The 56,445-nt window shown below is 60.1% G+C and carries 55 protein-coding genes and 2 pseudogenes (2 of these 57 only partly in view); 31 read left to right on the top strand and 26 right to left on the bottom strand.

Translation table 11 applies throughout. From position 1 onward, the window contains the following. The 3 genes in view from AB4N43_RS17505 to AB4N43_RS17495 are tightly spaced (at most 56 nt apart) and all read left to right on the top strand, a layout consistent with a single transcriptional unit that may run on beyond the window. Positions 1–325: the 3' end of a hypothetical protein gene (locus AB4N43_RS17505; RefSeq protein ID WP_027926378.1), read on the top strand. 410 nt of this gene lie to the left of the window's left edge; 325 of the gene's 735 nt are visible here — the last part of the coding sequence; the start codon falls outside the window, past its left edge; it ends in the stop codon at positions 323–325. Positions 326–329: 4 nt separating this feature from the next. Then, positions 330–836 (top strand): hypothetical protein, encoded by a 507-nt coding sequence (locus AB4N43_RS17500; RefSeq protein WP_027926377.1) that lies wholly within the window; start codon positions 330–332, stop codon positions 834–836. A 56-nt stretch (positions 837–892) separates the two neighbouring features. Then, complete coding sequence (locus AB4N43_RS17495) at positions 893–2,338, top strand: vWA domain-containing protein (protein WP_194940476.1); 1,446 nt, start codon at positions 893–895, stop codon at positions 2,336–2,338. Between the two features lie 139 nt (positions 2,339–2,477). On the opposite strand, the gene AB4N43_RS17490 is transcribed toward AB4N43_RS17495, so the two are convergent. Further along, positions 2,478–4,454, bottom strand: coding sequence for a methyl-accepting chemotaxis protein (locus AB4N43_RS17490; protein ID WP_059181960.1), 1,977 nt, complete (start codon positions 4,452–4,454; stop codon positions 2,478–2,480). A 189-nt stretch (positions 4,455–4,643) separates the two neighbouring features. Continuing rightward, a complete protein-coding gene (locus AB4N43_RS17485) occupies positions 4,644–5,564 on the bottom strand; it encodes a LysR substrate-binding domain-containing protein (RefSeq protein ID WP_027926374.1) in 921 nt (306 codons plus the stop codon). Positions 5,565–5,722: 158 nt separating this feature from the next. Between AB4N43_RS17485 and AB4N43_RS17480 the strand changes: the two genes are divergently transcribed. Continuing rightward, positions 5,723–7,117: a NorM family multidrug efflux MATE transporter gene (locus AB4N43_RS17480; RefSeq protein WP_027926373.1), complete on the top strand. Its 1,395-nt coding sequence runs from the start codon at positions 5,723–5,725 to the stop codon at positions 7,115–7,117. 37 nt (positions 7,118–7,154) lie between these two features. Here AB4N43_RS17480 and AB4N43_RS17475 read toward each other — a convergent pair whose 3' ends face one another. Beyond that, positions 7,155–8,828, bottom strand: a complete 1,674-nt coding sequence (locus tag AB4N43_RS17475) for a putative bifunctional diguanylate cyclase/phosphodiesterase (protein WP_027926372.1) — start codon at positions 8,826–8,828, stop codon at positions 7,155–7,157. Positions 8,829–9,091: 263 nt separating this feature from the next. On the opposite strand from AB4N43_RS17475, the gene rep reads away from it, so the two are divergent. Both rep and AB4N43_RS17465 read left to right on the top strand, forming a co-directional pair. Then, positions 9,092–11,101 carry a DNA helicase Rep gene (gene rep, locus AB4N43_RS17470; protein ID WP_027926371.1) on the top strand — a complete coding sequence of 670 codons (2,010 nt, stop codon included), beginning with the start codon at positions 9,092–9,094 and terminating at the stop codon, positions 11,099–11,101. Between the two features lie 84 nt (positions 11,102–11,185). Next, a complete protein-coding gene (locus tag AB4N43_RS17465; RefSeq protein WP_027926370.1) occupies positions 11,186–11,758 on the top strand; it encodes a xanthine phosphoribosyltransferase in 573 nt (190 codons plus the stop codon). A 129-nt stretch (positions 11,759–11,887) separates the two neighbouring features. Here AB4N43_RS17465 and AB4N43_RS17460 read toward each other — a convergent pair whose 3' ends face one another. The 7 genes and pseudogenes from AB4N43_RS17460 to dadA form a co-directional block, all read right to left on the bottom strand. Continuing rightward, the gene (locus AB4N43_RS17460; RefSeq protein ID WP_460151760.1) at positions 11,888–13,810 is read right to left on the bottom strand and encodes an acetyl-CoA hydrolase/transferase C-terminal domain-containing protein; all 1,923 of its coding nucleotides are present in this window, start codon (positions 13,808–13,810) and stop codon (positions 11,888–11,890) included. Positions 13,811–14,204: 394 nt separating this feature from the next. After that, positions 14,205–14,386, bottom strand: a pseudogene (locus AB4N43_RS17455) (transposase); the annotation flags it as partial. Between the two features lie 248 nt (positions 14,387–14,634). Continuing rightward, positions 14,635–15,051: a c-type cytochrome gene (locus tag AB4N43_RS17450; RefSeq protein WP_027926368.1), complete on the bottom strand. Its 417-nt coding sequence runs from the start codon at positions 15,049–15,051 to the stop codon at positions 14,635–14,637. Between the two features lie 183 nt (positions 15,052–15,234). Beyond that, on the bottom strand, positions 15,235–15,783 hold the full coding sequence (locus AB4N43_RS17445; RefSeq protein ID WP_007947433.1) for a cupin domain-containing protein: 549 nt from the start codon (positions 15,781–15,783) through the stop codon (positions 15,235–15,237). A 128-nt stretch (positions 15,784–15,911) separates the two neighbouring features. Continuing rightward, positions 15,912–16,985: an alanine racemase gene (gene alr, locus AB4N43_RS17440; protein WP_027926367.1), complete on the bottom strand. Its 1,074-nt coding sequence runs from the start codon at positions 16,983–16,985 to the stop codon at positions 15,912–15,914. A gap of 96 nt (positions 16,986–17,081) precedes the next feature. Beyond that, positions 17,082–17,435 carry a RidA family protein gene (locus tag AB4N43_RS17435; RefSeq protein ID WP_027926366.1) on the bottom strand — a complete coding sequence of 118 codons (354 nt, stop codon included), beginning with the start codon at positions 17,433–17,435 and terminating at the stop codon, positions 17,082–17,084. Beyond that, positions 17,407–18,711 (bottom strand): D-amino acid dehydrogenase, encoded by a 1,305-nt coding sequence (gene dadA, locus AB4N43_RS17430; RefSeq protein ID WP_027926365.1) that lies wholly within the window; start codon positions 18,709–18,711, stop codon positions 17,407–17,409. The genes AB4N43_RS17435 and dadA overlap by 29 nt, the downstream gene beginning before the upstream one ends. A gap of 157 nt (positions 18,712–18,868) precedes the next feature. On the opposite strand from dadA, the gene AB4N43_RS17425 reads away from it, so the two are divergent. Next, entirely contained in the window at positions 18,869–19,357 is a 489-nt protein-coding gene (locus AB4N43_RS17425; protein WP_003177284.1) for an Lrp/AsnC ligand binding domain-containing protein, read from the top strand. A gap of 52 nt (positions 19,358–19,409) precedes the next feature. On the opposite strand, the gene AB4N43_RS17420 is transcribed toward AB4N43_RS17425, so the two are convergent. Continuing rightward, a complete protein-coding gene (locus AB4N43_RS17420; RefSeq protein WP_007947437.1) occupies positions 19,410–19,763 on the bottom strand; it encodes a YkgJ family cysteine cluster protein in 354 nt (117 codons plus the stop codon). A 147-nt stretch (positions 19,764–19,910) separates the two neighbouring features. Between AB4N43_RS17420 and AB4N43_RS17415 the strand changes: the two genes are divergently transcribed. Further along, entirely contained in the window at positions 19,911–21,224 is a 1,314-nt protein-coding gene (locus tag AB4N43_RS17415; RefSeq protein ID WP_027926364.1) for an NAD(P)/FAD-dependent oxidoreductase, read from the top strand. Positions 21,225–21,350: 126 nt separating this feature from the next. On the opposite strand, the gene AB4N43_RS17410 is transcribed toward AB4N43_RS17415, so the two are convergent. Continuing rightward, positions 21,351–21,596, bottom strand: coding sequence for a DUF1127 domain-containing protein (locus AB4N43_RS17410; RefSeq protein ID WP_027926363.1), 246 nt, complete (start codon positions 21,594–21,596; stop codon positions 21,351–21,353). A 179-nt stretch (positions 21,597–21,775) separates the two neighbouring features. Between AB4N43_RS17410 and AB4N43_RS17405 the strand changes: the two genes are divergently transcribed. Then, positions 21,776–23,209 carry an aminotransferase-like domain-containing protein gene (locus AB4N43_RS17405; protein WP_027926362.1) on the top strand — a complete coding sequence of 478 codons (1,434 nt, stop codon included), beginning with the start codon at positions 21,776–21,778 and terminating at the stop codon, positions 23,207–23,209. Positions 23,210–23,269: 60 nt separating this feature from the next. Further along, on the top strand, positions 23,270–24,844 hold the full coding sequence (locus AB4N43_RS17400) for a phospholipase D-like domain-containing protein (RefSeq protein WP_460151759.1): 1,575 nt from the start codon (positions 23,270–23,272) through the stop codon (positions 24,842–24,844). Between the two features lie 115 nt (positions 24,845–24,959). On the opposite strand, the gene AB4N43_RS17395 is transcribed toward AB4N43_RS17400, so the two are convergent. Together AB4N43_RS17395 and AB4N43_RS17390 are read right to left on the bottom strand one after the other, a co-directional pair. Then, a complete protein-coding gene (locus tag AB4N43_RS17395; RefSeq protein ID WP_027926360.1) occupies positions 24,960–26,105 on the bottom strand; it encodes an MFS transporter in 1,146 nt (381 codons plus the stop codon). A 179-nt stretch (positions 26,106–26,284) separates the two neighbouring features. Beyond that, on the bottom strand, positions 26,285–27,778 hold the full coding sequence (locus AB4N43_RS17390) for an aldehyde dehydrogenase (protein WP_059181954.1): 1,494 nt from the start codon (positions 27,776–27,778) through the stop codon (positions 26,285–26,287). Between the two features lie 227 nt (positions 27,779–28,005). Here AB4N43_RS17390 and AB4N43_RS17385 point away from each other — a divergent pair, with 227 nt between their 5' ends. Then, the gene (locus tag AB4N43_RS17385) at positions 28,006–28,368 is read left to right on the top strand and encodes a cupin domain-containing protein (protein WP_460151758.1); all 363 of its coding nucleotides are present in this window, start codon (positions 28,006–28,008) and stop codon (positions 28,366–28,368) included. A 71-nt stretch (positions 28,369–28,439) separates the two neighbouring features. Here AB4N43_RS17385 and rpmG read toward each other — a convergent pair whose 3' ends face one another. Then, complete coding sequence (rpmG, locus tag AB4N43_RS17380) at positions 28,440–28,595, bottom strand: 50S ribosomal protein L33 (protein ID WP_007894709.1); 156 nt, start codon at positions 28,593–28,595, stop codon at positions 28,440–28,442. Between the two features lie 11 nt (positions 28,596–28,606). Then, positions 28,607–28,840, bottom strand: coding sequence for a 50S ribosomal protein L28 (rpmB, locus tag AB4N43_RS17375; RefSeq protein WP_007894701.1), 234 nt, complete (start codon positions 28,838–28,840; stop codon positions 28,607–28,609). A gap of 446 nt (positions 28,841–29,286) precedes the next feature. On the opposite strand from rpmB, the gene AB4N43_RS17370 reads away from it, so the two are divergent. Continuing rightward, positions 29,287–30,876: an ABC transporter substrate-binding protein gene (locus AB4N43_RS17370; RefSeq protein WP_460151757.1), complete on the top strand. Its 1,590-nt coding sequence runs from the start codon at positions 29,287–29,289 to the stop codon at positions 30,874–30,876. Between the two features lie 134 nt (positions 30,877–31,010). Here AB4N43_RS17370 and radC read toward each other — a convergent pair whose 3' ends face one another. Further along, complete coding sequence (gene radC, locus AB4N43_RS17365; protein WP_027926356.1) at positions 31,011–31,685, bottom strand: RadC family protein; 675 nt, start codon at positions 31,683–31,685, stop codon at positions 31,011–31,013. 136 nt (positions 31,686–31,821) lie between these two features. Here radC and coaBC point away from each other — a divergent pair, with 136 nt between their 5' ends. The 4 genes and pseudogenes from coaBC to argB all read left to right on the top strand — a co-directional run bounded on the left by coaBC (position 31,822) and on the right by argB (position 36,071). After that, positions 31,822–33,030, top strand: a complete 1,209-nt coding sequence (gene coaBC, locus AB4N43_RS17360) for a bifunctional phosphopantothenoylcysteine decarboxylase/phosphopantothenate--cysteine ligase CoaBC (RefSeq protein ID WP_027926355.1) — start codon at positions 31,822–31,824, stop codon at positions 33,028–33,030. A 5-nt stretch (positions 33,031–33,035) separates the two neighbouring features. Continuing rightward, a complete protein-coding gene (dut, locus tag AB4N43_RS17355) occupies positions 33,036–33,491 on the top strand; it encodes a dUTP diphosphatase (protein ID WP_027926354.1) in 456 nt (151 codons plus the stop codon). Between the two features lie 272 nt (positions 33,492–33,763). Further along, a pseudogene (locus AB4N43_RS17350) lies at positions 33,764–35,140 on the top strand (phosphomannomutase/phosphoglucomutase); the annotation flags it as partial. A 25-nt stretch (positions 35,141–35,165) separates the two neighbouring features. Beyond that, the gene (gene argB, locus AB4N43_RS17345) at positions 35,166–36,071 is read left to right on the top strand and encodes an acetylglutamate kinase (RefSeq protein WP_027926352.1); all 906 of its coding nucleotides are present in this window, start codon (positions 35,166–35,168) and stop codon (positions 36,069–36,071) included. Positions 36,072–36,274: 203 nt separating this feature from the next. Here the strand turns inward: argB and pyrE are convergent, their stop codons facing one another. Beyond that, positions 36,275–36,919, bottom strand: a complete 645-nt coding sequence (pyrE, locus tag AB4N43_RS17340; RefSeq protein WP_027926351.1) for an orotate phosphoribosyltransferase — start codon at positions 36,917–36,919, stop codon at positions 36,275–36,277. Positions 36,920–37,001: 82 nt separating this feature from the next. On the opposite strand from pyrE, the gene AB4N43_RS17335 reads away from it, so the two are divergent. After that, the gene (locus AB4N43_RS17335) at positions 37,002–37,781 is read left to right on the top strand and encodes an exodeoxyribonuclease III (protein WP_007934608.1); all 780 of its coding nucleotides are present in this window, start codon (positions 37,002–37,004) and stop codon (positions 37,779–37,781) included. Positions 37,782–37,963: 182 nt separating this feature from the next. Here AB4N43_RS17335 and AB4N43_RS17330 read toward each other — a convergent pair whose 3' ends face one another. Both AB4N43_RS17330 and rph read right to left on the bottom strand, forming a co-directional pair. Further along, positions 37,964–38,332 carry a DUF4870 domain-containing protein gene (locus AB4N43_RS17330; protein ID WP_027926350.1) on the bottom strand — a complete coding sequence of 123 codons (369 nt, stop codon included), beginning with the start codon at positions 38,330–38,332 and terminating at the stop codon, positions 37,964–37,966. Between the two features lie 29 nt (positions 38,333–38,361). Further along, on the bottom strand, positions 38,362–39,084 hold the full coding sequence (gene rph, locus AB4N43_RS17325; RefSeq protein WP_010465211.1) for a ribonuclease PH: 723 nt from the start codon (positions 39,082–39,084) through the stop codon (positions 38,362–38,364). Positions 39,085–39,351: 267 nt separating this feature from the next. On the opposite strand from rph, the gene AB4N43_RS17320 reads away from it, so the two are divergent. The 6 genes from AB4N43_RS17320 to AB4N43_RS17295 all read left to right on the top strand — a co-directional run bounded on the left by AB4N43_RS17320 (position 39,352) and on the right by AB4N43_RS17295 (position 44,647). Further along, positions 39,352–40,215, top strand: coding sequence for a YicC/YloC family endoribonuclease (locus tag AB4N43_RS17320; protein ID WP_027926349.1), 864 nt, complete (start codon positions 39,352–39,354; stop codon positions 40,213–40,215). A gap of 12 nt (positions 40,216–40,227) precedes the next feature. Then, entirely contained in the window at positions 40,228–40,848 is a 621-nt protein-coding gene (gene gmk, locus AB4N43_RS17315) for a guanylate kinase (protein WP_090177994.1), read from the top strand. Positions 40,849–41,015: 167 nt separating this feature from the next. Beyond that, a complete protein-coding gene (rpoZ, locus tag AB4N43_RS17310) occupies positions 41,016–41,279 on the top strand; it encodes a DNA-directed RNA polymerase subunit omega (RefSeq protein ID WP_007894670.1) in 264 nt (87 codons plus the stop codon). A 57-nt stretch (positions 41,280–41,336) separates the two neighbouring features. Then, on the top strand, positions 41,337–43,442 hold the full coding sequence (gene spoT / locus AB4N43_RS17305) for a bifunctional GTP diphosphokinase/guanosine-3',5'-bis pyrophosphate 3'-pyrophosphohydrolase (protein WP_027926347.1): 2,106 nt from the start codon (positions 41,337–41,339) through the stop codon (positions 43,440–43,442). A gap of 25 nt (positions 43,443–43,467) precedes the next feature. Beyond that, on the top strand, positions 43,468–43,848 hold the full coding sequence (locus tag AB4N43_RS17300; RefSeq protein WP_003229509.1) for a RidA family protein: 381 nt from the start codon (positions 43,468–43,470) through the stop codon (positions 43,846–43,848). 58 nt (positions 43,849–43,906) lie between these two features. Then, a complete protein-coding gene (locus AB4N43_RS17295; protein WP_027926346.1) occupies positions 43,907–44,647 on the top strand; it encodes a hypothetical protein in 741 nt (246 codons plus the stop codon). Between the two features lie 150 nt (positions 44,648–44,797). Here the strand turns inward: AB4N43_RS17295 and AB4N43_RS17290 are convergent, their stop codons facing one another. Further along, positions 44,798–45,655: an SDR family oxidoreductase gene (locus AB4N43_RS17290; protein WP_059181953.1), complete on the bottom strand. Its 858-nt coding sequence runs from the start codon at positions 45,653–45,655 to the stop codon at positions 44,798–44,800. 189 nt (positions 45,656–45,844) lie between these two features. Between AB4N43_RS17290 and exbB the strand changes: the two genes are divergently transcribed. The 7 genes from exbB to AB4N43_RS17255 all read left to right on the top strand — a co-directional run bounded on the left by exbB (position 45,845) and on the right by AB4N43_RS17255 (position 53,194). After that, positions 45,845–46,813 (top strand): tonB-system energizer ExbB, encoded by a 969-nt coding sequence (gene exbB, locus AB4N43_RS17285; protein WP_027926344.1) that lies wholly within the window; start codon positions 45,845–45,847, stop codon positions 46,811–46,813. A 6-nt stretch (positions 46,814–46,819) separates the two neighbouring features. Then, positions 46,820–47,248, top strand: a complete 429-nt coding sequence (gene exbD, locus AB4N43_RS17280; RefSeq protein WP_194940481.1) for a TonB system transport protein ExbD — start codon at positions 46,820–46,822, stop codon at positions 47,246–47,248. Next, a complete protein-coding gene (locus AB4N43_RS17275) occupies positions 47,245–47,994 on the top strand; it encodes an energy transducer TonB family protein (RefSeq protein WP_310262518.1) in 750 nt (249 codons plus the stop codon). Before exbD ends, AB4N43_RS17275 begins: the two co-directional genes overlap by 4 nt. Before the next feature lie 200 nt (positions 47,995–48,194). Next, positions 48,195–49,124: a LysR substrate-binding domain-containing protein gene (locus tag AB4N43_RS17270; protein WP_460151756.1), complete on the top strand. Its 930-nt coding sequence runs from the start codon at positions 48,195–48,197 to the stop codon at positions 49,122–49,124. A 9-nt stretch (positions 49,125–49,133) separates the two neighbouring features. After that, positions 49,134–51,209, top strand: a complete 2,076-nt coding sequence (gene recG, locus AB4N43_RS17265; protein ID WP_460151755.1) for an ATP-dependent DNA helicase RecG — start codon at positions 49,134–49,136, stop codon at positions 51,207–51,209. A gap of 78 nt (positions 51,210–51,287) precedes the next feature. Next, positions 51,288–52,688 carry an aminoacyl-tRNA deacylase and HDOD domain-containing protein gene (locus AB4N43_RS17260; RefSeq protein WP_027926339.1) on the top strand — a complete coding sequence of 467 codons (1,401 nt, stop codon included), beginning with the start codon at positions 51,288–51,290 and terminating at the stop codon, positions 52,686–52,688. A 248-nt stretch (positions 52,689–52,936) separates the two neighbouring features. Beyond that, positions 52,937–53,194, top strand: coding sequence for a hypothetical protein (locus AB4N43_RS17255; protein WP_059181949.1), 258 nt, complete (start codon positions 52,937–52,939; stop codon positions 53,192–53,194). Positions 53,195–53,273: 79 nt separating this feature from the next. On the opposite strand, the gene AB4N43_RS17250 is transcribed toward AB4N43_RS17255, so the two are convergent. Beyond that, positions 53,274–53,651 (bottom strand): SCP2 sterol-binding domain-containing protein, encoded by a 378-nt coding sequence (locus AB4N43_RS17250; RefSeq protein ID WP_194940484.1) that lies wholly within the window; start codon positions 53,649–53,651, stop codon positions 53,274–53,276. Between the two features lie 383 nt (positions 53,652–54,034). Between AB4N43_RS17250 and AB4N43_RS17245 the strand changes: the two genes are divergently transcribed. Next, on the top strand, positions 54,035–54,415 hold the full coding sequence (locus tag AB4N43_RS17245) for a DUF6124 family protein (RefSeq protein WP_460151754.1): 381 nt from the start codon (positions 54,035–54,037) through the stop codon (positions 54,413–54,415). A 65-nt stretch (positions 54,416–54,480) separates the two neighbouring features. Here the strand turns inward: AB4N43_RS17245 and AB4N43_RS17240 are convergent, their stop codons facing one another. The 4 genes from AB4N43_RS17240 to AB4N43_RS17225 all read right to left on the bottom strand — a co-directional run. Beyond that, positions 54,481–55,029, bottom strand: a complete 549-nt coding sequence (locus AB4N43_RS17240; RefSeq protein WP_460151753.1) for a hypothetical protein — start codon at positions 55,027–55,029, stop codon at positions 54,481–54,483. A 28-nt stretch (positions 55,030–55,057) separates the two neighbouring features. Next, a complete protein-coding gene (locus AB4N43_RS17235; RefSeq protein WP_460151752.1) occupies positions 55,058–55,498 on the bottom strand; it encodes a hypothetical protein in 441 nt (146 codons plus the stop codon). Positions 55,499–55,502: 4 nt separating this feature from the next. After that, positions 55,503–56,045 (bottom strand): lysozyme inhibitor LprI family protein, encoded by a 543-nt coding sequence (locus AB4N43_RS17230; protein ID WP_460154217.1) that lies wholly within the window; start codon positions 56,043–56,045, stop codon positions 55,503–55,505. A gap of 229 nt (positions 56,046–56,274) precedes the next feature. After that, positions 56,275–56,445: the final stretch of a hypothetical protein gene (locus AB4N43_RS17225; RefSeq protein ID WP_460151751.1), read on the bottom strand. It continues 339 nt past the right edge of the window; the window shows 171 of its 510 coding nt (coding positions 340–510); its start codon lies beyond the right edge, outside the window; it ends in the stop codon at positions 56,275–56,277.

Genomic DNA, 56,445 nt, shown 5'->3' with positions numbered 1-56,445 from the left:
TCAGCAAGTGATCAATGACGATCAGGCGCAGATCGCCCAGATCAAAAAGGACATCGCCAACAAGAAAGTCGACAAGGCCAAGGCCCAGGTGCAAATCGCCGAGATTGATTCGAACATCGCGCGCCTGCGCAAAGACCTCGGCAACATGCGCACCAAAGTCACCGAGTACACCAAAGTGGCAGACGCCGAGCGTGCACAAGGCGCCACCGGTGCGGAGATCAAGCAGGTGGACATGAACATCATGAAACTGAACCAGAAAGTCGCCGCCCTGCAGAAGGAAGTCGACGGTCTGTACAGCCAACGCTCCGCGATCACCCTGGGCTAAGCACATGACGTTACGACAACTGGCGGTCCTCACCGCCGTCCTGGCCTTGAGCGGTTGCGCGACCAAGCCGGGCGAATGCGATGCGACCAATCGCGACAGCAGCATGCTGACCAAGATGAACTGCGACTACTCCGGTGGTTACAGCGATCAGGTCAAGCAGAAGGAACTGGCCCTGAGCGAGTCCCGTCAACAAAACGCGATGTTCCGTCAGGTGTACGAGAACATCCAGGCCCAGCAGCTCAGCACCAAGACCGACCTGGCCAGCCAGCAGAAAGCCCAGGCAACGCTGAATCAGTCGCTGGGGCAACTGCTGAGCTCGCTCAAGGCCCGGCATGCCAATGAAAGCTCGGTGCAGAAGCAGATTGCCGGCCTCGAGCAGCAGCTCAAGGCTTCGCAAGCGGCGCCCGTGACCAAATCAACGCCCGCAACCCTGGCGGCCAAGCAGGAAGAGCTGAAGGCGTTGCAGAAGAAGGTCAATCAACTGCAATTCAGCCTCGGCTACGAAGAGTAACTTTTCACCCCGCAGGCCTCCCGACGGAGGCCCGCACTTTTTCAGGAATCGTCGTCATGCAGCGGGTCATCAGGGATGCGCAAGCCACACCGGAGGGGATGAGTGCGCTGCAAGCCAAAGTCGCCCTCATCCAGAAACACTTTCCGCCGACCGTCGCCAGCCTGTTTGCCATCCCGCGGATGGGCAGCGGCGACGTGCTGGAATGGTGGACCGAACTGGGTGGCCAACCCACGCCCTACGCCGACCTCAACGAGGACGCGCAACGACGTTTGCTGCAAACCTATGAAGTGCGTCAGACGTCCCTCGGACAGCTGGCGGACGAACTGCAACGACGCGGTCAACCGAAGGAAGCGGAAGACCTGCGCAGCCTGCTCGGTACGCCAGAGCTGGACAAACTCTACAGCCTCAACGGTGAGCCGTTGGTGGTGCGCTGGCACCAGCGTCCGCCCAAGCCCATCGTGCCGCCGGTGGTCCCGGTGGTGCCAGTCGTACCGCCGTCGCGTCGTGGCTGGTGGATCGCGGCGGCCTTGCTCGCATTGCTGTTGCTGCTGCTGGCGCTGTGGCTCTGGTGGTTCCTGCACCGTGAACCCGTTGTCGTGGTGCCACCGGTTGCGCCGGTCGCGCCCGTGGTGACGCCCGTCGAGAAACCGGTTGAGCCTGTTCCAGAGCCAGTTCCCGAGCCTGTCGTGGAACCGGAACCTGTTCCGGAACCAGAACCGGTGCCCGAACCAAAACCAGTGCCGCCACCCAAGCCGGTCCCACCACCAAAACCGGCCGCGCCGCCACCGCCACCGCCACCACCGCCGCCACCTCCAGCCCCGACGCTGGATAACTACGCGTGCCGTAAAAAAGCGCCGGATGCCGTGCCTCCGCAATTTGTGGTGGTACTCGACACCTCGGGCTCGATGGACTTGAACATCAAGTCGGTGAAATCCGATGAGGACTGGTTCTTCGGCAATGAGATGAACAAGTACCTGGACGTGAACCGCACCCGGCAAATTTTCGCCAAGCCCAGCCGCATGGACGTCGCCAAGGACTCGCTGGCCGGCATGATCAACGGGCTCGATCCAAAGATCGACACACGCCTGATCACCTTCGCCGGTTGCGAAAGAACACCGGACCAGGGCGTGTTCCGGTTCGGCGACCGTCAGCGGTTGATCAACGGGATCCGCGGACTGGTGCCCAACGACGGTACGCCGCTGGCCGACAGCCTGGCCTACGCAGCGAGCACGGTCGACGGGCGCAATAACGATGCGGTGATCGTGATGTTTGTCGACGGTGAGGACGGTTGCCAGAAAGACGCTTGCGCGGTGTCCCGCCGAATCGCCAGGGAACAACCGCGCTTGCGGGTCAACGTGGTGAAAATCGGCGCCGGTGGCCCGTCACGCTGCATCGCTGAAAACACCGGTGGCCGGGTTTACAGCAGCACCAATGCGGCTGAGCTGGGTAGTCAGCTGAAACAGGCGACCAAGGAAGTGTCGAGCAATGCCAAGTGCGACTAGTCACTTGGCTTGAATACTAAGGTGGGCCCATCGCGGGCAAGCCACGCTCCCACAGGATTTGTGTCGCTCACAAGAGAGCGGAACAACCTATAACCCTGTGGGAGCGGAGCCTGCTCGCGAAAGCGATTTCAAAGGCGCCTCAACGAAACCGGTCAACCTCTTGGCGCAAGTCCGCCGCCAGGCTTTCCAGCTCCTTGGCCGTCACCGCCAGGTTCGACACCACTTCCCGCTGTTCACTGTTCGCCAACGCAATACTCTGCAGGTTGCTGCTCAGCAACGTCGCCGTGCTGCTTTGCTCCTGAGTCGCGGTGGTAATCGCCGCAAACTGCTGACCGGCCGAACGGCTCTGCTCATCGATCCGCGCCAGGGCTGAAGCCACATTGGCGTTCCGCGACAGACCTTCCTGCATCAACACATTGCCCTGTTCCATGGTGCTGATGGCGTTGCCGGTTTCTTGCTGGATGCTGTTGATCATCCCGGATATTTCGTCAGTGGCCTGACGAGTGCGCGATGCCAGGTTACGCACCTCATCGGCCACCACCGCAAAGCCACGGCCCTGCTCACCGGCGCGAGCCGCTTCGATGGCGGCGTTCAGCGCCAGCAGGTTGGTCTGTTCGGCAATCGCAGTAATCACACCGACGATACCGCCGATTTCCTGGGAACGCTGGCCCAGAGTGTTGATCACCGTCGCGGTGCTGTTCAACGCACCGGCAATTTGTTCCAGCGATGCTGAGGCTTCGTCCATCGAGGTACGACCGATCTGGGTTTGCTGGGCGTTTTCCTGGGCGAGCCGCTGAGTGTTGCCCATGTTGTCGGCAATGTTCAGGGACGTGGCGCTGAATTCCTCCACGGCGCCGGCCATGCTGGTGATCTCGCCGGACTGCTGCTCCATCCCTTCGTAGGCGCCACCGGACAGACCGGACAATGCCTGCGCACGGCTGTTGACCTCGGCCGAGGCCTTGCGAATGTGCTCGACCATGGTCGACAAGGCCTGACTCATCTGGTTGAACGCGCGGGCCAGTTGACCGATCTCGTCGTTGCTCGCCACGTTCAGGCGCACGCTCAAATCACCGGCGCCCAAGGCTTCGGCCTGACGCACCAGATCACCCAGCGGCGCGAGTTTGCTGCGCAGCAACCAGACAGCCGAACCGACCGCGATCAACATCGCCAGCAGACTGCCAATGGCCAATTGAATGCCGACACTCCAGGTCACCGCACTGATTTCAGCTTTTGGCATGCTCGCCACGACCGACCATGGGCCACCATCGAACGGCACGGACACGCTGTAGAAATCTTCGGATTTATCACTCCAGAACTGGCCTTTTCCCGGTGTCTTCGCCAGTCCGACGATGGCCGGGACAGCTTGATCCAGTGCCTGCACACCCGAAATCGGCACCAGCCATTTGCTTTGCTCATCGAGCAACGCCAGGGAGCCGGTCTGGCCGATGCGGAAACGCTTAAGATTCTCGAACTGCGCGTTCTGCGCGTCGGTGTAATCGAACCCTACGAAGAGCACGGCAATCACCTTGCCGCTGCTGTCGCGCACGGGGGTGTATTGCGTCATGTAGGAGCGATCAAACAGCAAGGCGCGACCGACATAGCTCTGCCCCGCCATCAAGCGTGCATACGCCGGATGAGCGTGATCGAGCAGCGTGCCGATGGCGCGGTTGCCGTCCTGTTTGGTCAGGGAGGTGCTGACCCGGATAAAGTCTTCGCCGCTGCGCACGAACAACGTCGCCACGCCCGCGGTCATTTGCTTGAACTCGTCGACTTCCTTGAAATTGTTGTTCAACACTTCGCTACCCAGGTGCAAGCCCGGAGTCTGCGTGCCCGCCACCGCCACCGGCTCCTCCGGGTGCACGCTCAGACCGACGCTGAAGCGCTTCTCGAACAGACCGGCCAGACGCTGGGTGCTTTCACGCAAGGTGCCGTGAAAGGTGCTCAACTGATCGGCCAGCAACCGGGCCTCACTGGCCAGGTGCTCTTCGCGGGTGGCGAGGTTGGCAGTGTCCAGCGAACGCAGGGCGAACACGGTACTGCCAGTGATGACAATCGCCAGTATCACGGCAAGCGCAAGACCAAGCTGTGAGGCGATCCGGGCACGGGGTTGAGACATGACAGCTCCTGGCCGAGCGACCTGATCCTGCTTGATCGGGCTGAGCACTCAGCAAAATTTTCCAGATAATGGGGAAAAGCGTCGAACCAGCACGAAGGTTCCACTTGCAGATTTTCGGCGGCAAAACCGAATACTTGAGTAAATAGCCCGGATATGGCTCAAGGCCTCTACTGCGTGGGCTCTATCGATTCAGCTCAAACGCTGCACAACCGGTAAATCCATGGCCCGGACCTCTCCCAGCAGAAAATCGCTGAGCCTGCGCAAACGTTCACCTCCGGGGCGGGTTTTCGGCCAGACCAGGTAGTAATTCTCACCGCTGGCGACCGCCGTCGGCCACGGCAGACTCAAGCGCCCCTGTGCGACATCCTCCGCCACCATCAGCAAATCCCCCATGGACACGCCATAGCCCCGCGCGGCGGCGATCATGCCCAGCTCCAGGGTGTCGAACACCTGGCCGCCCTTGAGCGAGACCTCATCGGTCAGGCCCATGCGGTCGAGCCAACTGCGCCAGTCACGCCGATCCGGTGTCGGGTGCAGCAACTCAGTGCTGGCCAAACGCGCGACGTCCCACGGCTGGTCGTTCAGCAGATTCGGCGCGCCGACGGGGATCAGCTCCTCGGGGAACAGCAGCGTGGCCTCCCAGTCCGGCGGGAAATGCCCGTTGCTGAGGATCACGGCGCAATCGAACGGCTCCTGATTGAAGTCCACCGAATCGATGTCCATCCAGGCGCTGGTCAGTTGCACTTCATTGCCCGGTTGCAGGTGCCGGAAACGGCTGAGCCGCGCCAGTAACCAGCGCATGGTCAGGGTCGAGGGGGCTTTCATGCGCAGGATGTCGTCTTCGGCGCGCAAGGTATTGCAGGCGCGCTCCAGGGCGGTGAAACCGTCACGAATGCCCGGCAGGATCAACCGCGCCGACTCGGTCAGTTGCAAATTGCGCCCACTGCGGTGAAACAACCGACAGGCGAAATGCTCTTCGAGCGTACGGATATGCCGGCTCACCGCACTCTGGGTGATCGACAGTTCTTCAGCCGCGCGGGTGAATGAACTGTGCCGCGCCGCCGCTTCAAATGCGCGCAAGGCATACAAGGGAGGAAGACGACGGGACATGAGGAAAGCTCCTATAGCGCAATCCGGCTACCGTAGCAGAATCTGTTCTGCATGAGTCTGACTCATGCTACCCATCCTTTTTATCCCTTTGTGTTAACCCCGTGAAGCGCCGAGAATCGACGCTTTCCAGACCTCTTTGATAATCGAGCGTGATGACCATGAAGCATCCAGCGCGTATTGAACTCTGGGCCATCCTGCGGCTGGCGGGGCCGCTGATTGCCTCGCAGTTGGCGCACATGCTGATGGTCCTCACCGACACCTTGATGATGGCGCGCCTGAGCCCCGAAGCGTTGGCCGGCGGCGGTCTGGGTGCGGCGACCTACTCGTTCGTGTCGATTTTCTGCATCGGCGTGATTGCGGCGGTCGGCACCTTGGTGGCGATTCGTCAGGGCGCGGGTGACATTGTTGGCGCCGCACGACTGACCCAGGCCGGATTGTGGCTGGCGTGGTTGATGGCGCTGGTGGCCGGACTGCTGCTGTGGAACCTCAAACCGGTGTTGCTGCTGTTCGGCCAAACCGAAACCAACGTCCACGCCGCCGGGCAGTTTCTGCTGATCCTGCCGTTCGCCCTGCCCGGTTACCTGAGTTTCATGGCGTTGCGCGGTTTTACCAGCGCCATCGGCCGGGCGACGCCGGTGATGGTCATCAGCCTCGGCGGTACCGTGGCCAACTTCCTGCTCAACTATGCGTTGATCACCGGCATGTTCGGCCTGCCGAAAATGGGTTTGATGGGCATTGGGCTGGTGACAGCGATTGTCGCTAACCTGATGGCGGTGGCACTGGCCCTGCACATCCGCCGGCATCCGGCATATGACGCCTATCCGTTGCGCCAGGGCCTGTCACGGCCGAACCGTCAGTACCTGAAAGAACTGTGGCGCCTCGGCCTGCCGATTGGCGGCACGTACGCAGTGGAAGTCGGACTGTTTGCGTTCGCCGCGCTGTGCATGGGCACCATGGGCAGCACGCAATTGGCGGCGCACCAGATCGCCCTGCAGATTGTTTCGGTGGCGTTCATGATTCCGGCGGGGCTTTCCTACGCGATCACCATGCGCATCGGTCAGCACTATGGCGCCGGGCAGTTACTGGATGCACGGTTGGCCGGACGGGTCGGCATTGCCTTCGGCGCGGCGGCGATGCTGGGCTTTGCGATGGTCTTCTGGTTCCTGCCGAATCAGTTGATCGGCCTGTTCCTGGACCACAACGACCCGGCGTTCCGCCCCGTGATTGAACTGGCTGTAAGCCTGCTGGCGGTGGCAGCGTGGTTCGAGCTGTTCGACGGTACGCAAACCATCGCCATGGGCTGCATACGCGGGCTCAAGGACGCCAAGACCACGTTCCTGGTCGGGTTGGGCTGTTACTGGCTGATAGGCGCACCGGCCGCGTGGTGGATGGCCTTCCATTTGCACTGGGGGCCGACGGGTGTCTGGTGGGGGTTGGCGCTGGGGCTGGCGTGCGCGGCGGTGAGTTTGACGCTGGCGTTTGAATGGAAGATGAAACGGATGATTCGGCAGGAGCCTCAATCTCAAGGATTCAAGATCGCTCAGGCCGAATGAAATCCCCCTGCAGGCTCACTCCTACAAGGGATTTGGGTTAGCTCACGACTTCCAGCACTGGCAACTGATCGCTGCCGAAGGTCAGGTACTCAACCAGATCCGCCAACGGCAGCGGCTTGCTGATCAGATAACCCTGCACCTGATCACAACCAAACCCGCGCAACAAATCGAGCTGCTCCACTGTTTCCACCCCTTCTGCGACGACCTCAAGATTGAGGTTGTGCGCCAGGTTGATCATCGCGTGGACCAGTTTGCGGTTCTCTTCACGCTCTTCCATGCCGCCGACAAAGCTCTTGTCGACCTTGAGCAAGGCGATCGGCAGGCTGTTGAGGTGCACGAAGGAGGAGAACCCGGTGCCGAAGTCATCCAGGGAGAAGCGCACGCCCAGGCGTCCGAGGGCGTCCATGGTTTGCTTGACCAGATCGCTGCGGCGCATCACGGCGGTTTCGGTCAGTTCGAACTCCAGCCACTGTGCTTCGACGCCGCGTTCGGCAATCAGCCGGCTCAGCGTGGAGAGCAATTGGCTGTCCTGGAACTGCCGGAATGACAGGTTGATCGCCATGTGCAGCGCCGGCAGGCCCTGTTCGCGCAAGGCCTGCATGTCCCGCAGCGCCCGGGAAATCACCCAGTAACCGAGCGGCACGATCAAACCGCTTTGCTCGGCCAGCGGCACGAATTCGCTGGGCGCCAGCAAGCCGCGCTCGGCATGCCGCCAGCGCACCAAGGCTTCGAGGCCGACGATCTGGCCGTCAGCCATGTTCAGGCGCGGCTGGTAATGCAGTTCCAGCTCGTCACGGCGCAAGGCCCGGCGCAGCTCGCTTTCAAGGTCGGCCATGCTGCGGGCGTTGCGGTTGATGCGTTCGTTGAAAATGTGAAAGGTGCAGCCTTGCGTGCTCTTGGCCTGCTGCATGGCGATGTGCGCGTGCCACATCAGCGGGTCGGCGCCGGCCTGGGCCCGGGCGTGGGCGATGCCCAGGCTGGAACCGATCAACAGGCTTTCACCGTCGACCCAGTAGGGTTCGGCCAGCGCTTCGGTGATGCGTTCGGCCATCCATTCGGCACGTTGAGGTGCGCGGCGGGTGTCGATCAGCAAGGCGAACTCATCGCTGCCCAGGCGCGCGAGTTGATCGCCGGCCTCAAGCTGGCTTTTCAGCCGCGCGACCACTTGCAGGATCAAGCGGTCGCCGGCCTGGTGGCCAAGGGCATCGTTGGCGTGACGGAAGTTGTCGAGGTCTAGGTGACCGAGGGCCAGGCCACGGCCTTCGTTTTCCGCCAGGCGTGCGGCCAGCAGGGTCTGGAAGCCCTGGCGGTTGGCGATGCCGGTCAGCGGATCTTGCTCAGCCAGGCGTTGCAGGGTGTTTTCCAGCAGGCCGCGCTCGCGCACATGCCGCAGGCAACGACGCAGCATCCCGGCATCGAGCAGGTCGCGCACCAGCCAGTCACTCACACCATCGGGCGGCATCAGTGGCTCGTGTTCGAGCAACAACACCGTCGGCAAGCTGCAACGGCCTGGTAGCGGCTGAAGTGCAGGAACAGTCAACAACACCGCATGGCGATTGTCATCGAACAGACTGCTGACCGACTCCCAGCTCGGCGCGCTGATGAGCACGGCCGAGCTCCCCATCGGAGCCAGACACTCGCGCAACAACGCTGCCCACGCTGGCTCTTCGGCCAGTAGCAGCAAACGCAAGGGTTCGACAGGCGTAGACAAGCTAGCTCCCTAGACTCTGCAAAGATGTAGGCGGCAGGCATTATGCCGCGCCGCTAACCAATGACCAAATGACATCAGTTGTCAAACGTGACTTTGTGTCAGGAATACGAACATTAGCCGCAGATTCACCGCGCATCCTGCTTGAAAGTAACAAAACCGGCAATTAGAGAAAGCGTGTTGCGTCACAAGTCGGACAGAGCAGCAGAATTCGCTGAGCCTGTTAAAATGCCGGCCCATTTCATAAATGACCCCCTGAATTCCGTATGTCCCGACTCAATCCCCGGCAGCAAGAAGCCGTGAGCTACGTCGGCGGCCCTCTTTTGGTGCTCGCCGGCGCAGGCTCCGGCAAGACCAGTGTGATCACGCGAAAGATCGCGCACCTGATCCAGAATTGCGGCATCCGCGCCCAGTACATCGTCGCCATGACCTTTACCAACAAGGCCGCGCGCGAGATGAAGGAACGGGTCGGCACCCTGCTCAAGGGCGGCGAAGGCCGTGGCCTGACGGTGTGCACCTTCCACAACCTGGGGCTGAACATCATCCGCAAGGAACACGTGCGGCTGGGCTACAAACCGGGCTTCTCGATCTTTGACGAGACTGACGTCAAAGCCTTGATGACCGACATCATGCAGAAGGAATACGCGGGCGACGACGGCGTCGACGAGATCAAGAACATGATCGGCTCGTGGAAAAACGACCTGATCCTGCCTGCCGAAGCCCTGGAAAACGCGCGCAACCCCAAGGAACAGACCGCCGCCATCGTCTACACCCACTACCAGCGCACGCTCAAGGCGTTTAACGCGGTGGACTTCGACGACCTGATCCTGCTGCCGGTGAAGCTGTTCCAGGAACACGCCGACATCCTCGAAAAGTGGCAGAACAAAGTCCGCTACCTGCTGGTGGACGAATACCAGGACACCAACGCCAGCCAGTATTTGCTGGTGAAACTGCTGATCGGCACGCGCAACCAGTTCACCGTGGTCGGCGACGATGACCAGTCGATCTACGCCTGGCGCGGCGCGCGTCCGGAAAACCTGATGTTGCTCAAGGATGACTACCCGTCCTTGAAAGTGGTGATGCTGGAGCAGAACTACCGCTCCACCAGCCGCATCCTGCGTTGCGCCAACGTACTGATCTCGAACAACCCTCACGAATTCGAAAAACAGCTGTGGAGCGAGATGGGCCACGGCGACGAGATCCGCGTGATCCGCTGCCGCAACGAAGACGCCGAAGCCGAGCGCGTGGCCGTGGAACTGCTGACCCTGCACTTGCGCACGGACCGGCCCTACAGCGATTTTGCGATCCTGTATCGCGGCAACTACCAGGCCAAGCTGATCGAGCTGAAGCTGCAACACCACCAGATTCCGTATCGCCTGTCCGGCGGTAACAGCTTTTTCGGACGTCAGGAAGTGAAGGACCTGATGGCCTACTTCCGCCTGATCGTGAACCCGGATGACGACAACGCCTTCCTGCGGGTGATCAACGTCCCACGCCGGGAGATCGGTTCGACCACCCTGGAAAAGCTCGGCAACTACGCCACCGAACGCAAAATCTCGATGTACGCCGCCACCGACGAAATCGGCCTGGGCGAGCATCTGGACACGCGCTTCACCGATCGCCTGTCGCGTTTCAAGCGCTTCATGGACAAGGTGCGCGAGCAGTGCTCTGGCGAAGACCCGATCTCGGCGCTGCGCAGCATGGTCATGGACATCGACTACGAGAACTGGCTGCGCACCAACAGCTCCAGTGACAAGGCCGCCGATTACCGCATGGGCAACGTCTGGTTCCTGATCGAGGCGTTGAAAAACACCCTGGAGAAGGACGAAGAAGGCGAGATGACCGTCGAGGATGCCATCGGCAAACTCGTGCTGCGCGACATGCTGGAGCGTCAGCAGGAAGAGGAAGACGGCGCCGAAGGTGTGCAGATGATGACGCTGCACGCCTCCAAAGGCCTGGAATTCCCGTACGTGTTCATCATGGGCATGGAAGAGGAAATCCTCCCGCACCGTTCCAGCATCGAAGCCGACACCATCGAAGAAGAACGCCGCCTGGCCTACGTCGGGATTACCCGCGCGCGTCAGACCCTGGCCTTCACTTTCGCCGCCAAGCGCAAGCAGTACGGCGAGATCATCGATTGCGCGCCGAGCCGCTTCCTCGATGAGCTGCCGCCGGACGATCTGGCGTGGGAAGGCAACGACGACACGCCGGTTGAAGTCAAAGCCGTTCGCGGAAATACCGCATTGGCGGATATACGCGCGATGTTAAAGCGCTAGAATTGAGCACTTTTTAATCAAAGCATTTTTAACCGAACACTTTTTACAAACTAGGCGCATTTGGCGCCAGTAGAGGAACGCTTCATGGAAGCACTGCACCAGAAAATCCGCGAACAAGGCATCGTGCTTTCCGATCAGGTCCTGAAGGTAGACGCCTTTTTGAACCACCAGATCGACCCGGCCCTGATGAAGCTGATCGGCGACGAATTCGCCGCACTGTTCAAGGACTCGGGCATCACCAAGATTGTCACCATCGAAGCCTCGGGCATCGCTCCGGCGATCATGACCGGCCTGAACCTCGGCGTGCCGGTGATCTTCGCCCGCAAGCAACAGTCCCTGACCCTGACTGAAAACCTGCTGTCGGCGACCGTTTACTCGTTCACCAAGAAGACTGAAAGCACCGTGGCGATCTCCCCGCGCCACCTGACCAGCAGCGACCGCGTGCTGATCATCGATGACTTCCTGGCCAACGGTAAGGCATCGCAAGCGCTGATCTCGATCATCAAACAGGCCGGCGCGACCGTGGCGGGCCTGGGTATCGTGATCGAGAAGTCGTTCCAGGGCGGTCGTGCCGAACTGGATGCTCAGGGTTATCGCGTGGAATCCCTGGCTCGCGTGCAATCGCTGGCCGGCGGTGTCGTGACCTTCATCGAATAAACCAGTACAGCACCGAACCTGTGGGAGCCGGGCTTGCCCGCGATGGCGGCTGAACAGACAACATCGATGTTGAATGTTATTGCCTCATCGCGGGCGAGCCCGGCTCCCACAGTTGTTTGGGGATGGTTGTTATTGTGGGGTGGCTTTCAGGCCGGTGAGTAGCAGGCGCTGGAACAAGTCCTCTTTCAACCCGTCAGGGTTGGTCAGTTGCATCCGCTCCAGATGCTCGGGAAACATCGATGCCTCTGGCGCATCCAGTGCCGCTTTGCCCAGCTCCAGAATCTCCGTCAGTTTGAACTTGCTCTTCAGCCAGTTCAGCGCCCGCAACACGTCGCGCTCCACCTCAGTGAAATCGCAGCCCAGCGGATATTCCGGAAACAGGTTCGGATGCCGTGCCTGAATCGCCTGTAAACGCTCCGGGCTGTTGTCGGCGAAGCGTGGGTCGAGGCGAAAGTCTTTCGGCAGCTTGCCCACGCTTTGGGCTTGCTGGATCAGCCCCGACTGGAACCGCGAATCGCTGATGTTCAGCAACGCCTCGATGACCGCCGCATCGGTCTTGCCGCGCAAGTCAGCGATGCCGTATTCGGTGACCACGATGTCGCGCAGGTGCCTTGGGATCGTGCAGTGGCCGTACTGCCAGACGATGTTCGAGCTGACGTCCCCGCCCGCCTCGCGCCAGCTGCGCAGCAGCAACACTGAACGCGCGCCCTCCAGCGCATGGCCTTGGGCAACGAAGTTGTATTGCCCGCCCACACCGCTCAGCACGCGTCCGTCTTCAAGCTGATCGGCCACACCAGCACCCAGAAGAGTCATGGTGAACACGGTGTTGATGAACCGCGCGTCCAGGCGCTGCAAACGCTTGAGCTCTTCTTGCCCGTACAGTTCGTTGATGTAGCTGATGCGGGTCATGTTGAATTCAAGGCGTTTGCTTTGCGGCAGCTCGCGCAGGCGCTCGTAGAAACTGCGCGGCCCGAGGAAGAAACCGCCGTGCACCGAGATGCCGTCGGTTTGCGCGGCTTCATCGAGGGTACCGGCGTTGGCCTGTCGCTGAGTCGGCACATCGGGATACACCTTGCGCCGCACGATCCCGGCATCGGCCAGTACCAGCAAGCCGTTGACGAACATTTCGCTGCAACCGTACAGGCCTTTGGCGAACGGTTCGAGACCACCTTCACGGTCGATCAACTGCGCCCACTGGCTCAGATTCACGTCCGCCAGCAAGTCCTTGTAACCGCCATTGTCGGCTTGCCGTGCCAGCAACGCCGCCGTCAGTGCATCACCCATGGAACCGATGCCGATCTGCAACGTGCCGCCGTCGCGTACCAATGTGCTGGCGTGCAGGCCGATGAAGTGATCCTGGAAACCCACGGGCATGTTCGGCGTCGAGAACAACGTGCTGTCGTCCTTTTCGTCGACCAGCAGATCGAAGGTGTCGATGCCGATTTCCGCGTCGCCAGGCATGTAGGGCAAATCGTTATGCACCTGGCCCACCAGCAGGATCGTCTCCCCCGCCGCCCGCCGTTTGGCGATCATCGGGAACAGGTCGAGGGTAATGTCCGGGTTGCAACTCAGGCTCAGGCGATCGGGGTGCTCGGAATGGCTGGCCACCAGTTGCGCGATCAGGTTCAAACCGGCGGCGTTAATGTCCCGCGCGGCATGGCTGTAGTTACTGCTGACGTAATCCTGCTGGGCCGATGCGCTATGCAGCAGGCTGCCCGGCTGCATGAAGAACTGCTGGATATGGATGTTCGGCGGCAGGTTGTCGCGTCGCAGTTCGGCGAGGAAATCCAGTTCCGGGTAGTCGCCAAATACGCGCTCGATAAAGGGTTCGAGAAAGCGCTTCTGCAAACCGTCACCCAGTGACGGACGACCCAGGCACAGCGCGGTGTAGATCGTCAGCTGCCGCTGCGGCAGTTGCGCGATGCGCCGGTACAGCGCGTTGACGAAGTGGTTGGGTTTGCCCAGGCCGAGGGGCAAGCCCATGTGAATGTGCGCCGGCAATCGCGCCAGTACGTCATCGACCGCTTGCTCGATAGAACACAGCTGCACCATGTGATCCTCCCTTACATTCCGTGAATCGGGGTTGAACCGAGCTTGCCGGGTCTTTGCTGCAATGGATAGCCTCCCGCACAAATCGCAGGCACAAAAATCTATGGTCACCCCCATTTTTGCAATACTGATTAGTGGCTGAAGTGGTTGGCTTGCTTAAATCTATCCGGCGTCTGTTTGGGGCATGCCCCAGCGCCACGATGAGAGTCACGCCTGACGATCCTTAAAAAACTGTCGGCTTCTGGAGCCGATTTTTGTGTCAGGATCTTCGCCAGGCCGGTAGGCCGTTCACGTCATCCGTTGTTCAGCTATCGCAAAACCTTAAGGGTGATTCGTGGTACTGCAACAACCGCAGGGTCAGGCGTTCAGCGCGTCTGGCCCTGCTTCATACTGAGTGCAGGTGCTTGTCACCGCGCTTGCTGATCCCCGGCAGGTTGGCCTTGCCACCCGTGCTGTACTGCCTGGGCACCAAGCCAACGGACGCAGCAAAATCGCGACTGCATCGGTACTGCTGACCATCGCCCATCTCCAGGTGATCGGCCCGACACACGGCAAGCTCAGCAAACGACTACCCAGCTCGGCAGGTTGCCGAAAAAATGCATCACCTGCGGTCGTGAGCATTTTTTGCGAAACACCTCACGACCCGACTTATCCTGGCCGTGAAGGTGGAAACTGTGTTTACCGAGATCGATACCGATCAGCGCTGACTCGCTCATGATGATGGCCTGCGAAAACAAAACACCCTGCGAAAGCGTAGCCCTCGCAGGGTGTGGGGTGACCATCTCATTAAACCGGCCGAGGCCGGTTTTTTCGCTGAAGACCCGGGCTTATTTCAGGCCGGACATCTTCTGGATCGCGCCTTTGAGCTCGGCATCCGAGCAGTCGGCGCAGGTGCCTTTAGGCGGCATCGAGTTGATACCGGTAATGGCCTTGGCCAGGATACCGTCGAGGCCACCCTGGTGATCGGCACGTTCTTTCCAGGCAGCAGCGTCACCGATTTTCGGTGCGCCCAACAGGCCAGTACCGTGGCAAGCGTTGCAATGTTTGGCAATCACTTCGTCCGGGGTCTTGGCACCGCCGCCACCGCCCGCAGAGGCAGCAACTTCCATCCCCTTGCACTCTTTGCCCTGTACACAGACCTGACCGACCGGTTCAAGGCGTTTGGCAATATCGTCGTTCGTCGCAGCTTGAGCGCTGACAGCCCATAGGGCCAATACGGTTGCTGGTGCAGCCAGCATTTTCATAATTAGGTTCACGCGTTCACCCTCAATGGTGGCTAGTCACGCCTACGGCCACGGTTCGCAGGCGGGCGCAAGTATAGCGGTAAGCCCGCCACACTGAAACAACCCCAAAGTCGAAGGGGTCTTATGCTGCAGCGGAAAAACCGCCCGGGTGCCTCGGCCTGACTGGCAGGGCGCCTTCTTTACTCAGAAATTCGCCGGTGTCGCTGCGCTGATTAGTCGCGCCGGCGCATCGAACGGATTTCGGAAACGGTGCGGCTTGGTACTTTCAAAGTAGTAGCTATCGCCGGCCTCGAGCACAAAAGTTTCCAGCCCGACCACCAGTTCCAGTCGACCCTCCACCAAAATGCCGGTTTCCTCGCCCTCATGGGTGAGCATCTCGTCACCGGTGTCGGCGCCTGGCGGGTAGATTTCATTGAGAAACGCGATAGCCCGGCTCGGGTGTGCCCGACCGACCAGTTTCATGGTCACGGCGCCATCGGAAATATCGATCAGCTCGTTGGCTTTGTAGACGATCTGCGTCGGTTTTTCCTGCAGGATTTCTTCAGAAAAGAACTCGACCATGGACATGGGAATCCCGCCCAGTACTTTGCGCAGCGAACTGATCGAGGGACTGACGCTGTTCTTCTCGATCATCGAAATCGTGCTGTTGGTGACACCCGCGCGCTTGGCGAGCTCACGCTGCGAAAGGCCTTTGAGCTTACGGATGGATTGCAGTCGTTCACCGACGTCCAATGCTTGCGCCTCCAGGGATTCAGGTTGTTGGAATATTGAGCGTTATCATGGCGACAGCGTTCAGTATTTACAACACTTGGACCTGAATCCTGTGGGGCGAGGCGATTTTCGGTGCGGCCCGCGAGGTGTCAGCCCTCGGAATAGAGCAGTGGCACCCGACGCAGGTTGCAGAAGATCTGATAAGGAATCGTGTCCGCCGCCGCTGCCACATCGCTGGCGAGGATGTTTTTGCCCCACAACTCGACGGTCGAACCGAGGCCGGCTTGCGGCACATCGGTCAGGTCGATGCAGAGCATGTCCATCGACACCCGGCCGATCAACTGGCTGCGTTGCCCGGCCACCATGACCGGCGTGCCGGTCGGTGCATGACGCGGGTAACCGTCGGCATAGCCCATGGCGACCACGCCTACACGCATCGGCTTGGGTGTAATGAATTTGGCGCCGTAACCGATCGGCTCGCCAGCCGGCAGTTCACGCACGCAAATCACTTTGGATTCGAGGGTCATCACCGGTTGCAGGCGGGCCGCCACGGTGTTGGCTTCTTCGAACGGCGTCGCGCCGTACATCATGATACCGGGGCGAACCCAATCGCTTGGGATCTGCGGCCAGCCCAACACGGCCGGCGAGTTGCGCAAGCTGACTTCCGCCGACAAACCTTTGCGCGCGGCTTCAAATACCGCGACCTGCTCGGCGCTGGCCTGTTCGTGCAGCTCATCGGCCCGGGCGAAGTGGCTCATCAGCACCACTTTCGCGACCTTGCCGCTGGCCAGCAGCCGTTGATAGGCCGCCTGATAATCCTTTGGATGCAGACCCACGCGGTGCATGCCCGAATCGAGCTTGAGCCAGACAGTGATCGGTTTGCTCAGCGTGGCTTTCTCGATGGCTTCGAGTTGCCACAACGAATGCACCACGCACCAGAAATCATGCTCGACGATCAGCGCCAACTCATCGGCTTCGAAGAACCCTTCCAGCAGCAACACCGGCGCCCGAATACCCGCCGCGCGCAACTCCAACGCTTCTTCGATGCAGGCCACGGCAAAACCGTCAGCCTCGGCTTCCAGCGCCTGGGCACAACGCACCGCGCCATGGCCATAGGCATCGGCCTTGATCACCGCGAGGGCTTTGGCCCCGGTAATTTCGCGGGCGATTCGGAAGTTGTGACGCAGGGCTTGAAGGTCGATCAGGGCACGGGCTGGACGCATGGCGGCAGACTTCTAGGCGGTCATGGGAATAAAAAAACCGGCGCTGGCTGGCGGCGTAAACCGCCAACAGCACCGGCAGAGGGATTTTTGAAACGGTTAGGGCAACGCGGCGACGATGGAGATCTCAACCAGGATGCTCGGCTTGGCCATCTTCGCTTCGACGGTGGCACGGGCCGGTGCAGCGCCTTTGGGCAGCCACTGGTCCCACACCGAGTTCATCCCGGCAAAGTGCGCCTCGATGTCGTTCAGGTAGATCGTCGCCGACAGCAGATGCTGCTTGTCAGTCCCGGCCAGATCCAGCAAACGCTCGATATTGCCGAGGACATCGCGGGTCTGCTGTTCAATCCCGGCGTTGAAGTCATCGCCGACCTGCCCCGCCAGATACACGGTGCCATTGTGGCTGACGATCTGACTCATGCGTTCATTGGTGAGCTGGCGCTGGATTGCCATGCTTTGCGGACTCCTGGGGTTTGCTGCCATAACGGGAAATATCGAGGCCTTCGGCGCTGATCTGCGGCGTCTTCTTGGCCATCAGGTCAGCCAGCAAGCGGCCGGAGCCACAGGCCATGGTCCAGCCGAGTGTGCCGTGACCGGTGTTCAGGAACAGGTTCTTGAATGGGGTCGCGCCCACGATCGGCGTGCCGTCCGGAGTAGTCGGACGCAGACCGGTCCAGAAACTCGCCTGGGCCAGATCGCCGCCCTGAGGATAAAGGTCGTTGACGATCATCTCCAGGGTTTCGCGCCGACGCGGGTTCAGCGACAGGTCAAAACCGGCGATCTCCGCCATGCCGCCGACGCGGATGCGGTTGTCGAAACGGGTGATCGCGACCTTGTAGGTCTCGTCGAGAATGGTCGAGGTCGGGGCCATTGCCGGGTTGGTGATCGGCACGGTCAGCGAGTAACCCTTGAGCGGGTATACCGGCGCCTTGATCCCCAGCGGCTTGAGCAATTGCGGCGAGTAGCTGCCGAGTGCCAGCACGTAGCGGTCAGCGGTTTCCAGCTTGCCGTCGATCCACACGCCGTTGATGCGATCACCGGCGTAGTCGAGTTTCTGAATGTCCTGGCCGAAACGGAATTCCACCCCCAGTTTCACGGCCATTTCGGCCAGGCGGGTGGTGAAAATCTGGCAGTCGCCCGTCTGGTCGTTCGGCAGGCGCAGGGCACCGGCGAGGATGTTGGTGACGCTGGCCAGCGCTGGCTCGACGCGGGCAATGCCGGCGCGGTCGAGCAGTTCGAACGGAACGCCGGACTCTTTCAGCACGGCGATGTCTTTCGCGGCGCCGTCGAGTTGAGCCTGGGTGCGGAACAGTTGGGTCGTACCGAGGCTGCGGCCTTCGTACGCGATGCCGGTTTCGGCGCGCAATTCGTCGAGGCAGTCACGGCTGTACTCGGACAGGCGGACCATGCGCTCCTTGTTCACCGCGTAACGGCTGGCGGTGCAGTTGCGCAGCATCTGCGCCATCCACAAGTATTGGTCGATATCGGCCGTGGCCTTGATCGCCAGCGGTGCGTGGCGCTGCAACAGCCACTTGATGGCTTTGAGCGGCACGCCCGGCGCGGCCCACGGCGAGGCATAGCCCGGCGAGACCTGACCTGCGTTGGCGAAACTGGTCTCCATGGCAGCGGCCGGCTGACGGTCCACCACCACCACTTCAAACCCGGCACGAGCCAGATAGTAAGCACTGGCGGTACCGATGACGCCGCTACCCAAGACCATAACGCGCATTTTCATATCCCTCATCGCGGCTGACCGCTGACGTGTGTTGTATTCAAGCAGTGATGTGCGCAGTGTAAAAAAGATTTGCCAGTGTTTTTCACTATATAAGCAGCTATATTTGGCGACAATTCTCGGCAAAAACCCTTTTCACGGAGGCGCATCCCCTATGCGTACCAACACTCAGACCAAACGAGAGCTGGACAAGATCGACCGCAACATTCTGCGGATCCTGCAAGCGGACGGACGCATCTCGTTCACGGAGCTGGGGGAAAAGGTCGGGCTCTCTACCACGCCGTGCACTGAGCGGGTGCGGCGCCTGGAGCGCGAAGGGATCATCATGGGCTACAACGCCCGGCTCAATCCGCAGCATTTGAAGGGTAGTCTGCTGGTGTTCGTCGAGATCAGCCTGGACTACAAATCCGGGGATACCTTCGAAGAGTTCCGACGCGCGGTGCTGAAACTGCCCCATGTGCTGGAATGCCACTTGGTGTCAGGGGATTTCGACTACCTGGTGAAGGCACGGATCTCCGAGATGGCCTCGTACCGCAAGCTGCTGGGGGACATCCTGCTCAAGCTGCCGCATGTGCGCGAGTCCAAGAGCTATATCGTGATGGAAGAGGTGAAGGAGAGCTTGAGTTTGCCGATTCCGGATTGAGATATTCGGTGGCCAACCCGCGATTGAGGCAACTCGGTCTACCTGAATGGATTCAAACAAGCACTTGCCGGGTAGACGCCATGTACTCATGAATCTGCTTCTCCACCCGAGGATGAATCAGCTCCACCGGCCCCCGCCCATTCGGGCATGGCAAGGTCTTGGTGGTGCCAAACAACCGGCAAATCAGCGGACGCTCGTCATACACCGTGCAACCGTTCGGCCCCAGGTGCACGCAATTGAGCTCATCCATCGCCGCGTCCTGCTCGGCGCGGGTCTTTCGCGGCAGGCGGGACATTTCTTCCGGCGAGGTGGTCACCGGCCCACAGCAGTCATGGCAGCCGGGCACGCACTCGAACGAGGGAATCTGTTGGCGAAGCGTTCGGATTTTCTGACTGTTGCAGCTCATTGAAGCGGTGACCAAAAGCGGAATAGAGCGCGATTCTGCAGCAAAGGCGCCGATCCATACAGCAGCAGCCGACCAATGTTGCCCGTGCCAGAAGGTCCGGCTTATGCTCCGTCAACTTTTCCAGACGCCAGAATCGGGAACACGCCCATGAATGCCGGTGCTCAGCCATCCGCTCCAGGTCACCAGCACATTGCCTCTTATTACGCCGCCAGCAGCCTGCCGCGACCCGATTATCCGGCGCTCAGGGGGGATCTGGTGGCGGATGTGTGCGTGGTCGGTGGCGGGTTTTCCGGGCTGAACACTGCTCTGGAACTGGCGGAACGAGGCTTGAGCGTCATCCTGCTCGAGGCCCACAAAATCGGCTGGGGCGCCAGCGGGCGCAACGGCGGACAATTGATTCGCGGCGTCGGTCATGGCCTTGATCAATTCGCCAACGTGATCGGCACCGACGGCGTACGCCAGATGAAGCTCATGGGCCTGGAGGCGGTGGAAATCGTCCGCCAGCGCGTCGCGCGTTTTCAGATCCCCTGCGACCTGACGTGGGGTTACTGCGACCTGGCCAACAAACCCCGCGACCTCGAAGGCTTCGCCGAGGATGCCGAAGAGCTGCGCAGCCTCGGTTATCGCTACGAAACCCGCCTGCTGCAGGCCAATGAAATGCACTCGGTGGTGGGCTCCGATCGTTACGTCGGCGGTTTGATCGACATGGGCTCGGGGCACCTGCATCCGCTGAACCTGGCACTGGGCGAAGCGGCGGCGGCCGAGGAAATGGGGGCGGTACTGTTTGAACAATCGGCGGTCACTTGCATCGATTATGGTCCCGAGATCAAGGTCCACACAGCCCACGGCTCGGTCCGCGCCAAGACGCTGGTGCTGGGCTGCAACGCCTACCTCAATCAGCTCAACCCCGAACTCAGCGGCAAGGTGCTGCCCGCCGGCAGCTACATCATCGCCACCGAGCCGTTGAGCGAAGAACTGGCCCATTCACTGCTGCCGCAGAACATGGCGGTCTGTGATCAGCGCGTGGCACTGGATTACTACCGGCTCTCTGCCGACCGGCGCTTGCTGTTTGGGGGTGCCTGCCATTATTCAGGCCGCGATCCGAAAGACATCGCCACGTACATGCGACCGAAGATGCTGGAAGTCTTCCCGCAACTGGGCACGGTGAAGATCGACTATCAATGGGGCGGAATGATCGGCATCGGCGCCAACCGCCTGCCGCAGATTGGCCGGCTTAAAGACCAGCCGAATGTGTATTACGCCCAGGCCTATTCCGGTCATGGAGTGAATGCCACGCATTTGGCCGGCAAGTTGTTGGCTGAAGCGATCAGCGGGCAGCACAGTGGTGGGTTTGATCTGTTTGCCAAGGTGCCGCATATCACCTTTCCGGGCGGGAAACATTTGCGCTCGCCGTTGTTGGCGTTGGGGATGTTGTGGCATCGGCTTAAAGAGTTGGCCTGACAGGTTTTTGGTGTCTGTTCCGGCGCCATCGCGAGCAGGCTCACTCCTACAGGGGATTTGTGAACAACACAGATCAACTGTAGGAGTGAGCCTGCTCGCGATTGGGCCGGGAGAAAACCACAAAAATCAGATCCGCCAGAAAGGCTTGAGCCCCTCCTCCCGCGCCTGTTCCCGCGTCAGCCCCACATCCCTGAGCTGCTCCGGCGTCAGCGCCAGCAACGCCTTGCGCGTGTGCAGACGATGCCAGAACAGACCCCAGCGACCCAGGCCGGACGGTGCGTTGCGCATCAGCGCCTCACGTGTACCGTGTTCCTGCCCTCTCACCAGTTCCTGACTGTGTAACGTCAGCCGCACATCGCTCAAGCCGTTCATTTTGATTGCTCCTGTTTACTTGGGTAGCCAGAGCTTTCATGATGCGTGGGCGACGAAAAGCATTACAGATTCAACAGATAAGTATTAATTCCATACAGATTTGGCGTCCTAGGGTCTGAATCCTCATTTCTTGCCTGATCTGTATTGGTTTACCGAATCACCCACACCGAGACTGCACCATGACCCTTTACGTCAACCTCGCCGAGTTGCTCGGCACGCGTATCGAACAGGGCTTCTATCGCCCCGGTGACCGGCTGCCCTCGGTGCGGGCGCTGAGTGTTGAACACGGGGTCAGCCTGAGCACGGTGCAGCAGGCCTATCGCGTGTTGGAAGACAGTGGCCTGGCGACGCCAAAACCCAAGTCGGGCTATTTCGTACCCGTGGGTCGCGAACTGCCGGAGCTGCCGGCCATCGGGCGTCCGGCCCAGCGGCCGGTGGATATTTCGCAGTGGGATCAGGTGCTGGAGCTGATTCGCGCGGTGCCGCGCAAGGACGTGGTGCAACTGGGTCGGGGCATGCCGGACATCACCACGCCGACCATGAAACCGCTGCTGCGCAACCTCGCGCGTATCAGCCGTCGCCAGGACATGCCCGGCCTGTATTACGACAACATCCACGGCACCCTCGAACTGCGCGAACAGATCGCACGCCTGATGCTCGACTCCGGGTGCCAGTTGAGCGCCAGCGATCTGGTGGTCACGACCGGGTGCCACGAAGCGCTGTCCACCAGCATCCGGGCGATCTGCGAGCCGGGGGACATTGTGGCCGTCGACTCGCCGAGCTTTCACGGCGCCATGCAAACCCTCAAGGGGCTGGGCATGAAAGCGCTGGAAATTCCCACCGACCCGATCACCGGCATCAGCCTCGACGCGCTGGAACTGGCCTTGGAGCAGTGGCCGATCAAAGTCATACAGTTGACCCCCAACTGCAACAACCCGCTGGGCTACATCATGCCCGAGTCGCGAAAGCGCGCGTTGTTGACGCTCGCACAGCGTTTTGACGTGGCGATTATCGAGGACGATGTGTATGGCGAACTGGCCTACACCTACCCGCGACCGCGCACGATCAAATCCTTCGACGAGGACGGTCGCGTGCTGCTGTGCAGTTCGTTTTCCAAGACGTTGGCACCCGGATTACGCATCGGCTGGGTCGCGCCCGGCCGGTATCTGGAGCGGGTGCTGCACATGAAATACATCAGCACCGGCTCCACCGCGCCACAACCGCAGATTGCGATCGCCGAGTTTCTCAAGGCCGGGCACTTCGAGCCGCATTTGCGGCGGATGCGCACGCAGTATCAACGCAATCGCGACGTGATGATCGATTGGGTCACGCGCTACTTCCCGGTCGGCACCCGCGCCAGTCGCCCGCAAGGCAGCTTCATGCTGTGGGTCGAGCTGCCGGAAAGCTTCGACACCCTGAAACTGAATCGTGCGTTGCACGATCAAGGCGTACAGATTGCCGTGGGCAGCATCTTTTCTGCGTCAGGCAAGTACCGCAACTGCCTGCGCATGAACTACGCTGCCAAGCCAACACCGCAGATTGAAGAGGCGGTGCGCAAGGTCGGTGCCCTGGCTATCAAACTGTTAGCCGAAACTGACAGCATCACTGACTGACTTTTCTCGGGAAACCAGCGTCCATATGCCGACACCTGCCGCCAATCGGAACGATCCTACGTGAGAGCCAGACAAAACCTGCTCGCTGTTCTGCTCTTCGCCTCGTTCCTCAGCGGCTGCGCCAGCGTTGACGTTCAGCGTCAGGCCAGTCAGGCGCTGCCCGCCAGAGACTCGGCGTTCGGCCGTTCGGTCCAGGCGCAGGCTGCGCCGCATCAGGGCCAGTCGGGCTTTCGCCTGCTGTCCGACAGTACCGAAGCCTTCACCGCTCGCGCCGAGCTGATCCGCAACGCGCAAAGCAGCCTCGATTTGCAGTACTACATCGTGCATGACGGCATCAGCACGCGGATGCTCGTCGAGGAGTTGCTCAAAGCGGCAGATCGCGGCGTACGCGTCAGGGTGCTGCTAGACGACACCACCAGCGACGGCCTGGACCAGATCATCGCCACCCTCGCCGCGCACCCGAACATTCAGATCCGCGTCTTCAACCCGTTGCACCTGGGTCGCAGCACCGGCGTGACACGAACCATGGGCCGCTTGTTCAACCTGTCGCAGCAACACCGGCGCATGCACAACAAGTTGTGGCTGGCGGACAACAGCATGGCCATCGTGGGTGGGCGCAATCTGGGCGACGAGTATTTCGATGCCGAGCCCAACCTGAATTTCACTGACATCGACATGCTCGGCGTCGGCCCGGTGGCCGAACAACTGGGGCACAGTTTTGATCAGTACTGGAACAGCGCGCTGAGCAAGCCGATCGAACAATTCCTGTCCAGCAAACCCACGGCCAAGGACCTGAAAAACACCCGGACCCGCCTCGAGGAATCGCTGGATGACACGCGCAAAGAGAACCATGCGCTGTACCAACAACTGATGACGTTCAAGACGCATCCGCGCCTGGACATCTGGCGTCGTGAGCTGATCTGGGCCTGGAACCAGGCGCTGTGGGATGCGCCGAGCAAGGTGCTGGCCGACGGAGAGCCGGATCCGCATTTGTTGCTGACGACACAATTGGCGCCCGAACTGAACGGCGTCAGCAAAGAGCTGATCATGATCTCGGCTTACTTCGTGCCCGGCCAGCCTGGACTGGTGTACCTGACCGGTCGCGCCGATGCCGGGGTCTCGGTGAGTTTGCTGACCAATTCGCTGGAAGCCACGGACGTGCCGGCCGTGCATGGCGGCTATGCGCCCTATCGCAAGGCGTTGCTGGAACACGGCGTGAAGTTATTCGAACTACGGCGTCAACCGGGTGAAGGAGGAAGCGGCGGCAGTGGACCACACTTCTTTGGACGCCCCGCTTACCAAGGCTCCGACTCCAGCCTGCACAGCAAGGCGATGATCTTCGATCAGCAGAAATCCTTCGTCGGCTCGTTCAATTTCGATCCGCGCTCGGTACTGTGGAACACCGAAGTCGGGGTGCTGGTGGACAGCCCCGAACTGGCCGCGCATGTGCGCGACCTGGCAATGCAGGGTATGGAGCCACCATTGAGCTATGAGGCGAAACTGCAGGATGGCAAGGTGGTTTGGGTCACTGAAGACGACGGCAAACTGCACACCCTGACCAAGGAACCGGGGAGCTGGTGGCGACGGTTCAATGCGTGGATGAGTACCACGGTCGGCCTCGAACGGATGCTCTGACAAGCGATAAAAATCTGTAGGAGTGAGCCTGCTCGCGATGGCGTCACGCCAGCCAACACAGATGCCTAATGACACACCGCTATCGCGAGTGGGCTCACTCCTACAGGGGACGGTGTCAGGCGGGTTCGGCCACCGTGCCAAACGCACCCTGGCGCATCAGCAGAATCACCAACCCAAACGCACCGGCTGCCATCAGCAACGGCAACGCATGCCCGCTGATCCACTGGCTACCCGCCCCAGCGGCCAACGGCCCGACCAGGCAACCAATCCCCCACAGCTGCGCGATATGCGCATTGGCGCGCACCAGCGCATCGTCGCGATAACGCTCGCCGATCAGGATCAGTGACAAGGTAAACAAACCGCCTGCACTGGCACCAAACAGCACCCACAACGGCCAGATCAGCAGCGTGTCGATCAGCAGCGGAATCGCCAGGCTCGACAGCAGCAACACCACCGCGCAGCCCGTAAACAGCGTGCGCCGCGACAGACGATCCGCCAGCGCACCAATCGGCAATTGCAGCAACGCATCACCGACCACCACGGTACTGACCATCGCCAGGGCGATTTCCGTGGTGAAACCCTGGCGCAGGCAATACACCGGCAACAAGGTCAGGATCATCGCTTCGAAGGCGGCGAACAGCGACACCGCCCAGGCAATCGCCGGCAAGCCACGGCAGAAAGCCAGCAAGTCGCTGAAGGTCACGCTGCTCGCTTCACTGCTGGGCGCGCCGCTGCGACCCAACAACAGGAACGGTGCTGTCGTCAGCAAGCCGACACCGACCCAAAAACCGTAATCATGTTCGGTGCCCAGAACGCCTAATAGCACCGGGCCAGCAAGTTGGCTCAGGGCATAGCTGCAGCCATACAGCGCCACCAGCCGCCCGCGCCACTGTTCGACCACGAGCTGGTTGATCCAGCTTTCACCGAGGATAAACACCAGCGTCAGGATCACTCCGATCATCAGGCGCAACAGCAGCCAGATCGGGTAGCTCGGCATCAGGGCCAGCAAGCCGATGGACAACGCCCCGGCCCACAGGCACAGACGCATCAGATTCGCCGTGCCCAGACGCGCGGCCAGGTGGCTGGAGATCTTCGCCCCCAGCAACACGCCAATGGCCGGCATTGCCGCCATCACACCGATGGCGAACGAGCCATAGCCCCAGCTTTCCAGGCGAAACGACACCAGCGGCATGCTGACGCCCAAGGCCAGGCCGACACTCAAGACAGACGCCAACACGGCGAAATAAGTCGCCCAACGCATGTTCCACGCTCCTGTGGATATTTTTATGTACAACACAAAACACTGTGGGAGCGAGCTTGCTCGCGATAGCGGTTTCACATTCAACAATGACGTCGACTGTCAGACCGCTATCGCGAGCAAGCTCGCTCCCACAGGGGATCTTCGTTGTGCCGGGCCCCGGTATCGGGGCCCGTTACTGATTACAACTTGATCCAGGTCGCCTTCAGCTCGGTGTACTTGTCGAACGCGTGCAGCGACTTGTCGCGGCCATTACCCGACTGCTTGAAGCCACCGAACGGTGCAGTCATGTCGCCACCGTCGTACTGGTTGACCCAGACGCTACCGGCACGCAGCGCACGGGCGGTCAGGTGAGCCTTGGAGATGTCCTTGGTCCACACCGCAGCGGCGAGGCCGTATGGCGTGTCGTTGGCAATCGCAACGGCTTCTTCGGCGGTGTCGAAAGCGATGACCGACAAGACGGGGCCAAAGATTTCTTCCTGAGCGATTTTCATCGCGTTGCTCACACCGTCGAAAATCGTTGGCTCAACGTAAGTGCCACCCGTCTCCTGAAGCGTGCGCTTGCCCCCGGCCACCAGTTTGGCGCCGTCGGCATGACCGGACTCAATGTAGGACAGTACGGTGTTCATCTGCTGGGTATCGACCAGCGCGCCGACGTTGGTCGCCGGGTCCAGCGGGTTGCCTGGCTTCCAGGTTTTCAGGGCCTCGATCACCAGCGGCAGGAATGCATCCTTGATCGAACGCTCCACCAGCAGGCGCGAACCGGCGGTGCAGACTTCGCCCTGGTTGAAGGCGATGGCGCCGGCAGCGGCTTCGGCCGCTTCCTGCAGGTTCGGTGCATCGGCAAATACGATGTTCGGGCTCTTGCCGCCGGCTTCGAGCCAGACGCGTTTCATGTTCGACTCGCCCGAGTAGATCAGCAGTTGCTTGGCGATTTTGGTCGAACCGGTGAACACCAGCGTGTCGACATCGTTGTGCAGGGCCAGGGCCTTGCCGACGGTGTGACCGTAACCCGGCAGCACGTTCAACACGCCTTTAGGGATACCGGCTTCAACGGCCAGTGCCGCGATGCGAATGGCGGTCAGCGGCGATTTTTCCGACGGCTTGAGGATCACCGAGTTACCGGTGGACAGTGCCGGGCCGAGTTTCCAGCAGGCCATCATCAGCGGGAAGTTCCACGGCACGATGGCCCCCACGACACCGACCGGCTCGCGCGTCACCAGACCCAGCTGATCGTGCGGGGTGGCTGCGACTTCGTCGTAGATCTTGTCGATGGCTTCGCCGCTCCAGCTCAGGGCTTGCGCCGCGCCGGGAACGTCGATGTATAGGGAATCGCTGATCGGCTTGCCCATGTCCAGGGTTTCAAGCAGCGCCAGCTCTTCAGCATTCTGCTTCAACAGGCCGGCGAAACGGATCATGGTGGCTTTGCGTTTGGCGGGCGCCAGGCGCGACCAGACGCCGGAATTGAAGGTGGCGCGAGCGTTTTCAACAGCGCGCTGGGCGTCGGCGGCGTCACAGCTGGCGATCTTGCCCAGCAGACGGCCATCGACCGGGCTGATGCACTCGAAGGTCTCGGCGGAGACAGCGTCGGTGTATTCGCCATTGATGTAGGCGCGGCCTTCGATCTTCAGATCGCGAGCGCGTTGTTCCCAGTCGGCACGAGTCAGGGTGGTCATTCGAGTGTCCTCCTCTTATTGAATACGAACGCTGCGCGGTCTTCGCGGGCGCTGTCAGGAATTCTGCCCGGCCAGCCTGCTTTTTCGGCCCAAGGCAACTGCCACCCTAAACCAGCCACCCCTCATGTTTCAATATATTTGACATAAGGCCGGCAAACGGCCTTGCGATGTTCATTTTAATAAACATAGACTTTGGACTTTTCAGGCAATCACGGGAAATTACAACAATGAATATCCAGGATGTCGTCGACTTCTGCCAGGCCACGACCGCGCCCGAGCGCTATCGGCCGGACCCGGCGAAAGTCCTCAAGGGCGATCCCGAGCAAGCGGTGTACAACCATTACAACAGCCCGTGCGGGCAGTTGAATGCTGGTGTTTGGGAAGGCGAAGTCGGGCAATGGACGGTGAACTTCACCGAACACGAGTACTGCGAAATCGTTCAAGGGGTTTCGGTGCTGCGCGACAACGATGGCAACAGCAAAACCCTGCGCGCGGGTGACCGCTTCGTGATTCCTGCCGGCTTCCGGGGCACCTGGGAAGTACTGGAGCCGTGCCGCAAGATTTATGTGGCGTTTGAGCAGAAGGCTTGAGGCTTTCCTGAGGCAACAAAAAAGGCCCGTATCTCGCGATACGGGCCTTTTTCGTAAGAGAGAAAAATCAATTACTTGATTTTGCCTTCTTTGTAGATCACGTGCTTGCGAACAACCGGATCAAATTTCTTGATCTCGATTTTGTCCGGGGTAGTACGCTTGTTCTTGTCGGTAGTGTAGAAGTGACCAGTACCGGCGCTCGAAATCAAACGAATCAATTCACGCATGATTAGCTCCCTTAGATCTTGCCGGCTTTGCGGATTTCGGCCAGCACGACAGTGATGCCACGCTTGTCGATAATACGCATGCCTTTGGCAGATACGCGCAGACGCACGAAACGTTTCTCTTCTTCAACCCAGAAGCGGTGATGCTGCAGGTTCGGCAGGAAACGACGACGGGTTTTGTTGTTTGCGTGGGAAATGTTATTCCCAGTCACCGGACCCTTACCGGTAACTTGACATACTCTCGACATGCCTCAGCCCTCTAAAACCACATGCCCAACCCGGCATGGGTTGGCCGCTTAATCTCTCAGTCATTTGGCGCCAGGCGCCGCGTTTCTTTAGAGGTCTTACCGGCTACACCTACAGTGAAGGAACCGGGCCCCTAGAAAAGAGCGCTGCTTTATACCAGAAAGACTGAAGAGCAACAACATTCCGTGTGCACAGACTAAATAAAAACCCGGTTTTTCGGGCTACAAGCGCCTTGGATAAAGGCTATCGTCGCGAAAGACCGCTCGTCGCAGAGAATCGGCCAACCGGCCAACCCAGGGTTCTTCTCAGCCGGTGCGCACTGAAAACAATCGCACATACTCCCCTTAAAATGAAAAAGGGGATAGTCATTTGCAAAAGAGCCCACTAGGGTAAGCCTTTTCCAGACTGCACTTGCAGATGGGCCTTCGATCTGTAAAGGAATCCGACCATGCGCCTCGCTGCCCTACCCCTGTTGCTCGCCCCTCTCCTGCTGAGCCCACTGGCCCATGCCGCGGCGCTTAGCGTCTGCACCGAGGCCAGCCCCGAAGGGTTCGACGTGGTGCAATACAACTCGCTGACCACCACCAACGCCTCGGCCGACGTGCTGATGAACCGCCTGGTGGACTTCGACACGGCCAGCGGCAAAGTGGTCGCCAGCCTGGCGGACAGCTGGGAAGTCACGCCCGACGGCCTGACGTACGTGTTCAAACTGCATCCGCAGGTGAAATTCCACCGCACCGACTACTTCAGCCCGACGCGCGACCTGACCGCCGAAGACGTGATTTTTAGCTTCGAGCGCATGCTCGATCCGGCCAACCCGTGGCACAAGGTCGCCCAGAGCGGTTTCCCGCACGCGCAATCGATGCAATTGCCCACGCTGATCAAGAAGATCGACGCGCTGGACCCGTTGACCGTGCGTTTCACCCTCGATCACCCGGACTCGACGTTCCTGGCCACTCTGAGCATGGGCTTCGCCTCGATCTATTCCGCCGAGTACGCCGACAAGCTGATGAAGGCCGGCGCTGCAGAGAAGCTCAACAGCCAGCCCATCGGCACCGGCCCGTTCGTGTTCACTCGCTTCCAGAAAGACGCCTCGATTCGCTACAAGGCCAACCCGGACTACTTTGGCGGCAAGCCTTCGGTGGACCCGCTGATCTTAGCGATCACACCGGATGCCAACGTGCGACTGCAGAAATTGCGTCGTAATGAATGCCAGATCGCCCTGTCGCCCAAGCCACTGGACGTACAGGCCGCGCTGAAAGAGCCGACATTGAAAGTGGAAAAGACTGACGCCTTCATGACCGCATTTGTGGGCATCAACAGCCAGCATCCACCGCTGGACAAACCGGAAGTGCGCCAGGCGATCAACCTTGCGTTCGACAAGGCCAATTACATCAAAGCGGTGTTCGAGGACACCGCCGAGCCAGCCAATGGCCCGTACCCACCGAATACCTGGAGTTACGCCAAAGGCCTGCCGGGCTACCCGCACGACGTAGCGAAAGCCAAGGCCTTGATGGTCAAGGCCGGGCTGAAAGACGGTTTCCAGACCACCATCTGGACCCGTCCTTCCGGCAGTTTGCTGAACCCCAACCCAAGCCTTGGCGCGCAGTTGCTCCAATCCGACCTCGCGGAAATCGGCATTCAAGCCGAAATCCGGGTGATCGAATGGGGCGAACTGATCCGTCGCGCCAAGGCCGGCGAGCATGACCTTCTGTTTATGGGCTGGGCCGGCGACAACGGTGATCCGGACAACTTCCTCACGCCGCAGTTTTCCTGCGCAGCGGTCAAGTCCGGCACCAACTTCGCCCGTTATTGCAATCAGGACCTGGACAAGCTCATCAGCGCCGGCAAGACCACCGGCGAGCAAGGTGTGCGCACCAAGCTCTATGAACAGGCGCAGGCGCAGATTCAGCAGCAGGCGCTGTGGCTGCCACTGGCTCACCCGACGGCTTTCGCGTTGACGCGCAAAGAGGTGGGGGGTTACTCGGTCAGCCCGTTCGGTCGTCAGGACTATTCGAAGGTAGTCCTCAAGCCATAAGCACCCACACAAAACCTGTGGGAGCGCGCTTGCCCGCGATAGCGGACTTTCAGGCGACAACTATGTTGAATGTGCCGACGTCATCGCGGGCAAGCCTGCTCCCACAGGGACTCACTTAGCGTCGAATCCCTCGCTCACATCCACCCATACTCAGCCATCGACAGCGGATCGCCGTCGCCGATGATGAAATGGTCGAGCACCCGCACATCAACCAGCTCCAGCGCCTCTTGCAGGCGTTTGGTCAGCAACCGATCAGCCTGACTCGGATCAGGATTGCCCGACGGATGGTTGTGGCACAGGATCAGAGCCGCGGCATTGTGCGCCAGAGCCCGTTTGACCACTTGCCGTGGATAGACGCTGGTATTGTCGATTGAGCCGCGAAACAGCGCTTCGAACGCCAGTACTCGGTGTTTGGAATCCAGAAACAGACAGCCAAACACCTCATGTGGCTCATGACGCAACATCGACTTGAGGTACTCACGCACGGCCAGCGGATTCTCAAGTACCGAGGTGTGACGCAACCGCTCGGCCAGATGCCTGCGCCCCATTTCCAGCACGGCCTGCAACTGCGCGTACTTTGCTGGGCCGAGTCCGAGCTCCCCACTGAAGGTGCGCAAATCCGCTTCCAGCAGTCTGCGCAGGCTGCCAAATTGACTCAACAGGTGTCGCGCCAGATCCACTGCGCTTTTACCGGATACACCGGTTCGTAGAAAAATCGCCAGCAACTCGGCGTCCGACAGTTTCGCCGAGCCATGCTCCAACAGCTTCTCCCGCGGCCGCTCCGCCGCCGGCCAATCACGAATACTCATAGCACCTTCCCTGTATGTGGGCGCCGCTGTTCCATAGCGGTCGCTGTGATATCGTAGCCCATCTTTTTTGCTGGCGATTTCATCCCTGGGGAGGGGGTCTCGCCATGCTGTCATCAACGAAATGAAAGGCAGACCTATGCAGCGGCTGTATCGGAAACGCATCGTTCTGGGCGTCGGCGGCGGCATTGCTGCCTACAAGAGCGCTGACCTGGTTCGCCGCCTGATCGACCAGGGCGCCGAAGTGCGCGTGGTCATGACCCGTGGCGGCAGCGAGTTCATCACCCCGCTGACCATGCAGGCCTTGTCCGGCCACCCCGTCCACCTCGACCTGCTGGACCCGGCGGCTGAAGCTGCCATGGGCCACATCGAGCTGGCCAAATGGGCCGACATGGTGCTGATCGCCCCTGCCACCGCGGACCTGATCGCCCGCCTGGCCCAAGGCATTGCCGACGATCTGCTGACCACGTTGGTGCTGGCCACTGACGCCGTGGTGGCCGTTGCTCCGGCGATGAACCAGGCCATGTGGCGCGACCCGGCAACCCAGGCCAACCTGCAAACCCTCGAAAGCCGCGACATCAAGGCCTTCGGCCCGGCCTCCGGCAGCCAGGCCTGTGGCGACGTCGGCCTGGGGCGCATGCTCGAAGCCGTCGAACTCGCCCAATGCGCGGCGGACTGCTTCCAGCGCAAAGCGTTGACCGGCAAACACGTGCTGATCACCGCCGGCCCGACCCAGGAAAACATCGATCCGGTGCGCTACATCACCAACCACAGCTCCGGAAAAATGGGCTTTGCCCTGGCCGAAGCCGCGGTAGAGGCCGGCGCCCGCGTGACCCTGATCACCGGTCCGGTGCACCTGCCAACACCGGATCGCGTGACGCGCATCGACGTGGTCAGTGCCCGCGACATGCTCGCCGCCTGCGAAGCTGCGATCCCTTGCGACCTGTTCATCGCCTCGGCAGCGGTCGCGGACTACCGCCCGGAAGTTGTCGCCCCACAGAAACTCAAGAAAGACCCTACGAACGGCGACGGCTTGTTGCTACAGATGGTGCGTAACCCGGACATCCTGGCCACCATCGCCACACGCCCTGACCGTCCGTTCAGTGTCGGTTTCGCCGCTGAAACCGAACACCTGCTCGACTACGCTGCGCGCAAGTTGAAAGACAAGAACCTCGATTTGATCGTTGCCAACGATGTCGCCAACCCGAGCATTGGCTTCAACAGCGAAGAAAACGCCTGCAGCGTGATCGACCGCGAGCTACACGCCACACTTTTCGCCCAGACCAGCAAGAGCAAGATTGCTCGCCAGCTGATCACTTTTATCGCCGAACGTTTGAACCAGGTTTAATTTACATGCACGCTTTGCAAGCCAAGATCCTCGACCCTCGCATCGGAACCGAATTCCCGCTGCCGCAATACGCCACCCCAGGCTCCGCCGGCCTCGACCTGCGCGCCATGCTGGAAAAAGACATCGTGATCAAGCCGGGTGAAACCGTGCTGATTCCGACCGGCCTGTCGGTCTACATCGGCGATCCGGGCCTGGCGGCACTGATTCTGCCGCGTTCTGGCCTGGGCCATAAGCACGGCATCGTGCTGGGCAACCTGGTCGGCTTGATCGACTCCGATTACCAGGGTCCGTTGATGGTGTCCTGCTGGAACCGTGGCCAGACCGAATTCACCATGGTCGTTGGCGAGCGCCTCGCTCAATTGGTGCTGGTGCCCGTGGTTCAAGCGCATTTCGAGATGGTTGAAGAGTTCGTCGAAACCCAGCGCGGCACGGGCGGTTTCGGACATTCCGGCAGCCATTGATCCGATAGAAAACCAGTGGGAGCGAGCTTGCTCGCTCCCACTGGTTTGGCACTGAATTACAACGTTCATCTGGAAGGTTTACCGCCGAAAATCAAGGCATTGGCCGTCCCAGGTTCCGCTAATCCCGGTGGCATGGCCTTTTCGCACCACGAACTCTCCGCGGAAAACGCCGTCATACCCTTCAGTTTGAGCCGGCCGATGCATTTGTCGCAGGCAGGTACAGCCACTTTCGAGATGGAGCATTCCTACAGATGAACACCCCCGCCCAAGTCGCCCCCAAGTTTCCCGACAGCATCTTCCGTGCGTACGACATTCGCGGCACCGTCCCGGAGTTCTTGAACGCTGAAACCGCTTACTGGCTCGGCCGCGCCATCGGCGCCCAAAGCCTGGCTCAGGACGAACCGAACGTTTCCGTGGGTCGCGACGGCCGCCTGTCCGGCCCGGAGCTGGTCGAACAACTGATCAAAGGCCTGGCCGATGCCGGTTGCCACGTCAGCGACGTCGGCCTGGTGCCGACGCCGGCGCTGTACTACGCCGCCAACGTATTGGCCGGCAAATCGGGCGTGATGCTCACCGGCAGCCACAACCCGTCGAATTACAACGGCTTCAAGATCGTCATCGCCGGCGACACCTTGGCCAACGAACAGATCCAGGCCCTGCACGACCGCCTCAAGACCCACAACCTGAGCAGCGGCAAGGGCAGCGTGACCAAGGTCGAGATCCTCGACCGCTACAACACCGAAATCGTCCAGGACATCAAACTGGCCCGTCGCCTGAAAGTCGTGGTCGACTGCGGCAACGGTGCGGCCGGCGTGATCGCCCCGCAGTTGATCGAAGCGCTGAACTGCGAAGTCATTCCGCTGTTCTGCGACGTCGACGGCAACTTCCCGAACCACCACCCGGACCCGGGCAAGCCTGAAAACCTTGTCGACCTGATCGCCAAGGTCAAGGAAACCAACGCCGACCTCGGCCTGGCCTTCGACGGCGACGGCGACCGCGTTGGCGTCGTGACCAACACCGGCAGCATCGTCTACCCGGACCGCCTGCTGATGCTGTTCGCCCGCGACGTGTTGGCGCGCAACCCGGACGCGGAGATCATCTTCGACGTCAAATGCACCCGCCGCCTGGTTCCGCTGATCAAGGAATATGGCGGTCGGCCGCTAATGTGGAAGACCGGTCACTCGTTGATCAAAAAGAAAATGAAACAATCCGGCGCGTTGCTGGCCGGCGAAATGAGCGGGCACATTTTCTTCAAGGAACGCTGGTTCGGCTTCGACGACGGCATTTACAGCGCCGCGCGTCTGCTGGAGATCCTCAGCAAAGAAAAATCCACCGCGGAAGAGCTGTTTGCGACCTTCCCGAACGATATTTCTACGCCGGAAATCAATATCCATGTGACCGAAGAGAGCAAATTCAGCATCATTGATGCACTGCACGATGCGAAGTGGGGCGAAGGCGCTGACCTGACCACCATCGACGGCGTGCGAGTCGACTACGCCAAAGGCTGGGGCCTGGTGCGCGCCTCCAACACCACACCGGTGCTGGTGCTGCGTTTCGAGGCCGATGATGAGGCTGAATTGCAGCGCATCAAGGACGTGTTCCACACCCAGCTGAAACGTGTTGCACCTGATCTCCAATTACCGTTTTGATTTAACGAAGCACCCGGAGCCCTGAATGACCCTCGAACGCGAAGCCGCCGCCAACACCGCCAAGGTCCTGTCCGAAGCGCTGCCTTACATTCGCCGCTATGTCGGCAAGACGCTGGTGATCAAATACGGCGGCAACGCGATGGAAAGCGAGGAGCTGAAAACCGGCTTCGCCCGCGACATCGTCTTGATGAAGGCCGTGGGCATCAACCCGGTCGTGGTTCACGGCGGCGGCCCGCAAATCGGCGACCTGCTCAAGCGCTTGTCGATCGAGAGCCATTTTGTCGACGGCATGCGCGTCACTGACGCCGCGACCATGGACGTGGTGGAAATGGTTCTCGGCGGTCAGGTCAACAAAAGCATCGTTAACCTGATCAACCGTCACGGCGGCAGCGCCATCGGCCTGACCGGTAAAGACGCCGGGCTGATTCGCGCGAAGAAACTGACCGTCACCCGCCAGACCCCGGAGATGACCCAACCGGAAATCATCGACATCGGTCAGGTGGGCGAAGTGGTCGGGATCAACACCGAACTGCTGAACCTGTTGGTGAAAGGCAACTTCATTCCGGTGATCGCGCCAATCGGCGTTGGCGAGAACGGCGAGTCGTACAACATCAACGCCGACCTGGTGGCCGGTAAAGTCGCCGAGGCGCTGAAAGCCGAGAAGCTGATGCTGCTGACCAACATCGCTGGCCTGATGGACAAGTCGGGCACCGTGCTGACCGGCCTGACCACCCAGCAGGTCGACGAGCTGATCGCTGACGGCACGATCTACGGCGGCATGCTGCCGAAGATCCGTTGCGCGCTGGAAGCGGTTCAGGGCGGCGTCGGCAGCTCGTTGATCATTGATGGCCGGGTGCCGAATGCGATTCTGCTGGAAATCTTCACCGATACCGGTGTGGGTACGCTGATCAGTAATCGCAAGCGTCCTTAAGCGGTACACACAAAAAGACCCCGCTCAGCCAGGCTGAGCGGGGTCTTTTTTTGCCTGCGATCCCTGCGGCATATCATCTTTTGTGGCGAGGGAGCTTGCTCCCGCTTGAGTGCGCAGCACTCACAAAATTCTTGGGTCTGCTACGCAGCCCGGCGGGAGCAAGCTCCCTCGCCACAAAGGCTCGCCCCCACAAAGGGACGGGGTTACACGCCGAATTGGGCGCGGTAGGCTTCTACGGCAGGCAAATGCTGCTTGAGCTGCGGATCGTCAGCCAGGAACTCCAGCACCTGGTTCAGCGAAACGATGCTGATCACCGGAATCCCGAAATCACGCTCCACTTCCTGAATCGCCGACAACTCACCGTTGCCACGCTCCTGACGGTTCAGGGCGATCAGCACGCCCTTGGCCTTGGCGCCATCCTGGGAAGCGATGATCTGCATCACTTCACGAATCGCGGTGCCGGCGGTGATCACGTCGTCGATGATCAGCACGTCGCCGGTCAGCGGTGCGCCGACCAGGCTGCCGCCTTCGCCGTGGGCCTTGGCCTCTTTGCGGTTGAAGCACCATGGAAGGTCACGGTCATGGTGTTCAGCCAGGGCCACTGCCGTGGTTGCCGCCAACGGGATGCCTTTGTAGGCCGGGCCAAACAGTACGTCGAACGAAATACCGCTCTCGACGATGGCTGCCGCGTAGAAACGACCCAGCTGCGCAAGGGCCGAACCCGTGTTGAACAGGCCAGCGTTGAAGAAGTAAGGACTGGTGCGCCCGGACTTCAGGGTGAACTCACCGAAGCGCAAAACGCCGCGATCGATGGCAAAACGAATGAAATCGCGCTGATACGCTTGCATGAAAAAAACCCCAAATACCACGGATTTAGCTAATTAGGTTGACGCCGTGTATCATACACGCACGCGATTTTTGGGGCCATTTATGCGGATCATCAGTGTGAACGTCAATGGTATTCAGGCTGCAGTCGAGCGTGGTTTGCTCAGTTGGCTGCAAGCACAGAATGCCGACGTCATCTGCCTGCAGGACACCCGCGCCTCCGCCTTTGAACTGGACGATCCAGCCTTCCAACTGGATGGCTACTTCCTTTATGCCTGCGAAGCCGAAGTTCCTGCCCAGGGTGGCGTGGCTTTGTATTCGCGGTTGCAACCGAAGGCAGTCATCAGCGGTCTCGGCTTCGAGACGGCCGACCGCTACGGGCGTTACCTGCAAGCCGATTTCGACAAGGTCAGCATCGCGACCTTGCTGCTCCCTTCGGGGCAGAATGGCGATGAAGACTTGAACCAGAAGTTCAAGCTAATGGACGACTTCGCCCGTTATCTGGATAAACAGCGACGCAAACGTCGCGAGTACATTTACTGTGGCTCGCTGTACGTGGCGCAACAGAAGCTGGATATCAAGAACTGGCGCGACAGCCAGCAATCCCCGGGCTTCCTGGCACCTGAACGTGCCTGGATGGACGAGATTGTCGGCAACATGGGGTATGTTGATGCCCTGCGTGAAGTCAGCCGTGAAGGCGACCAGTACAGCTGGTGGCCGGACAACGAACAGGCGGAGATGCTCAACCTGGGCTGGCGTTTCGACTACCAGTTGCTGACCCCGGGCCTGCGCCGCTTTGTTCGTAGCGCGCGCCTGCCACGTCAGCCACGGTTCTCGCAGCATGCACCGCTGATCGTGGACTACGACTGGACGCTGACCATCTAAGCGTCAATTCGCAGATGCAAAAAAGCCGACATCACTGTCGGCTTTTTTGTGCGCGCTGATTTTTGGCTTTTTCTGTAGGAGTGAGCCTGCTCGCGATAGCGGCGTGTCAGGCGACATGAACTCTGATGTCAGACCGCAATCGCGAGCAGGCTCACTCCCACAGGGGAAATCAGCGCCGGTCGTTATTTGATCAACCGCCAGGTGAATGGGTAACGGTAAGGGAACCCTTCGTTAGCCTTCACGCCCGCAATGATCGTCAGCACCAACGCGCCAATCGCCACCAGACCGAACATGAAGAACCCGATAATCACCACCATCAGCAAAAAGCAGATGGCCGAGGCAATGGCGACGGTGATCTGAAAGTTCAGCGCCTCCTTGCCCTGTGCATCGACAAACGGGTCCATCTCACGCTTCATCTGCCAGAGAATCAGCGGGCCGATCAACGTGCCAAACGGAATCCAGATCCCCAGCAAGGCGGACAAGTGACAAAACATCGCCCACTGTCGAGCCTCTTTGCTCGGGATGGGAAGCAGCTCTTGCTCATCACTCATAACGTCCTCCTTGGTTGAAGCGGGTCCGATCAGTCGGCCAGTGCAGCTTTTTGCAGCTCGAAGATTTCAGTCATGCCTTTCTTCGCCAGTTCCAGCATAGCGTTCAGCTCTTCAGGCTGGAACGGTGCGCCTTCGGCAGTGCCCTGAACTTCAATGAAACCGCCAGTGCTGGTCATCACCACGTTCAGGTCGGTCTCGGCAGCCGAGTCTTCCAGATAGTCGAGGTCGAGCACAGGTTCGCCCTGGTACATGCCCACGGAAACGGCCGCGATCATTTGCTTCAACGGGTCGCCGCCTTTCAGGCCGCCGCGTTTCTTGATCACTTTCAAGGCATCGACCAGTGCAACCATGGCGCCGGTGATGGACGCGGTGCGAGTGCCACCGTCAGCCTGGATCACGTCGCAGTCGACGTACAGGGTCACATCGCCCAGCTTGGACATGTCCAGCGAAGCGCGCAGGGAACGACCGATCAGACGCTGGATTTCCAGGGTACGGCCGCCTTGCTTGCCACGGCTCGCTTCACGCTGGTTACGCTCGCCAGTGGCGCGCGGCAGCATGCCGTATTCGGCGGTCAACCAGCCCTGGCCCTGGCCTTTGAGGAAACGCGGCACGCCGTTTTCGACGCTGACGGTGCAGATGACTTTGGTATCACCGAACTCGACCAGCACAGAACCCTCGGCGTGTTTGGTGTAGTTGCGGGTAATGCGGATCGAGCGGAGCTGATCGGCAGCGCGACCACTTGGACGTTTCATAGGGAATACCTGTACGGGGGACGGAAAACTGCGGAGCATTATAGAGCGGCAGGCCACGAGTGGGCACTTCTAAAAAATCCGCCCGACGACCGAAGGCCCTGAACAGCGCTTTACCGACGGCCTGCAGCCCTTTGTCACACCGTGTGTTTGGGCGCATCTGCCCCACTGCGCTACAATCCTGCGCCTTTGCTGCCTGTCGGCTTTAATTCACAGATATCGGGTCCGCGAAACCTTTGGTAACGCAAACCCGACTTGCGAGGTACCTCCATGGTGCACAGCATGACCGCCTTCGCCCGCGTAGAAAAAGCCGGCACCCAAGGCACCCTGAGCTGGGAACTGCGCTCGGTCAACAGCCGCTACCTGGAGCCGCACTTGCGCCTGCCGGAATCCTTTCGGGATCTCGAAGGCGCGGTCCGCGAGGCCCTGCGTCAAGGCATCTCCCGGGGCAAGCTTGAATGCACCCTGCGCTTCACCGAAGAAAACACCGACAAACCACTGCAAGTGGACCGCGAGCGCGCCGCGCAATTGGTCGCCGCTGCCGAGACGATTGCCAGCCTGATCAAGAACCCTGCGGCGCTCAACCCGTTGGAAGTGCTGGCGTGGCCTGGCGTGCTGGTAGGCGACGCCACCGACCCGCAAGCCTTGAATGCCGAAGCATTGGCGCTGTTCAACGAAGGCCTGAAAGAACTCAAGGCCGGTCGCGAGCGCGAAGGCGCGGAGTTGGCGCGGTTGATCAACGATCGCCTGACCTCCATTGAGGAAGACGTCGTCACCCTGCGCGAACTGGTCCCGCAGATGCTCGCCACCCAGCGCCAGAAAGTCCTCGACCGCTTCGCCGACATGAAGGCCGACCTCGACCCGCAGCGTCTGGAGCAGGAAATGGTCATGCTCGCGCAAAAGAGCGACGTCGCCGAAGAACTGGATCGCCTGAGCACTCACATCATCGAAGTTCGCCGGGTGCTCAAATCCGGCGGCGCTGCTGGTCGGCGCCTGGACTTCCTGATGCAGGAGCTCAACCGCGAAGCCAACACACTGGGCTCCAAAGCCTTCGACCCGCGCAGCACCCAAGCGGCGGTCAACCTCAAAGTGTTGATCGAGCAGATGCGCGAACAAGTGCAGAATATTGAGTAAGGCAAACCCGACATGACCCACAGCACCGGCACCCTGTACATCATTTCCGCCCCTTCGGGCGCGGGCAAGAGCAGCCTGGTCAAGGCTCTGACCGACACCAACCCGGAGATTCGCGTATCGATTTCCCACACCACCCGCGCCATGCGTCCGGGTGAAGTGGACGGCGTGAACTATCACTTCGTGACCCGCGAAGCCTTTGTGAAAATGGGCGAGCACGGTGATTTCCTGGAGCGCGCCGAAGTATTCGGCAACTTCTACGGCACCTCGCAAAGCCATCTGCAGCAGACGCTGGACGAAGGCCATGACCTGATTCTGGAAATCGACTGGCAAGGCGCAGAACAAGTGCGCAAGCTGATGCCCCAGGCGCGCTCGATCTTCATTCTGCCGCCATCGCTGCAAGCCTTGCACCAGCGCCTGACCAACCGTGGCCAAGACAGCGACGAGATCATTGCCGGCCGGATGCGCGAAGCCGTCAACGAAATGAGCCACTATGTCGAGTACGACTACCTGATCATCAATGACGATTTCTCCCACGCGCTGGATGACCTGAAGGCGATTTTCCGTGCCAATCAATTGCAACAGAAGCGCCAACAGGTGCGTTTCGGCATGCTGCTGGCTGAATTGCTCGGCTAAACAGCACTTCCCAAAACCGCTGCAAGGGCTTTACATTGGTACTTGCAGCGCGTTGAAGGGCTTGGTCAAAAAATCAGCGCTTCCCTAATCGCTGGTGATTTTTTAAACTGTTCAGTCCGCTCGCCCACCCGGGCAGCGCGCATATTGCATTCGCTCCGAGGAATACCATGGCCCGCGTAACCGTTGAAGACTGCCTGAACCACGTGGAAAACCGTTTTGAACTGGTCATGCTGTCCACCAAGCGTGCCCGTCAACTGGCCACCGGCGGCAAAGAGCCACTGGTACAGTGGGAAAACGACAAGCCTACCGTTGTAGCGCTGCGTGAAATCGCTGAAGGCCTGATGAGCTACGAGTTCATCGCCAACGCTGAAATCGTCGAAGACGAACCGCTGTTCGCAGCGTTCGAGGACGAGTCCAACGAGGCCGTCTAAGCCTATGCCTGGTCGACGTAGCACGGCGCGGGGTCACAGCGAACGGCAGGAGTTATCATGCCGAGCATAGACGCCCTCGCCGATCGCTTATCGACCTACCTCGGCAAGGACCAGGTCAACCTGGTTCGCCGAGCGTACTTCTACGCCGAACAAGCTCACGACGGTCAACGCCGCCGTAGCGGTGAGGCGTACGTCACGCACCCTCTTGCAGTGGCGAATATTCTTGCCGACATGCACATGGACCATCAGAGCCTGATGGCTGCGATGCTGCATGACGTGATCGAAGACACCGGTATTGCCAAAGAAGCGCTGCAAGCGCAGTTCGGTGAAACCGTGGCCGAACTGGTCGACGGGGTCAGCAAACTGACCCAGATGAACTTCGAGACCAAAGCCGAAGCCCAGGCCGAAAACTTCCAGAAAATGGCCATGGCCATGGCGCGCGACATTCGCGTGATCCTGGTCAAGCTCGCCGACCGCCTGCACAACATGCGCACGCTGGAAGTCCTGTCCGGTGAAAAGCGCCGGCGGATCGCCAAGGAAACCCTGGAAATCTATGCGCCCATTGCCAACCGGCTGGGCATGCACGCCATCCGCATAGAATTCGAAGACCTCGGCTTCAAGGCCATGCACCCGATGCGTTCCGCGCGGATCAACCAGGCCGTCAAGCGCGCCCGGGGCAACCGCAAGGAAATCGTCAACAAGATCGAAGAGTCCCTCAGCCACTGCCTGGCCGTCGACGGCATTCAGGGCGAGGTCAGCGGTCGCCAGAAACACCTCTACGGCATCTACAAGAAAATGCGCGGCAAGCGTCGGGCCTTCAACGAGATCATGGACGTCTACGCGTTCCGGATCATCGTCGACAAGGTCGACACCTGCTACCGCGTGCTGGGTGCTGTGCATAATTTGTACAAGCCGTTGCCGGGTCGCTTCAAGGACTACATCGCGATCCCCAAGGCCAACGGCTATCAGTCGTTGCACACCACGTTGTTCGGCATGCACGGCGTTCCGATCGAGATCCAGATCCGCACCCGTGAAATGGAAGAGATGGCCAACAACGGCATCGCCGCCCACTGGCTGTACAAATCCAGCGGCGACGAGCAGCCAAAAGGCACGCATGCCCGCGCCCGCCAGTGGGTCAAAGGCGTGCTGGAAATGCAGCAACGCGCCGGCAACTCGCTGGAATTCATCGAAAGCGTGAAGATCGACCTGTTCCCGGACGAGGTCTACGTGTTCACGCCCAAAGGCCGGATCATGGAGCTGCCCAAAGGCTCCACGGCGGTCGACTTCGCTTACGCGGTGCACACCGACGTGGGCAACAGCTGCATCGCCTGCCGGATCAATCGTCGTCTCGCACCGCTGTCCGAGCCGCTGCAAAGCGGCTCCACGGTCGAGATCGTCAGCGCTCCCGGTGCGCGGCCGAACCCGGCGTGGCTCAACTTCGTGGTCACTGGCAAGGCGCGGACACACATCCGCCATGCACTGAAACTGCAACGCCGCTCCGAATCCATCAGCCTCGGCGAACGCCTGCTGAACAAGGTGCTGAACGGCTTCGACAGTTCGCTGGAAAAAATCCAGCCAGAGCGTGTTACGGCGATGCTTGCCGAGTACCGCCTCGAACTGATCGAAGACCTGCTGGAAGACATCGGCCTGGGCAATCGCATGGCGTACGTGGTCGCCCGCCGCCTGCTTGGCGAAGGCGAACAGTTGCCAAGCCCGGAAGGCCCGCTGGCGATTCGCGGCACCGAAGGTCTGGTCCTCAGTTACGCCAAGTGCTGCACGCCGATCCCGGGCGACCCGATTGTCGGCCACCTGTCCGCAGGCAAAGGCATGGTGGTGCACCTGGACAACTGCCGCAATATCAGCGAAATCCGCCACAACCCGGAAAAATGCATCCAGCTCTCGTGGGCCAAGGATGTCACCGGCGAATTCAACGTCGAGCTGCGCGTCGAGCTGGAACATCAGCGCGGCCTGATCGCCCTGCTGGCCAGCAGCGTCAACGCGGCCGACGGCAATATCGAAAAAATCAGCATGGACGAACGCGATGGTCGCATCAGCGTGGTCCAACTGGTGGTCAGCGTGCACGACCGCGTGCACCTGGCTCGCGTGATCAAGAAACTGCGTGCCTTGACCGGGGTGATTCGCATCACCCGCATGCGTGCGTAAAGCCCACTCTTACAAGGAGTCATTCATGACCAAGACTGTTATCACCAGCGACAAGGCCCCGGCTGCCATCGGTACTTACTCCCAGGCGATCAAGGCTGGCAACACTGTTTACATGTCGGGTCAGATTCCTCTGGACCCAAAAACCATGGAACTGGTTGAAGGCTTCGAAGCCCAGACTGTCCAGGTGTTCGAGAACCTCAAAGCCGTGGCCGAAGCGGCCGGTGGCTCGTTCAAAGACATCGTCAAACTGAACATCTTCCTCACCGACCTGAGCCACTTCGCCAAGGTCAACGAGATCATGGGCAAGTACTTTGACCAGCCTTACCCTGCCCGCGCCGCCATCGGCGTGGCTGCCCTGCCAAAGGGTTCGCAGGTTGAGATGGATGCCATTCTGGTCATCGAGTAATGCGTCCGGCGCAGCCCTCTTAAAGGCTGCGCCGATCTTGTCTTGAAAGGATTCCACCATGCGCCATGCGCTAGCCCTCTCGCTGGTCGCCCTACTCTTGGGCGGTTGTGCCAGCAACCCTGCCGATCGTGACATCAGCGGCACCTGGATCAATCAGGTGGCGATTGACACTGCAGCCAAAGGCGCTCCCCTGCGCGAAGCGCTCCAGGCCTATGGCCCGAATCTGGAATGGGACGTCAACACCAAGGCCGGTCAGGCCCGCTATACCAACGGTTTTGAAAATGTCGACGGCAAGCTGCTGGGCGAAGAGTCCGGCGCCTGGAAGATCGAGTTTTACGGCAGTTCCGGCAGTGAGCTGAAACGCGACGGCAAGCAACTGCGCCAGGCGGCACTCGATAACGAACCTGCCCAGGTTTTCGACCGCGCGCAGATCCAGGTACCGGAAGGTGCGCCGGTGGGTGCGACCTTCGAACGTGCGCTGTATACGGCGTACATGGGTGGCAACTGGAATATTGTCAGCGGTCAGGGCGAAGGCAATACCGTGCAATTCCAGGCTGATGGCCAGGTGGCCGGCCTGCCCGGCGCAGACCGCTATGCCTTGTGCCTGGCGGGCGATTGCGCGTCGATGAGCGGCGGCAACGACAACATGTGGCTGCAGCTGAACGGCCAAGGCAACACCTGGATCTTTGCGCGCAAGGGCAAGGAGCTGGAAATCTTCCAGGCGGTGAACACCGCACAGGCTGACGAAATGCCGCAGTTCACCCCGGGCGACCGCAAATGGTTGCTGGAAAAGCAGTAACCCGATCTCAGCTACAACGAAGTCAAATGTGGGAGCGACGGTGCGACCTGCTCGCGATAGCGGTTTAACAGCCAACAGAAATGTTGAATGTTATGGCCCCTTCGCGAACAGGTCGCACCGTCGCTCCCACAGTTTTGTGGCCACTGGGAGTCAGCTGCGGCCTTCGAGAATGGCGGCATAACCTTCGCGATAGCTTGGGTACTTCGGTGTCCAACCCAAGGCTTTGGCCCGCGCATTACTGCAACGCTTGCTGCCCGTTCGCCGCACGCTCGAGTCTTCATCCCACTCCGTCACGCCCAGATACTCGCGCAACCAGCCCACCACTTCGGCCAACGGTGCAGGCGCATCGTCGACGCCGATATAAATGTCATCCAGCGCCACACCACGACGATCCGCTTCCAGCAAATACGCCATCAACCCCGCCGCATCGTCGGCGTGAATACGGTTGGCGTACAACGGCGGATCGACTGCCACGCGATAACCGCGACGAACCTGTGTCAGCAGCCATTCGCGGCCCGGCCCGTAGATGCCGGTCAAGCGCAGAATGCTCGCCGGGATGCCGCTTTGCAGTGCCACCCGCTCAGCCTCCAGCATCAAACGACCTGAATAGCCGGTGGCAATGGTCGGCGAAGTCTCATCGACCCATTCACCCTCCTGCTGGCCATACACACTGCTGCTGGACACAAACAGCAGTCGCTCTGGCACTTGGCCGTAGTCGCTCAGCCACTCCAGCACATGCTCCAAGCCCTGCACATACGCAGCGCGATAACCGGCTTCATCGTGATCGGTAGCCGCCGCGCAATACACCAGGTAATCCACCGCACCGATGGGCCAGGTCTCGGGACAGTCCTCTTTGAACAAGTCGCCGGCAACGCCAATGACGCCCTCGGGCAGGCGTGAAACGTCACGTCTCAGGCCATGGACCTCCCACCCGCCAGCCACCAATTGCGTGGCCAGGCGACTGCCGACATCACCGCAACCGGCGATCAAAACTGAGGGTGTGGACATCGAAAAACTCCTATCGGAAAGCCGCAGACTAGCGCCGACACAAGACGAGCGGCTAGTAATGCAGGAAAAAAAGAGACTCTATTACTTTTGTTAACAAGAATTAATTGCAATAATGCACGCCACTTTTGTTCTCGGCCTCGCGAGGCCTGGAAGAACATTAACCGTCTTTTTCTCTCAGGTCCGGCCAGCATGACACGCAATCAATTCTCCGCTTCGCCAACCAAACGACCTCGCGCCTGGAGCGCAGTGGCCGCTCTGCTGCTGAGCCTGATGCTCGCGCCGACCGCCGCATTCGCTGACGCACAAGCACCTGCCGCGCCGGCTGCCGCCGCGACTCCTGCACCCGCCGATCACGCCCCCCCTGTCGCCGCGCCAGCCGCGACCGATCCGGCTCAGGCGGTTGACGCTGCGGACGTTCCTGAAGTGCTCGAAGCCGACAACTCCCTGGGCATGGCCCACGACCTGTCGCCGTGGGGCATGTACCAGAACGCCGATATTATCGTGAAAATCGTGATGATCGGTCTGGCCATTGCTTCGATCATCACCTGGACCATCTGGATCGCCAAGGGCCTTGAACTGATGGGCGCCAAGCGTCGTCTGCGCAGCGAAATCGTCCACCTGAAAAAAGCCACCACCCTTAAAGAAGCCAGCGCGACCGCTACCAAGGCAGGCACCCTCGCCAACCTGTTGGTGCATGACGCCCTGGAAGAGATGCGCCTGTCGGTCAACAGCCGCGAAAAAGAAGGCATCAAGGAACGTGTTGCCTTCCGTCTCGAGCGCCTGGTAGCGGCGTGCGGTCGCAACATGAGCAGCGGCACCGGCGTCCTCGCCACCATCGGTTCCACCGCGCCGTTCGTGGGTCTGTTCGGCACCGTGTGGGGCATCATGAACAGCTTCATCGGCATCGCCAAAACCCAGACCACCAACCTCGCTGTCGTGGCGCCCGGTATCGCCGAAGCCCTGCTGGCGACCGCGCTGGGTCTGGTGGCAGCGATCCCGGCCGTGGTGATCTATAACGTCTTCGCCCGCTCCATTGCCGGTTACAAGGCTCAAGTGTCCGACGCTTCGGCTGAAGTCCTGCTGCTGGTCAGCCGTGACCTCGATCACCTGCCGACCACCGAGCGCTCCACGCAACCGCACATGGTCAAAGTAGGGTAATCAGCCATGGGCTTGCATTTGAGAGAAGGCGCAGACGACGATCTGGCCGAGAACCACGAAATCAACGTCACGCCGTTCATCGACGTGATGCTGGTGCTGTTGATTATCTTCATGGTGGCCGCCCCGCTGGCCACCGTGGACATCAAGGTCGACCTGCCCACCTCCACCGCCAAACCGGCACCACGTCCGGAAAAACCAGTGTTCCTCAGCGTCAAGGCTGACCAGCGCCTGTTCCTCGGTGAAGAAGAAGTGAAGGCCGAAGCCCTCGGCGCCACACTGGACGCCAAGACAAAGGGCAAGAAAGACACAACGATCTTCTTCCAGGCTGACAAAGGCGTGGATTACGGCGACCTGATGAGCGTGATGGACAACCTGCGCTCCGCCGGTTACCTGAAGGTGGGTCTGGTCGGGCTCGAGTCGGCAGTCAAGAAATGATCACGACGCGCCATAAGCTGACGCGTTACAGCGCGAGCCTGGCCGTGGTGCTGGGCGTTCATGCACTGGCCATCGCGCTGGCGCTGAACTGGACGTCGCGCCCGCCGATTGAGCTGCCGCCGCAGGCCATGATGGTTGAGCTGGCACCGGTCCCGGCGCCGCCACCGCCCGCGCCGCCGAAGGTCATCACGCCGCCGCAGCCACCGGCCCCGGTGGAAGAACTGCCGATCCCGAAACTGGCTGAGGCGCCGAAAGCCGAGATTGCCGTGCCCAAGCCGGTCAAACCCAAGCCCAAGCCGCAACCGCCCAAGCCCGTGGAAAAGAAGCCGGAGCCGCCGAAGGAAAAGCCGTCCGAGGCTAAACCGAGCGACGCACAACCGACTCAGGCGCCTACCGAACAATCCGCACAACCGGCACCGGGTCCATCGCCGGCGCAGCAGGCTGCCAAGGCCAGCTGGCAAAGCGAATTGCTCGCTCACCTCGCCAAACACAAGAAATACCCGGACGCTGCACGGCTGCGGAACAAGGAAGGCGTGAACCGTTTGCGCTTTGTCGTGGATGCGCAAGGGAATGTGTTGTCATTCCAACTGGAGAGCCCTTCCGGCAATTCCGATCTGGACCGCGCCACCTTGCAAATGATCCGTGACGCCCAGCCGCTGCCCAAGCCACCGGCTGACATGCTCACCAACGGCACTATCGAAATCACGGCCCCGTTCCTGTATTCCATAGACAAACGCCGCCGCTAGAAGCAATACCGAGCCAAGCTCGCTCCCACAGGGTTCTCCCCCAGCAGGAATGTCCGCGATAAGGCACCGAAAGGTGCCTTTCGCGTATCTGCCAGCGGCAAACACGCATTACCCAGTGTCACTCAACACACTCACTCTGATAACGTGCGTCTATCGATTGCAGCCGTTATGCTTGGCGCGCAACTTCATGGACGCTTGCTATGACTCTCACAGAATTACGCTACATCGTTACCCTCGCCCAAGAGCAGCATTTCGGCCATGCGGCCGAGCGTTGCCACGTCAGTCAACCGACCCTGTCGGTGGGCGTGAAAAAGCTTGAAGACGAACTCGGTGTGCTGATTTTCGAGCGCAGCAAGAGCGCCGTGCGCCTGACTCCGGTCGGCGAAGGCATCGTGGCCCAGGCGCAAAAAGTCCTGGAACAAGCCCAAGGCATCCGCGAACTGGCCCAGGCCGGTAAAAACCAGCTGACTGCCCCGCTGAAAGTCGGCGCCATCTACACCGTCGGCCCGTACCTGTTCCCGCACCTGATTCCGCAACTGCACCGGGTCGCCCCGCAGATGCCGTTGTACATCGAAGAAAACTTCACCCACGTGCTGCGCGACAAACTGCGCAACGGCGAGCTCGACGCGATCATCATCGCCCTGCCATTCAACGAAGCCGACGTCCTGACCTTGCAGCTCTACGACGAGCCGTTCTACGTCCTGATGCCGGCCCAGCACCCGTGGACGCAAAAAGAATCCATTGACGCCAGCCTGCTCAACGACAAGAGCCTGCTGCTGCTCGGCGAAGGCCACTGCTTCCGCGATCAAGTGCTGGAAGCCTGCCCGACCCTGACCAAAGGCAACGACGGCGCCAAACACACCACGGTGGAATCCAGCTCCCCGGAAACCATCCGCCACATGGTCGCTTCCGGCCTCGGCATCTCGATCCTGCCGCTGTCGGCCGTCGACAGCCATCACTACGCCCCCGGCGTGATCGAAGTGCGCCCACTGACGCCGCCGGTGCCGTTCCGCACCGTGGCCATCGCCTGGCGCGCCAGCTTCCCGCGGCCGAAGGCGATTGAAATCCTCGCTGACTCCATTCGCCTGTGCTCGGTGGCCAAGCCGTCCGTGCCGGTGGTGGCGGCGTAAGTTGCTGTCATGACCGAGTTGTCGCAAGTGTCGGTGACGGCACTCAAGGGTGTCGGCGAGGCCATGGCCGAGAAGCTGGCCAAGGTCGGCCTGGAGAATCTTCAGGACGTGCTGTTTCACCTGCCGCTGCGCTATCAGGACCGCACTCGCGTGGTCCCGATCGGCCATTTGCGACCAGGGCAAGACGCCGTGATCGAAGGCACCGTCAGCGGCGCCGATGTGGTCATGGGCCGTCGCCGCAGCCTCGTCGTGCGCCTGCAAGACGGCACCGGCGGGCTCAGCCTGCGCTTCTACCATTTCAGCAATGCACAGAAAGAAGGCCTCAAACGCGGCACGCGGATTCGCTGCTACGGCGAAGCGCGGCCCGGTGCGTCAGGTCTGGAAATCTACCACCCGGAATACCGCGCCATTACCGGCGACGAGCCACCGCCGGTGGACGAAACCCTGACCCCGGTCTACCCGCTCACCGAAGGCCTGACCCAGCAGCGCTTGCGCCAACTGTGCATGCAAACCCTGACCATGCTCGGCCCGACCAGCCTGCCCGACTGGCTCCCGACCGAACTCGCTCGTGACTATCAACTCGCGCCGCTGGCCGATGCGATCCGCTACCTGCATCACCCGCCTGCCGATGCCGACGTCGATGAACTCGCCCTCGGCCATCACTGGGCGCAGCACCGCCTGGCCTTTGAAGAGTTGCTGACCCATCAACTGTCCCAGCAACGGCTGCGGGAAAGCATGCGTTCCCTGCGCGCACCGGCCATGCCAAAAGCCACCCAACTCCCGGCCAAGTACCTGGCCAATCTGGGCTTCGCACCGACCGGCGCACAGCAACGGGTCGGCAACGAAATCGCCTACGACCTGAGCCAGCACGAACCGATGCTGCGGCTGATTCAGGGCGACGTTGGCGCCGGTAAAACCGTGGTCGCCGCCCTCGCCGCGCTCCAAGCGCTGGAGGCCGGTTACCAGGTCGCGCTGATGGCGCCCACCGAGATCCTCGCCGAGCAGCACTTCATCACCTTCAAGCGCTGGCTCGAACCGCTGGGCATTGAAGTCGCGTGGCTGGCCGGCAAGCTCAAGGGCAAAAACCGCGTGGCCGCGCTGGAGCAGATCGCCAATGGCGCACCCATGGTGGTCGGCACTCACGCGTTGTTCCAGGAGGAAGTGCAGTTCAAGAACCTCGCACTGGCAATCATCGACGAACAGCACCGCTTCGGCGTGCAGCAGCGTCTGGCGTTACGACAGAAAGGTGTCGGCGGGCGCATGTGTCCGCATCAACTGATCATGACCGCCACACCGATTCCACGAACGCTGGCCATGAGCGCCTACGCCGACCTCGACACCTCGATCCTCGACGAACTGCCGCCCGGACGAACCCCGGTCAACACCGTGCTGGTCACCGATACCCGGCGCGTTGAAGTCATCGAACGGGTGCGCGGCGCCTGTGCCGAAGGGCGTCAGGCCTATTGGGTGTGCACGCTGATTGAAGAGTCAGAAGAGCTGACCTGCCAGGCCGCCGAAACCACTTACGAAGACCTCACCGCCGCCCTCGGCGAGTTGAAGGTCGGGCTGATCCACGGCCGCATGAAGCCGGTAGAAAAAGCCGCCGTGATGGCCGAATTCAAGGCCGGCAACCTGCAACTGCTGGTTGCGACCACCGTGATCGAAGTCGGCGTCGACGTCCCGAACGCCAGCCTGATGATCATCGAAAACCCTGAACGCCTCGGCCTCGCGCAATTGCACCAGTTGCGTGGCCGTGTCGGTCGAGGCAGCGCGGCCAGCCATTGCGTGCTGCTTTACCATCCGCCGCTGTCGCAAATCGGTCGTCAACGCCTCGGTATCATGCGTGAAACCAACGACGGTTTTGTCATCGCCGAAAAGGACCTCGAACTGCGCGGCCCCGGCGAAATGCTCGGCACGCGCCAGACCGGCCTACTGCAATTCAAGGTCGCCGACCTGATGCGTGATGCCGATTTATTGCCCGCCGTGCGCGACGCCGCCCAGGCATTGCTGGAGCGCTGGCCGGACCACGTCAGCCCGCTGCTCGACCGCTGGCTGCGCCATGGGCAGCAATACGGCCAAGTGTGAGCACCGTCGCAGTTTGTGGACGATGCTTTTAAACAAGCTGGTTATACTCCTGCAATTGTTTGAATACGGATACAGACCATGACTGAAGCTGCCCTCGCCCCGGAACCCCTGCACGCTCCGTCTGTTATTCGGTTGCTGCTGGGCAAGCTGGGCATTGCCTACGAAGAAGTGCTGGACCACCACGGCTTGAACGCCTCGCGCAAAGTACAGGCCGTGTTGCTGGACGATGCCGTCGGCGCGCTGATGGTGCTGTTTGCGCAAAGCCAATTGCTCGACCTCAATCGCCTCGCTGAACTGACCGGCCGCCGCCTCACTGCCGTGCCCACCGAACGCCTGGTGAAGATGCTCGGCAAACACAGCTTGAGCCTGTTACCCGGCCTGCCGGCGTTGACCAGTTCGCCGTGCCTGTACGAAGAAAGCCTGCTGCGCCAACCGAAGTTGCTGATCAACTCGGGCGAGCCGGGCCTGCTGCTGGAAATCACCAGCGAAGATTTCAAGACCATGCTGACCAAGGCCAGCGCCGCCAACTTCGGCGAGAACCTGACCAGCATCCGTCCCAACCTCGACCGTCCCGACGATGACCGCAAGGAAATCACCCAGGCCGTTCAAGTGTTCACCGCGCGACGCATCCAGCAACGCCTGGAAGAGACCATCGAGATTCCGCCGCTGGCCGAGACCGCACAGAAAATCATCAAGCTGCGCGTCGACCCCAACGCCACCATTGACGACATCACCGGCGTCGTCGAAACCGACCCGGCGCTGGCCGCGCAAGTCGTCAGCTGGGCCGCGTCGCCGTACTACGCCTCGCCGGGCAAGATTCGCTCAGTAGAAGACGCGATTGTGCGGGTCCTGGGTTTCGACCTGGTGATCAACCTCGCGCTCGGCCTGGCTCTGGGCAAAACCCTGAGCCTGCCCAAAGACCACCCGCAACACGCCACGCCGTACTGGCAGCAATCGATCTACACCGCCGCCGTCATCGAAGGCCTGACCCGCGCCATGCCGCGCGCCCAGCGCCCGGAAGCCGGCCTGACCTACCTCGCCGGCCTGCTGCACAACTTCGGCTACTTGTTGCTGGCCCACGTCTTCCCGCCGCATTTCTCACTGATCTGCCGCCACCTGGAAGTCAACCAGCACCTGTGCCACAGCTACGTCGAGCAACACCTGCTCGGCATCAGCCGCGAACAGATCGGCTCATGGCTGATGCGCTACTGGGACATGCCCGACGAACTGGCCACCGCCCTGCGCTTCCAGCACGACCCGCACTACGACGGCGACTACGCCGAATACCCGAACCTCGTGTGTTTGGCGGTGCGTTTGCTGCGTAGTCGTGGGATTGGCTCCGGGCCGGATGAAGACATCCCCGACGCCCTGCTGGAACGCGTCGGCCTGAGCCGCGACAAAGCCAACGACGTGGTCAGCAAAGTTCTAGAGGCTGAAGTGCTGCTGCGCGAACTGGCTTCGCAATTCACACAGGCCTAAAAAAAACCGCTCCCACACTCGGTCTAATGTGGGAGCGGGCTTGCTCGCGAAGAATCCCCCGCCGATCTACCTGATTCACCACAAGACCCTGTAGGAGTGAGCCTGCTCGCGATGAATCCAACTCGGTATCTCTGAATCACCACAAGCCCCTGTGGGAGCGAGCCTGCTCGCGAAGAATACCCCGCGGTTTATCTGATCACCTCAAACCTGCGCCCCGCTATGATGCGACTGCCAATTGAGCGCTTCCGATGACCCAAACAGCGGCTGTCAGTGTTGCAAGTCAAATCCGCAAACTTGCTAACGATCACAAGGTTACTGCTGATCCTGACGGCATGAGCCGTATAGCCGTGATCATTACCCGTATGACTGGCGATGTCGTTGAGTTGGATGGCATCGAGCAACTGCTCGTCAATCTCAAGAGAAAGGGTGTTCTCAGCAAGTCTGAGATCCTGGCGCTGCAAGGGCGCTATCTTCAGGAGAGGCGTGCGCAGAAACGTAGCTCATGAGTCTTAATCCGCTCAGCGACTTAGAGGCCGCCCAGCCACTCGACGGCGGCGAGCCTTCTGAGTCGAATGGCTGAATGACCTATGCCTTAGCCTTCCTAGGCTTCAAATACTTGGTCAACCCCTGGAACCACATCACCAACGCCGGGTTGCCCTTGATCTGAATCGACTTGTCCTGAATCCCCGTCATAAACGCCAACTGCTTGTTCTTCGCCTGCATCGTGGCAAAGCCATACGCCGCATCTTTGAACGCAATCGCAAACGCCGGCTCGGCATACACGCCCGACTTGCTGGTAATGCGCTGATCCTTCACAAAGAAATGCCGCGCCACCTTCCCGTCCAGGGTCTGTAGCTGGAACACCAATTCCTTGTCACCCAACTGCTGCTGAAACGCAGGATTAGTCCGACTGGCCTTACCCATCAACAAACCCAGCATCCACAGTAGAAAACGAAATTTCATGCGCACAGCCTCAAGAGAAAAGTGAACGGCCGGCGCAGTGTAGCGGCTTCAAGCGAGAACGCCACTGTTGTGCAGCGATAGAAGAAGATGCCCGTCTTTTTGACGCCAATGACTGCCAAGTCACGCAATCCTGATGCTCCTGTTGGAATGCAATCTGTGAAACAAAACCGCTCCTGTAGGAGCTGTCGAGTGAAACGAGGCTGCGATCTTTTGATCTTTCACTCGACCCCATCGGAGATTTCCTTCAACACGTGATGCTGTTCGTGAACTAGGCAGCCCTAGGCTTCATCGATAACCTTTGTTCGTCGCCGCAAAATCGGTGACACGGATGTGCAAGTCCGTAACCGGGAGAGAATTTTTATTAACTCCGAGGATTTACACCTGTGACCAATCCAAAAACTAATTCACCCGAACACGAAGACACATCCCCCTACGAATCCAGCGATTCGAAGAAATTCCACGAAGCCGCCGAACGCGCCCTCGACCACCATTTCGCCCCATCCAGCGAAAAACCCAAGCCTCGCAAAGGCAACCTCTTCGCCGTCTCCCCTAACATAGACACCGAAGCCCTCCTGGCCAACGCCTCGGAAGACCTGCTGTCCATCAGCGCCATCGCCACCAACCTGGCCGACGACGTGGACGGCGCACGACGCTCCTTAGCCTTGGCGCTAAGCAGATTGGCGGATGGGGTTCGGTTGTTGGTGGAGCGAGCGCTGGATCACATTGATTCGCCGAATCCGGCGGAGCATCGGGCGAAGGTGTAGCGGGAGCCGCGAATAGAAAAAGGGGACTTGGCGTCCCCTTTTTTGAAAATTTGAAATTCGCTTTTTTATGACTTTCCGTCAGCTGCGACAGACCCAACGGTACATCGTCCATCCTGAAGATCAGGGATCAGACTTCTGTTTCCCGACTGATACCAGTCGGCAAGCAATTGGCTCTCGCAGAAAGCTTCTTTCTGGACATCGTAATAAAATGCCACCATATGGGTCGCCATGGCGCCCCGATTCGGTAGGAAAACCTCCAAATCAAATACGACATCGGGCAAAGGACCATTCCTGTCAGCCATAAATTTTGGCGGCCCTGTAAATTTGCAGGGTGCTCCTGCAAACGCGGAATCCAGCAAGCCACTCTGATAAGTGTAGATGGCGCAGTTCGGTATTGAATCTTCAAACACCACCGCACCCATTACACCGCCCTTCCAACTTAAAGCACCGAAGGGGATTGGATGAACGTCCTCTGCACGCATCTCATTCTCCGCAGCGATGGCAGCAGTTACAGCGACCGGCAACGATTGCTCCACATTCAACAGGGTGGGTGCCGCATGAGCCGACATTACAAATAGGGGAAAAATGAGACTGTAGAGGGCAACAGCTTTCATGCACGCCCCCCGAAAAAACGAAATGAAATCACCATTGGCAACCCATTTCTGGCGACGCATCCATACCGATATCTTGATCGAATGAATACTTCTTCTGGGTTTTGTAGTTTGTGTAAGTCATCCCGTAAATGCGGGCACCTTGGCTGACCATTTCATAATTTCCAGATACCACGCCATCGGAGACTTCAACCCAGGTCGTCGTAAATTGAGACGGCCGATCCGGATCCATGACTTCTTCCTCGGAATTTTTGTAGACAAGACCAATTGCCGTTTTTGACTTGCTGTATTTGACGTTCGCGCCGCTCCATTTAACGACCGAATCGAAATAGCTTCTGAACTCAAAATTGATGCTTTTGCCTTCCTGCGAGCGGAAGCAATAGACCTCAGTTGTGACTTCGCTGTGAGCCGCCATCGGACAGAGGAGTAGAAAAGCTACAAAAAACGAAGACAAATATTTCAAACCGATCATTCCTTTAGCGGTTCATGGGTAGCTGAAAGCGCATTCGCACCGCGCAATAAGCGAGGTCTTCACGAAACAAACGGAAACTCATCTCGCACTGTCCGTCCGCATATTGCTTCCAAACAGGATCGTCGAAGTCACCCCCTCCGAGCAGATTGATCGAGGCCTTCAGACCGCTTTCGCGATCCTGCCCTGCCATCAACGAAGCAGCTTTGTAAAAGCCATCATTCGGCATACCTGTCTGTAGATAAATGAGCTCGCCCAACCGGGCGGTGGTTGTCTGCGCCAAGCACGCAAGCTTATCGATGGGCGCCTCCGCTCCCGGCAAAACGGCCTGATACAGATCCTCGCAATACGCTTCTTTGAAGCGCACCCACTTTCTTTGTACATCGGTCAGTTGCCTCTTGTCGGCGGGAGACAAGCTGGCCAGGGTTTTCTTGTATTGCTCATTCAACACAGCGTCGACTTTTTCGAAGCTTTGCTGGCCGCAAGTGATCAAATCGGGATTGGTAATGCTGTTGTGGTTGCAGGTTTCCTGTGCATGAGCCGAAATCATCGATGCCGCGAAAGCGGCGCTCACCAGTGCTACGGCAAACCTTTTAAACTTCGTTGTCACGGTTGACCCTCGACGCTACGACCGATCACAGGTGAAAAAGTAAAAACGTGGGGCAGATTTATTAGGAAAATGGAAAAGGGGACGAATTTCTTTATTGGCGACCGCATCATCATAAATAAATCCGCCCCCTTTTCACTTCCTGATCAGCCAATGACAAACACCCTATTCTCTACTCTGACTCCCCTTCATACTTCTGAGATTCGACATTAAACTTCCAAATGTGTGGAGTGGTTAAAGGCTTGCCACCTTTCTGTTGAATACTGCCATCCGAGTTCCGTTTGTAAGAATATATCTTTATTTCCTTAAAAACGTTCTTTTGTTCGTTCTCTGGTTCCGCTAC

The sequence above is a fragment of the Pseudomonas sp. S2_B07 genome (assembly GCF_054668435.1).
This window is presented reverse-complemented; position numbering and strand designations above follow the sequence as displayed.

Coding starts and splice junctions, on each gene's coding strand:
- AB4N43_RS17500 (WP_027926377.1), top strand. CDS start 330: ATGACGTTACGACAACTGGCGGTCCTCACCGCCGTCCTGGCCTTGAGC.
- AB4N43_RS17495 (WP_194940476.1), top strand. CDS start 893: ATGCAGCGGGTCATCAGGGATGCGCAAGCCACACCGGAGGGGATGAGT.
- AB4N43_RS17490 (WP_059181960.1), bottom strand. CDS start 4,454: ATGTCTCAACCCCGTGCCCGGATCGCCTCACAGCTTGGTCTTGCGCTT.
- AB4N43_RS17485 (WP_027926374.1), bottom strand. CDS start 5,564: ATGTCCCGTCGTCTTCCTCCCTTGTATGCCTTGCGCGCATTTGAAGCG.
- AB4N43_RS17480 (WP_027926373.1), top strand. CDS start 5,723: ATGAAGCATCCAGCGCGTATTGAACTCTGGGCCATCCTGCGGCTGGCG.
- rep (WP_027926371.1), top strand. CDS start 9,092: ATGTCCCGACTCAATCCCCGGCAGCAAGAAGCCGTGAGCTACGTCGGC.
- AB4N43_RS17465 (WP_027926370.1), top strand. CDS start 11,186: ATGGAAGCACTGCACCAGAAAATCCGCGAACAAGGCATCGTGCTTTCC.
- AB4N43_RS17460 (WP_460151760.1), bottom strand. CDS start 13,810: ATGGTGCAGCTGTGTTCTATCGAGCAAGCGGTCGATGACGTACTGGCG.
- AB4N43_RS17450 (WP_027926368.1), bottom strand. CDS start 15,051: ATGAAAATGCTGGCTGCACCAGCAACCGTATTGGCCCTATGGGCTGTC.
- alr (WP_027926367.1), bottom strand. CDS start 16,985: ATGCGTCCAGCCCGTGCCCTGATCGACCTTCAAGCCCTGCGTCACAAC.
- AB4N43_RS17435 (WP_027926366.1), bottom strand. CDS start 17,435: ATGGCAATCCAGCGCCAGCTCACCAATGAACGCATGAGTCAGATCGTC.
- dadA (WP_027926365.1), bottom strand. CDS start 18,711: ATGCGCGTTATGGTCTTGGGTAGCGGCGTCATCGGTACCGCCAGTGCT.
- AB4N43_RS17425 (WP_003177284.1), top strand. CDS start 18,869: ATGCGTACCAACACTCAGACCAAACGAGAGCTGGACAAGATCGACCGC.
- AB4N43_RS17420 (WP_007947437.1), bottom strand. CDS start 19,763: ATGAGCTGCAACAGTCAGAAAATCCGAACGCTTCGCCAACAGATTCCC.
- AB4N43_RS17415 (WP_027926364.1), top strand. CDS start 19,911: ATGAATGCCGGTGCTCAGCCATCCGCTCCAGGTCACCAGCACATTGCC.
- AB4N43_RS17410 (WP_027926363.1), bottom strand. CDS start 21,596: ATGAACGGCTTGAGCGATGTGCGGCTGACGTTACACAGTCAGGAACTG.
- AB4N43_RS17405 (WP_027926362.1), top strand. CDS start 21,776: ATGACCCTTTACGTCAACCTCGCCGAGTTGCTCGGCACGCGTATCGAA.
- AB4N43_RS17395 (WP_027926360.1), bottom strand. CDS start 26,105: ATGCGTTGGGCGACTTATTTCGCCGTGTTGGCGTCTGTCTTGAGTGTC.
- AB4N43_RS17390 (WP_059181954.1), bottom strand. CDS start 27,778: ATGACCACCCTGACTCGTGCCGACTGGGAACAACGCGCTCGCGATCTG.
- AB4N43_RS17385 (WP_460151758.1), top strand. CDS start 28,006: ATGAATATCCAGGATGTCGTCGACTTCTGCCAGGCCACGACCGCGCCC.
- rpmG (WP_007894709.1), bottom strand. CDS start 28,595: ATGCGTGAATTGATTCGTTTGATTTCGAGCGCCGGTACTGGTCACTTC.
- rpmB (WP_007894701.1), bottom strand. CDS start 28,840: ATGTCGAGAGTATGTCAAGTTACCGGTAAGGGTCCGGTGACTGGGAAT.
- AB4N43_RS17370 (WP_460151757.1), top strand. CDS start 29,287: ATGCGCCTCGCTGCCCTACCCCTGTTGCTCGCCCCTCTCCTGCTGAGC.
- radC (WP_027926356.1), bottom strand. CDS start 31,685: ATGAGTATTCGTGATTGGCCGGCGGCGGAGCGGCCGCGGGAGAAGCTG.
- coaBC (WP_027926355.1), top strand. CDS start 31,822: ATGCAGCGGCTGTATCGGAAACGCATCGTTCTGGGCGTCGGCGGCGGC.
- dut (WP_027926354.1), top strand. CDS start 33,036: ATGCACGCTTTGCAAGCCAAGATCCTCGACCCTCGCATCGGAACCGAA.
- argB (WP_027926352.1), top strand. CDS start 35,166: ATGACCCTCGAACGCGAAGCCGCCGCCAACACCGCCAAGGTCCTGTCC.
- pyrE (WP_027926351.1), bottom strand. CDS start 36,919: ATGCAAGCGTATCAGCGCGATTTCATTCGTTTTGCCATCGATCGCGGC.
- AB4N43_RS17335 (WP_007934608.1), top strand. CDS start 37,002: ATGCGGATCATCAGTGTGAACGTCAATGGTATTCAGGCTGCAGTCGAG.
- AB4N43_RS17330 (WP_027926350.1), bottom strand. CDS start 38,332: ATGAGTGATGAGCAAGAGCTGCTTCCCATCCCGAGCAAAGAGGCTCGA.
- rph (WP_010465211.1), bottom strand. CDS start 39,084: ATGAAACGTCCAAGTGGTCGCGCTGCCGATCAGCTCCGCTCGATCCGC.
- AB4N43_RS17320 (WP_027926349.1), top strand. CDS start 39,352: ATGGTGCACAGCATGACCGCCTTCGCCCGCGTAGAAAAAGCCGGCACC.
- gmk (WP_090177994.1), top strand. CDS start 40,228: ATGACCCACAGCACCGGCACCCTGTACATCATTTCCGCCCCTTCGGGC.
- rpoZ (WP_007894670.1), top strand. CDS start 41,016: ATGGCCCGCGTAACCGTTGAAGACTGCCTGAACCACGTGGAAAACCGT.
- spoT (WP_027926347.1), top strand. CDS start 41,337: ATGCCGAGCATAGACGCCCTCGCCGATCGCTTATCGACCTACCTCGGC.
- AB4N43_RS17300 (WP_003229509.1), top strand. CDS start 43,468: ATGACCAAGACTGTTATCACCAGCGACAAGGCCCCGGCTGCCATCGGT.
- AB4N43_RS17295 (WP_027926346.1), top strand. CDS start 43,907: ATGCGCCATGCGCTAGCCCTCTCGCTGGTCGCCCTACTCTTGGGCGGT.
- AB4N43_RS17290 (WP_059181953.1), bottom strand. CDS start 45,655: ATGTCCACACCCTCAGTTTTGATCGCCGGTTGCGGTGATGTCGGCAGT.
- exbB (WP_027926344.1), top strand. CDS start 45,845: ATGACACGCAATCAATTCTCCGCTTCGCCAACCAAACGACCTCGCGCC.
- exbD (WP_194940481.1), top strand. CDS start 46,820: ATGGGCTTGCATTTGAGAGAAGGCGCAGACGACGATCTGGCCGAGAAC.
- AB4N43_RS17275 (WP_310262518.1), top strand. CDS start 47,245: ATGATCACGACGCGCCATAAGCTGACGCGTTACAGCGCGAGCCTGGCC.
- AB4N43_RS17270 (WP_460151756.1), top strand. CDS start 48,195: ATGACTCTCACAGAATTACGCTACATCGTTACCCTCGCCCAAGAGCAG.
- recG (WP_460151755.1), top strand. CDS start 49,134: ATGACCGAGTTGTCGCAAGTGTCGGTGACGGCACTCAAGGGTGTCGGC.
- AB4N43_RS17260 (WP_027926339.1), top strand. CDS start 51,288: ATGACTGAAGCTGCCCTCGCCCCGGAACCCCTGCACGCTCCGTCTGTT.
- AB4N43_RS17255 (WP_059181949.1), top strand. CDS start 52,937: ATGACCCAAACAGCGGCTGTCAGTGTTGCAAGTCAAATCCGCAAACTT.
- AB4N43_RS17250 (WP_194940484.1), bottom strand. CDS start 53,651: ATGAAATTTCGTTTTCTACTGTGGATGCTGGGTTTGTTGATGGGTAAG.
- AB4N43_RS17240 (WP_460151753.1), bottom strand. CDS start 55,029: ATGAAAGCTGTTGCCCTCTACAGTCTCATTTTTCCCCTATTTGTAATG.
- AB4N43_RS17235 (WP_460151752.1), bottom strand. CDS start 55,498: ATGATCGGTTTGAAATATTTGTCTTCGTTTTTTGTAGCTTTTCTACTC.
- AB4N43_RS17230 (WP_460154217.1), bottom strand. CDS start 56,045: ATGATTTCGGCTCATGCACAGGAAACCTGCAACCACAACAGCATTACC.